The sequence below is a fragment of the Enterococcus rivorum genome, from assembly GCF_001742285.1.
Taxonomy (GTDB): domain Bacteria; phylum Bacillota; class Bacilli; order Lactobacillales; family Enterococcaceae; genus Enterococcus_L; species Enterococcus_L rivorum.
On the sequence record NZ_MIEK01000022.1, the window covers coordinates 1 to 46007 of the forward strand.

Consider the following 46007-nt stretch of genomic DNA (forward strand, 5'->3'; position numbering starts at 1 on the left):
TTAGCGAAACACATAGTTACCACGATAGTAAGTTCTCTCTAAATGATGGAGCGAAAACTTTATATATTGGAGCTAGAAAATCCAGAGTTCGTTTTCGGTTCTACGATAAGGACAAAGAACAAGCGCTAAAACAAAAGTTACCAATGGACAATTTAAAAAGCTGGAAACGTACAGAAATACAGCTTAGAGACGAATACGCTACACAAATGTGTCAACAGATAGCGTTCAGCCAAAAGAGCTTAGGTAGCTTGATATTTGGGTTTTTAAAAGCCAATCTGACTTTTCACACGGAAACAGGAGAACTATACCGCTCATGGCAACGATTTATCGGAAGTGTAGAACCATTGAAACTAAAAGCCACAAATGAAACCACAACATTACACGATACACAAAATTGGTTAGAAACAGGTGGTGTCTTGTCTATCCTCAAAGGATTTAAATTATTAGAAGAAAACCATGCACTAGGTGATTTACAATCCGTTGAACACTTAGTACCACAATCGTTATTTAGTCGTTCCTTTAGTCAAAAACTAGTTGCTCATGTGTCTATGCTTAATCGCATTGACCTCGTCAAACAAATTCAAGACCAAACAAAAAAAGCAGAGTTTTAAAAAATAAGAAACGAATTTCTTAGATTCTAAACTCTGACCTCAACAATTAGAGTATATCATAATCTAAGAAATTCTCCAATTCAAGAAAATGGATAGGCTGACGCTTTCTTGCCCGTTACTCGTACTATTGAGTAAGCAGAGGCTTCAAACTGAGATTGCCACTATTTGATTGAATAGAATAGGAGAAACAATGGACAGAACCAAGTATTTGTATGTTGGTATGGACATACACAAAGAGACCCATACCGCAGTATTATTGAATTACCTAGAAGAAAAGCTAGGCGAAGTAAAGATTACAAATAATCTACGAGGGTTTCACAAGTTAGAAAAATACGTAACAAAACAACAAGGTGAACTGATTCCAATTTTCGGATTGGAAGACGTGACCCATTATGGTCGGAATTTATCTATTTTTCTTTTGGATAGAGACTATCCAGTAAAAGAAGTGAATCCCTCACTTTCTTATATGGAGCGCATGAGTTATGCCAGTACGAGGAAAAATGATACATGGGATGCCCAATGTATTAGTTCTGTATTGATGAGACGTTCTCATCTTTTACCAGACGCTAACCCACAAGATTATTATTGGACAATGCGCCATTTAGTCAATCGCAGAAATGCACTGGTAAAAGCAAGTACAAAATTAATGCAACAATTTCACGAACAGATACAAACCGCTTATCCCAATTACAAAGGCTTTTTTACAGAGTTAGATTGTCAAACTTCATTAGCATTTTTTGAAAGTTATCCTTCACCAAACTATTTAGAGAACGTATCAGAGGATGAACTAGGGGCATTTTTAAGAGTGCCAAGTCATAATACTTGTTCAACGAATCGGGCAAGAAAAATCCTTGATTTGGTGGCACAAGAACAACTAAAAAATTTAGATTACCAACAAGAACGTGATTATCTTGTACAAAGTATTGCTCAACAAATTCGATTCATTTTACGAGAAATTGAAAGCATTGAGCAATTAGAAAAGAAAATGTATGCAGAATTAGGCTATCAATTAGAAACAATACCAGGGATAAATACAGTGACAGCCTGTGCATTGGTAGCCCATGTAGGAGATATTCATCGGTTCACCAGTCCGCACAAGTTAGCGAATTATGCTGGGGTCGCTCCTTTACATTTTGGTTCAGCAGGAAAAGGGAAAGACGTACAAAATAAAAGCCAAGGAAACAGACATTTATACTCTACTCTTTATTTCCTAGCGATACAGCAAATCTATCTCACGAATAAAGGAGAAGCAAGAAATCCAGTTTATCGTGCTTACTTTGAGAAAAAAATATCCGAGGGGAAAACCAAAATACAAGCCTTAATCTGCATTATGCGAAAATTAATTCGAGTAATCTATGCCATGATGAAGAAAAAAGTGGTGTATGAACTCCCTGTACTAAAAACAGTAGCGGCAAGCTAAGAAATTTGTGTTAGAATGTTGGTAAAACAATGTTCTAACACATTATTTTAGAAGTATATTTCAGCCCAAAGAAAGCTAGTGGGGCTGGTGGATTAGGTTCAGGAAATATTGGGGACTTTAGTAATTTACAAGGTACTAGTATAGACGATATTTTGTCTAGAATTCCTAAAGAAGCCAATAAACGAGTATTAACACCTCAGCCAGGAAAAGTAACAGAAGGATTTGAATATACATGGAAAACTTCTGAGGGAGCAAAAATGACTGTCAGAGTTCATGGACCAGATGCATCAGCACCAGCAGGAAGTAATGCTGCAAATGATTGGGTTGTGAGGGTACAACAAGGTAAAAAATATTTAGATCCTATATCAGGAGAATTTCAACCACCTGGAATTTCAAGGCCTAATAGTGAATTTTATAATGAGGAACTTATAAACAATACTAATATTCCAATTCAAGCACCAAAAAAATAGAAGAAGGAGGAATCTAAATGGACTGGTTAAGTATCTTAAAAGATTCAGAAAAAAGTAAGAATGATAAATTAGAAGCGATAGGTTATATCAGAGATATTTTAGATTATGGTGGCGAATCAGATGATCAAGCTACAAAAATAATTGATGATTTAGCCGTTCAAGCTACACTACAAAATGATGATGATATTAAAGAATCAATACTGGATGCAATGCTAGAAGGGTCAAAAGCTCCGTCTGTTGAAAAATCAATTAATTTGACTCCAATCATCAAACATTTAAATGAATTTAATGATGAATGTTTGAGCTATATATTAAGTATGCTTGGAAATTCAGGAAATATAAAATACAGACCAATTATTGAGTTATACAAAGATAAATCTAGGCTAGAAGAAGATGTTCAAGAAGCATTATCAGAACTGGATTATCGAATAAGAAAATAAAAAAGGCGCTTTATCACTAATCAAGTTGCCAAGGGTTACGTGCTTTTTATGCACAGTGATTCAGATATGAAGCGTAAAGTTATTGAAACAGTATTGGTGAGTCAACACCCACGGATACTGTTTTTTTGTATTACCAATAGTAGCACGTGTAACCCAAGTTCAGGAACATTTGATATCGCAAAAATGGATATGCGTTGGGCGAAGCCAATTACGGATAATTGGAAAAAGCGGGAACAAAGAATCAAAACAGCCAAAGCGAAAGAAGCAAAACAAAAGATTTCAAAGCTGGATGGCTATACCATAGAAGTTTATGATCTAGGAAATGGTGAAAAGTTATTTATCATCAAAAAAGGCGAGAAAATTATTTCTCGGAAAAGCAAACCAGACTTGTATGATATCTTAGACGATTACAAAGACTACTTGCCAAAAGAGAGAGCAAAAGTAAAAAAACTTAAAATAATGAAATTTGAAGCGCCACTAATCGTACCAGCAGGTAAAGGAATCGATTTAATTGGAAAAATCGGTCAGATTAGCCAAGGGCTTGGCAACTTAGGAATTGGTAAAGATATACTTGATAAAATCAATGATGTGACAGTTTGGCAAGCAAATAGACGAGTTAAAGAAATAAAAGATTCAAAAGAAAAATTGCCTCAACAAGGCTTAGTAACTGGAGGAGTGGAAGGAGCTCCACCTGTAGATGCAGGGAAACAAGGGAAACACCAGGAAGGACATAGAAATAATGAACAATCTTTAGAAGACAAATCAACATGGATAGATGGAGAAAATGGTGTTCGAGAAACACAAGAGGCTTGGCAAAAAGGAGATTGGGCTGATGGACGTGAGGGCACTGTGAAAGAATATGATTCAGGAGAAGTAGTTGGTAGTGACGGAGTAACGACTGAAATTGTAGTTCATATCGACGGAAAAGGGAACATCCATGGATATCCTAAAATACCCAAAGAAATACGAGGAGGAAACTTAATGAACGCAAATGAACAAGCGATTAATTTTGTAAAAAGAAGTTTGAAAGAAGGGGACTATGGATATGTCTTAAGAAAATATGTATACAGCGATGAATGGGATGAACATTTATTAAAAAATATGGAAGGAATAGTGTTTAAACCGTCAGGCAGTTTTGATTATACTAGATGCTTTTCTTATATGTTTATGGAAGACATTAAATTATCCAACCCTTTTTTTACAATAGAAGCAAAGAATGAAGTTATGGAACGTGGTTATATAGAATATATTGGGTTAAAGATATCAGCAATAAGTCCGTTTTTTACGCTTAGAAAAGCACAATATCAAAAACCTAAAGAAGGTATAACTCTAGATATAATCGATTTAACAGAATTTAAAAATAAAAAGTTAGAAAAAAAATATACAGAACTAATAGAAGTTTTAACTGAACAAAAACTGATTTTGGTCAACAGAGAAGAATTAAAGAAAGTTCCTTTAGACATTCCTTTGGAAAACTATGAACCAGAAGAAGTAACATATTTAAGCTATCTATTTGAATAAAAGTAATTAGAACAACACTTGTCTTAAAATGATGAGTGTTGTTTTAATAAAATGGTTGCAACAGGCATTGATCCTTATACTGGAAGAAAATTAGCCGGTTAAGGAATCTAGCAATTCAAGACCTCATCTCGAAAGAGGAAAAGTGGAACCCACGCTTAGAAAGACGCTATGAAAATGCCATGATGGCGGTGCAGAAGCTAGAAGAGCGAATTCAGAAACTCCATGCGTTCAATGCTTCTTCTGCTAGTATTTTTTCGGAATATGAATCCTGTTTAGCGCAACTAAACACTGGCATATCCGCGATTGCTAATAGTGGTGCATGGAACGCCAGTTCAGGAACATTTGATATCGCAAAAATGGATATGCGTTGGGCGAAGCCAATTACGGATAATTGGAAAAAACGGGAACAAAGAATCAAAACAGCCAAAGCGAAAGAAGCAAAACAAAAGATTTCAAAGCTGGATGGCTATACCATAGAAGTTTATGAGCTAGAAAATGGTGAAAAGTTATTTATCATCAAAAAAGGCGAGAAAATTATTTCTCGGAAAAGCAAACCAGACTTGTATGATATCTTAGATGACTACAAAGACTACTTGCCAAAAGAGAGAGTAAAAGTAAAAAAACTTAAAATAATGAAATTTGAAGCGCCACTAATCGTACCAGTAGGTAAAGGAATCGATTTAATTGGAAAAATCGGTCAGATTAGCCAAGGGCTTGGCAAACTTAGGAATTGGTAAAGATATACTTGATAAAATCAATGATGTGACAGTTTGGCAAGCAAATAAACGAGTTAAAGAAATAAAAGATTCAAAAGAAAAGTTGCCTCAACAAGGCTTAGTAACTGGAGGAGTGGAAGGAGCTCCACCTGTAGATGCAGGGAAACAAGGGAAACACCAGGAAGGACATAGAAATAATGAACAATCTTTAGAAGACAAATCAACATGGATAGATGGAGAAAATGGTGTTCGAGAAACACAAGAGGCTTGGGAAAAAGGTAGGTGGGCTGAGAATAGAGAAGGAACCGTTAAAGAATATGATACAGGCAGAGTAATTGGTAGTGATGGTGTCACAACTGAAATAAAGGTTCATATTGATGGGAAAGGGAACATCCATGGATGTCCTAAAATACCACCAAAAGAGGAGTAAGGAGATAACGAGATGAATAGTAATGAAAGAGCAATTAATTTTGTGAACAGAAGTTTACGATCAGGCGATTATGGATATGTATTGAGAAAATACGTCAAGGGTAACGAGTGGAATACGTATCTATTAAATAATATGGAAGGCATTATTTTTAAACCTAGAACGAGTTTTGAATATGCAAGGTGTTTCTCATATTATTTTTATGAGGACATTGATTTGAAAAATTCTTTTTTTTCAGAAGAAGCAACGAAAGAAATAATCAAGCGTGGATATATAGAGTTTATTAGTTTGCAAATCTCAGCAATAAGTCCGTTTTTCATCATTAAAAAAGCACAGTATCTAACACCTAAAGAGGGGGAAACGCTGGATATAATAGAGTTAGAAGAGTTCCAAAATACAGCACTCGAAAAAAAATATACAGAACTAATAGAAGTTTTAACTGAACAAAAACTGATTTTGGTCAATAGAGAAGAGTTAAAAAAAGTTCCTTTAGATATTCCTTTGGAAAACTATGAACCAGAAGAAGTAACATATTTAAGCTATCTATTTGAATAAAATTACTTAGAACAACGCTTGTCTTAAAATGATGAGTGTTGTTTTAATAATATGCTTGTAACAGGGATTGATCCTTATACTGGAAGAAAATTAACTGATTGGGAGATTGCACAAGCTAAGTCACTAGCTATTTCAACAGCAGTAGCCCCCGCGTATCAAGCGGTAGTCCTTGGAATGCTCGCATCAAAAATAGAAAATTATGTTCCTTGTGGGCAAATAGGAGGAGATATTTATCAAAATACTACCAAACTTTTGCCAGAAGTTCTAGGAAGAGTGTGGCGTGAAGCTGATGTAGGTTTAATAGGAGATATGTCACGAGCGAAGCAATCTGGAACAAAATTACTTTACTCAAATGATGGATTGCTCTATATAACAACGGACCATTACAAAACAATGCATTTTATTGGTAGTTATTAGAAATTATTAGGAGTGAAAATAATATGTGCGATTCAGTAAAAAAAGATATTACGATAGATTTAAAAGGAGTATCAACTAAAGAAAAGTTACAAATTTTATTAAAACAAAATCTTGATTTCCCTGATTATTATGGAGAAAACTGGGATGCTTTTTGGGATACTATAACGGGGTTAGTTGAATTGCCAGAGAAAATTACATTCGAACATTGGTTAGACATAGAAAAGACTATTACAATTGAAGCAAATACATTAAAAGAGATGCTTAATAACTTCAATAAAAAATATCCTATGATGAAATCAGAAGTAACATATAAATAAAAAAGGCACTTTATCACATGACTGGTAATCGAGTGATAAAGCCTTGACTAGCAAGCGTGAACTCACTAATCAAGGTGGCAGTAGCTAACAAACGCTAGCTTTTTTTATTGCACAGAAATACAAAGAAATTTTCTAGTTCTGAGTAATATATTCTTGCAGTACGGAAAGACTGACACGCTTTCTGTTGAATTAAAAGAAGTATCAGAATTAAGGGAAACAGACCACTACTTGAGAATTTATCGAAATAATCAAGAGATAGCAAATATTTGTTTTGGGAGAATTTTTTAATTACTATAGAGCAATAAAATAAAAAGCACTTTGCTATACGATCGGCGTCGGATAGTAAAATGTTGACTAGTAAGTCTAAGTTCACCCATCAATTCGTCAACATCTGATGTTGGGTTAATCGGAGACATGTCATGAGTGAAGTAAGCTTAAGATTCCCTCTTATGAGGATACTGAACTAAAAAATCATTTCTTAAGAAGGAGCAATGAAATAATTCAATAAGGATATTTAAATTTAATTAATTTAAAAATATTATAAATCAGTCATTTTTTTATTATTTTAAAAGTGAAAGATGAAAAAAGTAAGTATAACATTAGATACAATCACGTTGACCGAATTCAAAAGTATATTCATGAAAAAATTATGCGGAATGAATGGAAGAATTGACCAAACAAAAGTCCTTTAAAAATTTCACTGGAAGGTTACGAACTAATGGAAGTGATATAGTGAAGTTATTTATTTGAATTAAAAATTGTAAACTATACTTGTCTAAATAGAGGAGTATTTTTTAGGGACAATAACGCTATCTTTTTTTACGATTATATAATATTCATGAAAATTATAAAAAAATTAAATACAATAAATGAAGTCTGCGACTAGAGACAGATGATGAAAATGTTATGTTGGCTATTCAGAAATTAGAAGACCGACTTCAAAAATTGTCTATATGAAAGAATATCAAACGACTAAATTAAATCCTATCACTTATAAATAAATTCCAGACGTATTTTTTATGTCTGGATTATTTAGTCTGATTATAATCATTTTTTGAATTTTGAGCATAAAAGTTTAAAAAATGAAGGGTATTAAAAAATAATGTACCTTTTTGATTATTCAAATGTTATAATTTTTGTTAAAGGAGGTCATTTCGCATGCAATTAAAGATAAAGTGTGAGCTTACCAATGAGCAGATAACGATAGATTACCGTCGTAAAATTGTTATGCTAATGAAAAAAGGGTTATCTGAAACAAATCCTTCGCTATTTGAAGAATTGTATTCTGAGAATAAGTTAAAAGAATATACATTTTCAGTTTATTTTAAAGATGCCGTGTTTAAAAAAGAAGACATTCAAATTAACAGTAAAGAATTTGTGATTAATTTTTCAACAGGCAACGCTGAATTAGCAGTGAATTTTTATAATGCCTTCTTATCGTTAAAAGGCCAACAAATCCCGTTTTCTGGTAGTAATCAAGTGAAAATTTATAAGGTAAGTTTGGTTCCACAAGTCAGAAGTAATGAAGAACAGGTTATAGCAACAATCAAGAGTCCGATTATTTGTCGAGAGCATAATCGAGAAACAAAAAAGGATTGGTTCTATACATTTGAAGATACTCGTTTTGAAAGCGTTCTTAAAAAGAATCTGACTTATCAATTAAAGCCAATCTTCGGTAACTGTGTTGAAAAAGATATTCTTGATTTACAAATTGAAAATATAAAAATGAAAAAAACGGTTGTCCTCTGCTACGATCGTTACTTGGCTTGCACTATTGGGCGGCTAAGTCTAAGTGGCAAACCTTACCTAGTGAATTACTTTTTGGACAATGGATTCGGGTCAATGACCGGGCTTGGCTTTGGCATGGTTGAAGCGACCTGAAAAAGGGGAGGGGGAGAGAGTAAATGGGAGAAAAAATAACGTTACATTTAACCGATTGGCAGTATAATGCTGGCTTAGTGGGACTTGTTAATATTCTAGGAAGAGATAATTTCCTTATTAAGGATCAAAGTATTACATTTTCTAGTGAATTACTGGTTGATTTTCAAAATAAATATTTCAATTTTTTTATTGATACGTATAAGAAAACCTTGTCTTGGTACAAAATTATTTCTTACCAAGAACGAATAGATTATTTTGAAGAGACCAATTTTGAAACATTCAATGAAAAAGATTTAGATACCCTCAATACTTATATTAAAGATACAGTTAAATACTATCTTAAGAGCGCTAGTTATAAAGCAGCGTACCCTTTAATTGATGCAACGGTTAACCCACAGATATGGGAAAAGGAGTTAAAAACAGTAGGTTCATTGAAGAAAAGAGAAACGTTTGAAGAAAAACGGAGCGAAATTATCTTAGAAGTTCAAGCTGTATTTTCGCAATTAAAAAAGATTATTGCTTATTGTAACAGTGATTTAGGGAGGAAATATTTAGCTGGAAAAAATGTTATTTATACAGTTATTCGCAACGGTTGGGATGGGGTTTCTTTTTTATTTCGACAAACGAAAATTCCAGACATGTACCTTGATTATCAAAGCTATTTTTTAAGTGAATTAACCGAGTACACAGCTGAAAAAGAGAAGTACAAACATCATTGTTCAAATTGTAATCAACCAATGAAAAACTATAAAAATGATTTGAATTTTCTAAATCAAACGGGTTTCGATGCCAATCGTAAAACCTCCCACGTTTGGAATTTTAATAATGACATAGCGGTTTGTCCAATGTGTAAATTGGTTTATTCTTGCTTGCCGGCTGGTTTTACATACGCTTATCAAGAAGGAATGTTTATTAATGCTAATACTGAGGCCAAAATGTTATTAGATACCAATCAGCTGTTACAAAGAAATGTTCTAAACCCAGTTGGCGAATCAACGCTCAATGAAACCAGTCCTTATGTTGCGTTATTACAAGGAATTCAAGAACAGCAGAATAAATCTACGAAATACGAGTTAGCCGAAATCCAAGTGGTTCGTTATGAAAAGGAAACGTATCGTTTTAGTTTATTGTCAAAAACAACATTGAGGATACTTAACGATTCTAAAAAGCAATTGGATTTCTTGATAAAAACTAGTTTTCGGGAAGTTAATACATCCTTTAGTTTGTATAAGCTTGTGATGCAGCGCTTGTTTAATAATGAGAATCTTTTTACACTCATTCATAAAACCTTGGTTTACAAGCTATCTAATGTTAGTGACTTGTATTATCAGTCATTTCATATTGACCAAATGTTAGTAATCAATACACATTTTTTAAGGGGGATTGGAAGAATGGAAAATATATCTACGAAACAAGTAAGCTATGCCCGTTATTTTGGAGAACAATTTAAAGAGTTGTATAAAAAAAGAAGTAATGAGCGTAAAATAAACGGAATTAGTTATCGCTTGTTAAACGCTTTGAAAACAAATAATCATGATTTATTTATGGATGTGTTACTGAATTGTTGTTCGTATTTAGCGATTGAAGTGCCAGCAGTCTTCCTAAAGAGTTTTGAAGGGGATGAAGAATTCAAAACGCTAGGCTATAGTTTTGTTTCAGGGATGATTGGCTCTACATCAGCAACAACAGAAAAAAATGAAGAGAACGTGGGGGAATAAACTATGGAAAATAAAGGACTAGCAATAACAATCATCTTTCAAGCAGAAAGTGCTAACTATGGCGAAGCTTTAGGTAATGTGGCGTCATTGAAAAAAATCTCACGTGATAACGGGGACCAATATACGTATATTTCTCGCCAAGCAATTCGCTATAACATTGTTGAACAACTGGGAGAAACACCAGCGCCTGTTTCTGCCGAAGTAAGTGGCGATAAGAAAGTTATTCAGTTTGCCCCGACAGCTATGATTACAGAGTATCCTGAAATTGATTTTTTTGGATACTTAAAAACGGAAAAAGGAACAGGTGGACATAAGAGATCAGCAAAAGTTCGTCTGTCTAATGCTATTTCTTTAGAAACCTTCAAAGGAGATTTAGATTTTTTAACAAACAAAGGTCAAGCAGATAAAATAGGTGAACACATGAATTTAGCTCAAGCAGAAATTCATCGCTCGTATTATCGCTATACTGTAACCATTGATTTAGATGAAATTGGAATTGATAAAGAATATGATATCGAAATAAATAATGCTGAAAAAGCTCGTCGTGTAAATAAACTGATGGATATACTAGCCTTTCTATATAGAGATATCCGTGGTCGTCGTGAAGATTTGAAACCGCTGTTCATTATTGGTGGTGTGTACGATGTGAAAAATCCGGTTTTCCAGAATGCCGTTGATGTGAAGAAAAATAAAATTGACATTGAAAAAATCGAAGGTGTGCTATATGAATCCATTCAAGATCAAACGTTATGTGGTGTGGTAGCTAATCAATTTGTCAATGATTCAGAGATCAAAGAAAAATTACATGCAACCAATATACCAACTTTCTTTAAAGAAATTAAGTCGAAAGTGACTGATTACTATGAAAGCAATTAAGATAAAACTTTGGCAAGATTTGGTTAATTACAAGAAACCTATGAGTTTTCAACTGAAAGAAACTTATCCTCTACCACCTTTTTCAACGGTTATTGGCATGGTGCATGCCTTGTGTGGTTACACAGAGTATCATGAGATGGATATTAGTGTAAAAGGAAAATATTTTTCCAAAGCCAATGATTTGGCCACGCGTTATGAGTTTAAGAATGGTATGACCTATGATGAAAAAAGACATCAGTTAAACGTTGAAGGGTTTGGTGTGAGTCGTGGGATTTCTACTGTAGAGTTGCTAGCAGATGTTGAACTGGAACTTCATATTATTCCTAAAGATCAAACACTCTTAGAAGAGATTTTTGCAGCATTCAAACAACCAAAAGAATATCCATCGCTAGGACGTCGTGAAGATTTGGTCACTATTCTTTCATCAAAAATAGTTTCTGTAGAAGAAAAAGAATTTGAGGATGATTTAAAATTAAGTAAAGACTATGCAGCATACATTCCTCTTGAATTAATTAAAGAAGAAAAATTAATTTATGGAGATTCAAAAGGTATTTCTTTTTATGGCACTAGATATCAACTGACAAAAGACTATACATTGGTCAATATTGGCAATAAAAAAACACCTAAAATGAAACGTGCTTGGAATAAAAAAGAGGTGATGTACGCTTCTTCTATTACAGTCTTTGAGGAAGAAAAAATTTTAGTAGATGAAGAAAACTCGGTTGTATTTGCGATTTAAATAGGAGGTTAGAAAATGAATCAGTATTTAGCGAAATCATCAGGTCAAACGATTGCAGAGCATACACAAGATTTATTGGCTAATTTTCAGTTATTAAAAGAAATCTATCCCAGTATCCGTGTGAACTGGGATTTATTGTATTTAGCCTGTTGTTATCATGATTTAGGTAAGATGAATCTGGCCTTTCAAAATAAATTGCTTCCAAATGGAAAAAGAGATCCAAAGGAAATTCCTCATGGCTTATTAAGTACGGCTTTTATTCCAGTGAAATCACTGAAAAAAATATACAGTAAAGTAGAATTAAGAGTCCTTGCTCACGCGGTGGCGTTTCATCATGTACGCAATTTTTCGACTATTTCTGAAGAGGATTTGGAGGAACAAGTTGGAAAAATGAAAATCGAAGCAGAAAATTTTTCCTGTGATTTTATAGAAGAAATTCAAGTGAAAATTTTATCAAAAAAATACGTAACTTTTGAAAATTGTATCTATGGAGAAGTCAATCAAGAAGAAGCAGACAGTTATTTAATGGTAAAAGGGCTGTTAAATCGAATCGATTATGCTGCTAGTGGCGGTATTGTAGTCGAACAACCTAATGATTTTTTACTAGCAGATATGAATCAGCTATTGGAAAAATGGCAAACAAGAACAGAAGCGAAGTGGAATGAACTGCAACTATTTATGTTAGAGCATCAAAATGAAAACGTTGTCGTTGTCGCGCAAACGGGCGAAGGGAAAACGGAAGCGGGGTTACTCTGGTTAGGAAATAATAAAGGTTTCTTTACATTACCTTTGAGGACAGCGATCAATGCAATTTATACACGTCTCAAAGAGGAGGTCTTTACTGAAAATTTTACTCAAAAAATTGGTTTACTTCATTCTGAAACGTATGGACAATACTTAGCAATGGAAGGCAATTCTAATGAGACTGAGGAATACTACACGAGAACGAAACAAATGACCTTACCTTTGACGATATGTACGATTGATCAATTATTTGACCTTGTTTTTCGTTATGATGGATTTGAGGCCAAACTAGCAACCTTGCTATCTAATTGATGTTCAAAGTAAAAGAATAAATTTTTCTGAAATGAATGCTGAAAGCGGCAAAGTAAAATTAATGAATGGTGTTGTATGGGAATATGATGAATTACCTCACATGTTGATTACTGGAGGAACTGGTGGAGGGAAAACATATTTTATTTATGCGTTGATTGCTTCACTTGGAATAGAGGGGCGTGTGCATATTGCTGACCCTAAAAAGGCAGATTTGGCAGATTTAGGGAACTTTAAAGCTTTTAAGGGATTAGTAGTAAGTGATAAGAAGGAAATATTTGAACAAATGCAAGAAGCGGTAGAGCTAATGGATAAACGTTTTTTGTATATGAAGAAACAGAAAATCTATACGATTGGAAAAAACTATCGCTATTATGGTATGAAGCCAGAGTTCTTTATTGTTGATGAATGGGCGGCGTTTATATCAGTGTTAGATAAATATGGGCGTGATGAAAATGCTTGTACAGAAGAAAATTTATATAGCAGCATTAGCCCCTTAGTATTGAAAGCACGTCAAGCTGGCGTGTTTTTTATTTTGGCTACTCAAAAAGCTGGAACAGATGTTATCCGTTCAGCGATTCGAGACAATTTAATGTGTAAAGTTTCGTTAGGTCGTTTGTCTGAACAAGGATATATCATGACTTTTGGTGATGAACAGAAAAATAAATCCTTTATCAATAAATATGGTGTCAAAGGAAGAGGATACATTGACGTTGGCGCTGGTGTTCCACAAGAGTTTTATTCTCCTTTAGTTGAAAAAGGTTTTGATTTTGTAGAACACTTTAGTAATATGCCTTCTATGCCTTATACAGATGTTTCAGATGTTGAAATGACAGAAGAGGATAAGGAATTGCTGAATGATGTTTATGGCGATCAATTCATAGAAGAGGAGCAAGAAAAGATTTCAATGCTTCAAGGGGAACGTAGGGAGCAGATACGAAAGGATAAGGATGGAAAAGCTGAGAAATTACTTTCTGATGTTTCCTATTCAGACCAATTGAAAAATTATTATAGAGAGTTGTCATAAAAAAATTATTCAGTCTATTCAAGTTACATCTTCAGATATTAAATTTCAGACATGTTTAGCTATTATTATTAGATAAAAAGAACAAAATATAAAATTAAATTAAGTATAATATATATTTATATTAATTGATAGAATCATTAGAAAAATAAAAAAGTATTCATAATTAAAAAGACAGCTGTTGATGTGGATAAAATAACAATAACTAGTGTATTTCTTGCATTTCAAAATGGTAACATGATAAAATCAAATTACTTTTTTAGAGTAAACTAAAAAAAGAGTGAGTAAAAGTGATTATTATTTACAGACCAAACTCTATTAAAGTACTTTTGAAGCAATAAACACATTGAATTATCAGATGAAATTTAAATATATATATGTAAGTAAGGAGTATTTTAATGGAAAATAAAAGTTTTTTGGAATTAGAGAATGAATTTCTGAATGCTAATGAGACTAATTATGAAACGTTTTTGAGTAAGCTAAGAGAGGTATTGGATTATGATGGTAATCAGATAGCTCCTAAATCTCCAATAACAGATTTTAATTATGAAGAGGAATTAAGTAAACATATATTGGCTTATGAAGGAGAAGAAAGTAAGACGGTATTAAAAGATTTTAGAACGATATTTGATGGCGCCATTAGACCACACTCACCGTATGCTTTATTTAATATGCTACCATCACCGTTACTAGATACCGTGGCTGCAAATACACTTACTCAATTATACAATGTGAATAGTTTAATGGATGACTTTGGAGGACGAGTATTGCTGGCTGAACAACAGGTATCAAGATCATTAGGAAAGCTAATTGGGTGGGATGAGGCAACTGGTATTTCATGTAATGGAGGCAAACTTACTTTACTTTATGCTATAAAATCAGCCATTGCTAAACAAGCACCAAGATCAACTAAAGAAGGAGTTCCTTCAAATTTGGTTGTTTTGACAAATGAATCTGCTCACTATTGTGTAGAGCATGTGTGCTCGATTCTTGGCATAGGCTCGAAACAATGTATCAGAGTTCCAGCTCAAAAAGACTGGCAAATGGACTATGATAAACTTAAAGAAATTGTACAAGAACAAGTCTCTAAAGGGAAAAAGATAGCAGCTGTCATTTGTTGCGGGGGAACGACAATTAATTTTGCTCATGATAATACAGATAAGACCCATACTATTGTGACTGAAACGTTAAAGGAGTTAGGAGAAACTTATCTTCCTCATTTTCATCTGGATAGCGTGATTGGCTGGTTATGGTTTAATTTTAATAGTGAGGATGATTACCTCTCGTTTGATGTAGAAGATTCAGTTCGATATAAAATTGAAGAAGTAATAAAAAGACAAGTAGGTATGGAAAAATTTGATTCTTTTGGTGTTGACTTTCATAAAAACGGACTTTGCCCGTATTCAACAAGTTTTTTTATAACAAAATCGAAAGAAGCATTTAATTCATTAAATGATGGCAGTTATAGTTATTCCGATGAGGACTATCACTATGGAAAGTTTAGAGCGTATCGTTATACGATTGAAAACTCGCGACCAACAATGGGAATTTCATCAGCTTATGTAGCTCTTAGGAGGTTAGGGATTTCAGGTTTCCAAAAATATCTAATTGAATTACAAGAAATGAGCTTGCAATTTAAAAATGCAATGGAAAACTATCCTAAGTTAAAATTAATTAATGATTATTCTTTGGGTTGGGAAATCGTTTTTTTAATTGACTTTCAAAAAGTAATTGAGAATACAACTTATAGCGAATCAAATATTGCTCAGGGATTTATTCACTATTGTTGGAATAAATGTAATAAAGGAGAACTAGTTCCACTAATCAGTTTTGTGCCAGCATATAAAGTTCATGCTAATTCTGCTGAACGAACAGCCTATTTGCTCTATCCAATTAATTTAGCTTCTAAATATGAGATAGAATCAATTTTGAACGCATTATTAGACGTAATTGCCGAATTTGAAAAAGACTTATTAAATGGTGATTACATAATAAGTCAAAAAGCTATGGAAAAACCAATTCGTTAAAGGAGAAATGGATTTGACTCAACAAAAAAATAAAAAAGATGATGTTTTTGATTTTATTGACAAAAAATTACAAACTAGCCCTAATATTGTAAACCTAGCAGTTGGAAATCCAATTGGAAAACCAAACAAAGTGTTGCTGGATTCATTGTGTCACTATATTCAAGAAAAAGATATGCATGGTTATGGAAGTTTTTCACCTGAAATAAATAAAAAGCTTTTGGAGAGTATTGCTCATTATTATTCTGCTAGGTTTGGAGTTGACTTGATACCAGAAGAAAACTTTATAGAGGTTCAGGGAACAAAAGTAGCCATCTATAGATTAATTTCTCTCCTTATTAATAAAGGTGAAAAAGTACTACTACCATCACCTACTTATACTGTGTATACAAAATGTGTTGAACTATTGAATGGTGAGATTATCTATTTCCCATGTGATCAAGAAACGTTTTATCCAGACCTAAATAAGATTTCTGAGAAGCAATTAAAAGATGCAAAATTGATGATATTGTGTTCACCAGGGAATCCAACAAGTGCTGTCTTAACAAAAGTATTCTTTGAAAAAGCTATTTCATTAGCCAAAAAATACAACTTCAAAATCATAAATGATTTAGCTTATGCAGAGATTCGTTATAATCATAACGAAGTATCGAGTATTTTCTCTGTTGACGGTGCAGAGGAAGTTTCAGTTGAACTTTATAGTTTAAGTAAATCTTGTAATATAGCTGGTTGGAGAATTGGGTTTGTTTGTGGAAACAAAGAAATTATTGCTCAATTAAAAGAACTTCAATTTAATATTGAATTTGGTTTATTTCTGCCTTTTCAAAAAGCAGCAATCACTGCACTAGAAAATTTACCTCAGATATCTAAGTTAGAAATAGCAAAGTACGAAGAGAGGATAAACTACTTTATTGTAGAAATGAAAAAAGTAAATTGGACAATATCAAAACCAAAAGCCTCTTTCTTTATATGGACTAAAATACCTCATAAATATAGTTATATGAGTGATAAAGAATTTGTGATATATGTCTTAAAAGAAACAAATATTTTATTTTCTCCAGGTAGTGGTTTTGGAAAAGGAGGAGAAGGATTTGTCAGAATTGCTTTGGTCCAAGAGATGGAGGTATTAAAAAAAGTAGTATCGAAGTTACAGGTATTGTTAGAATGAAATTTTTTTTAGGATTAAAGAAGGTGACTAAAGTGATTTTTTATACTGTTAAAGAAGTTTGTGAGGCGATTTCTTTTGAAATGAAAGAGAGAACATTAAGAAGCTGGATTAGTAAAATTGAAGAACGAACAGCCTTTCGTTTCACAAGAAAAATAAACATGGAATTTCCTCATTATGTCTATGGAAAACCAGTGCCACAATTACTACTAGATGAAGATGAAATTAGGTTACTAAAGAAGTTGTATGAAGAACGACAGAATGGGGCAAGTCTATTGGCAACAATTGACCGCCTTTTTTTGTTGCCAGAAGATTATGCACAGCGTTATCCAGAGTGGCAAAGAGGATAACACAAGTGTGTCGCAAGTGAAATACACGTGTGTTTTGTGGTTTGCGTAAGCAAAACCACTGAAAAACGCACGTGTATTTTGCTTCGCAAGATACACGAAGTGAATGTTGGGGCGTGAGCCCCAACATTTCCCAGCACCCCGATTGGTAATACGGGGTGCAGAAAAGGCAAAAAAGAAAACGAAGTAGCTTCAAAACCTTTTGATGCTAAGCGTTTAAGAGATTATTAAAGAGTAGACAAAATAGTTAAAAATTGTCTACTCTAGGGGGAAATGATGGACGGACAAGAGTTGAGACGAATTAGAAAGAAACTTGATTATAATTTGCGGGATTTTGCTGAAAAGGTCGGTATTTCAAGAGCCCAATTATCTAAATACGAACGAGAAGTCACCGGATTGTCAGAAGAAAGAGTAAATCAAATCAAACAAAAAATTGGTTTGGCTTTGGTGTCAGAGTGTGAGTTACATGTTCATTTTGATTATTTAAAATTTACTTTCTTTGATAGCACGATTCAAACAGTGATCGAAACAATAATAGGTATACCGATGAAATATTTTATTGTTGAAGAAACAAAGCAACACAATTACCAACTGAAATACAGTTGTGGCAACCTAGTTGTATTTGCTTGGATAGAGGATGATTCACAAGGGATTTTGATGGATTTAACTGGTCAAGGAGTCTATGAGTTAGAACAGTTTTTAGAAAGTAAAGAGTTGAATTTAAAGGATTGGTTAGCGAACGTTCTTGATTCTAGCTGGTACTTATCGAGAGGTTACTATTCTAGGCTACATTCTACAAGGTTAGATATTGCAATAGATGAAATTTATGATCCTATGAACGGAAATTTTGATTTATATGAACTAAAAAAACGTAGAGATCAAGATTTAATCAAAACAGATTTTCAAGTATACAGAGAACAGGAAAAAAAGTTTAGAGAAGATCATGGAGGATTAACTCTTTATTATGGCTCTCGTGGCGGTGAAGGGATGTTTGTGAGATTTTATGAAAAACGGTATGAATTAGCTAGTAAGATGAGAATGACGTTGGATGAAGTGTTGGAAGAACATGGAATATGGAATCGTTACGAACTTGAACTTGGGAAAGGCTATAATGAACAAGTTTTTAATGATTATATTAATGGTGTGTCACTAGATGAAATCGCAATAAATTTGTTGCTGTCAAAATTTGAAGTCTATGACGAACAAGTAAATAAAAGTGGGAATGTTGAACGTATGAGATTCCGTTCTGAATATGGTGAAAGCTTCTCTTCTTTCATGCCAGTTGATGATATGGGCGTATTTTTAGATGGTAATCACTTATTAGAAATTGTTCAAAAAATGCCGTTTGGTGTAGGAATGAAAATTCAAGCGGTTTTTAGTGAGAATAAGGGGCAATTAGCTTTGTCTGGTCGTTCTAGTCGGGCACGAACACGAACAAAAAACATTATGCAAGAAGCGCATGTTGCTGGAACAAAGCAAAAGAGGAAAATATTAGAAGGTCAGTTGTCACTAGATGATTTAGATCAAAAAATTGATGATGGAGAAGATATTCTTGATTGGAAAGCATTTCTTGTGGTTTCTGGTGCAATGAAGAAGCAAATGAATATTCGTAAAAAGTATTTATTAAACCGATTTAGTGGATTGAAAATGCCACTGTTAAAAGCAACTTTTGATAATCCGTACTTATTCCAATCAACACTTTATGGAAACTTTACGAAGTCAAAATATCAAAATTCAAAATGGCGACATACAAGTACCGTTGCTTCATTTGCAGAAATGAACTTCTTTACCTCCTTAAAATCTGGAACAAGTTTAGGGTTTTATTTTGGACGTGTTGATAGCACGATAGAAGAAAAAGAGGATAGGCAAGCGATTGTTTCAAATTCTAAAAACTTGATTTACTTAAATATTTTACTTTCAAATAAACAAAACATTAAAGGGAAGAAAACGAATAATCCTCATTTTGCTCTAGTAGGAGATACAGGAAATGGAAAGTCGGTAACAGCAAAAAAATTGTTTATGGAATGTGCGTTGATGAAAGATAGGGTATTATACATTGACCCTAAAAAAGAAATGCGCCGTCAGTATATGAGAGTGATAAATGATAAGGAATATCAAAAAAAATATCCGTTGGATGTTGAGTTTATCAAGTCTTTTAACTTTGTCACATTAGATGTTCGGGATAAAAAGAATATTGGTGTTCTTGATCCTATAGTATTGTTTGATAAAACAGAAGCGATTGCTACAGCAAAGGCGATGCTTACTAATATTTATGAGGGAACATGGAATTTAAAACAAAAAACAGCAATTAATGAAGCCATTTCAAAAGTCGTGGAGCAACGCCAAAAAGGAAAAATAGTTGGTTTCTGGCATGTGATTGATGAATTAGTTAATAGTAAAGTTGAGGACGTCCAAGACATGGGGCGTTTTTTAATTTCGACAATTAAAGGTTCTGTTTTAGAATTATCTTTTTCTCGAGGGGATGTAAAAGGGCTATCTTTTGATGCTAAGGTAACCATACTAGAAATTGAAGATTTAGACTTGCCGAAAGAAAAGAATGAAGTGTTGGATGAAAATAAACGTTTATCGGTAACCTTGATGTTTGCATTAGGTGAATTTTGTGCGAAGTTTGGTTCTCGTAATCCAAAAGAAGAAACGGTTGTTTTCTTTGATGAAAGCTGGATATTCCAATCGTCACCAGAAGGACGAGCTATTTTAAAATCAATGAAACGTGTTGGACGGTCTCAAAACAACTTTATGGTGTTAATTACGCAATCCGTTAAAGATTTAGACGATGGAGAAGATGGTACTGGCTTTGGTATGGTGATTTGTTTCGATGAAGTAAATAACCGAGAAGGTATATTAAATTATTTAAATCTGCCTGTTAATGAAACAAATCTCAAATGGGTAAGTAACATGGTACAAGGGCAATGTTTATTTAAAGATATGTTTAATCAAATCAATCGTGTAGTAGTGGATGTGATTTTTGAAGAATGGTTAGAATTGTTCAAAACAATTGATGATACAGATGCTTCAGTTATGGAAAATCAATTTGTCGCATAGGGAGGTGGAATGTTGAATTATGTATTAGATAGTTATACAGCTTATTTTGTGGAAGCTGGAGTATTGGAAAAAATATGGGAAATAATGAATTGGATTTTTGTAGATATTCCATTTGTTTTTTTAAGAGTATTGACTTCTATCTTTTTGCTATTTGAAAAAGCATTAGATCAATCAGAATTTTTCAGAGGAAAACAAGTTGAGGCCTATTATAAATCCGTCGAAATATTGAATAACTTTGGTGGACGTAGTATTTCAAAAGGTAGCTTGTTTGCTTTATTATTTTTGATTAGTGCATTTTATTTATTGTATCGTTTTTTTGTGTCTAGAAAAAATTTTTCAAAAATACTTTTATACTATGTTGGTGTAATTGTTGTGTTTATTTTTTGGTTTGGAAATGTTTCTACTTCAAATGGCGTATCTCAAAGTGGAGGAACATTTTTAATTTCTTCTGTATCGAATATAACAAAAGAAATGCGAGCAAAAATTTCTAATGCGACTAGTCCTTATTCTTCTGGTGATTCTTTAGAAAATGAAGATAGTCCGTTATTTAATGCGACAGTGAGACAAACGTTTTATTATGTCAATACTGGTTCATTAGATGGCACAATGCCTAATGGTGAGAAGATAGATGAAAAAAAGCTACTGATGCCAGTAGGAGCAAGTAGTGAAGAAAAAAAGAAATTTGAAGCAGAACGAAAAAAATATATTGAGGAACAAGTAAAAGAGAATGCATATCTTGAACAAAATGGGAAAAAGACTATTGAAAAGTTTTTTTCCATTATCGTAGGAAATATTAATTTAGTCGTTATTTCGATTCCTGTGAATTATATGCAAGCCTTGCTGACAATAATTGAGATTCTAGTGATTATGATACTTATTGCGTTTCCAGTGATTTTGTTGTGTGCGTTTATTCCAGCTTGTCAAAATATTCTATTTAAAACACTAAAAGGATTGATGGGACTGTTGTTTTTTCCTGTTATTCTAGGGGTTTTCATGTCAATATTCTTCTGGGTAAATTATTTAATAGATACAGCGTTTATGGGTGTTTTTTCAAAAGTAGATCAAACACTATTATTTTTCTTATCAAGTGGAACCAGTATATTGGCTGGCTCGATCATATTGATAGTGATTAAAATTGTTCTGTTAAGAAAAGTTTGGAAAAATAGATATGCTATTTTACGCTATTTTTCAGATGGAAAAGTTGAAATGCCTAATTTTGAACAGAAAATTCTTGAAGCGAAAGATAGAGCTGTTGAATTTGGTGGTGGTATTTTTGAAGCTGGTGTAGGTGCTTATACTGGAAATCCCAATATGGCAATGGATGGACTCTCAAAAATGAATACAGATGATAGTAAGTTTGATAAAGCTCTTTCTCTAGGTAATGAACATTTTATAGAAGAGAATGAGAAAGGAGAAGAGGAAACAGAGTCATTGATTCAAGATGTTGATGAACCGATAAATGAAATGGAAACAATGTATGAAATAGATGATGCTCCATTCGAGGAAATTGCTGGTGATGAAGGTATAGAAGACCGTTCGCTAGATGTTTACGCTGAAATGGATGGTTTAGCGGAAGATATAAATCAAGAAGATGAAGCATTAGTTATGGATGATTTAGATGAAATGAATGTGATTGTTGATAATGTAGATGAATTTTTACAAGAGGATGAAAAAATGTTCTTTGATCGAACAGATGAAGAATTACTTCAACAAAACGAACGTGATGTCATGCCAGAGGAAAGATTAAGTGAAATAGGATTGTTTGGATTAGATGATTCGCTTTTGAAATCAGATGAAACAGATAATCTTTTAGATGATGAAAGAGATTGGGAGACTTAAACCAGTCTCTTTTTTTGAGGTGAATAAGTTGAAAAAAATAATGTCTGGCTGCTTAGCACCTTTTGTATTGTTGCTTTTTCTAATAGTGATGATTGCATCAGTTTTTAGCAATATGGATGAAGGGGGAGATTTTACCCCACAAAATCCACAAGAAAAAATTGCTTTAGGGGTGTATAAATTTGTATTAGAAAATGGAGGGACAAAAGAATTTGCTTGTGCGTGGTTAGGAAATATGGAACATGAGAGCGGATTGCGTCCAGATGCGATTCAAGGAGGTGCTTTGTACAATGAAGCAATAGCAATGAATCCCGTTACTGGAGGTTATGCATTTGGTTTGGCTCAATGGGATAGTGACAGACGTGTAAAATTGTTAGAAACTGCTAAAAAAGAAAATAAAGATTGGAAAGACAGTGCTTTTCAGTTGTCTTTTGCTTGGGAAAAAGATGGTTCAGATAGTAATTTAATTAAAAAGCTGTCTAAACAAACTGATTTAAATACCACAACTGTTGATATCCTTGTGCAGTGGGAGCGTGCTGGAACAAGTCAAAATCCAGAAGAACAAGCAAGAAGGAAAGTCAGTGCAAATAATTGGTATAACCGTATTGTGAAGCAAGGGCTAGGCAATAATGTAGGTGTTGGAAATGGAGAGGTTGGTAGTTTAGAAGCTGTTTTAGGAAAGACTGTATATAACGGACAATGCTATGGATTAACCTCCTATTATGTAGATGGTTTCCAAACAGCTATACATTTAGGAGCTGGTAGCCCGCACGGGATTGCTAATTTTATTGTAGGTGTAAATACGGTAAATGCTTGGGAAATAGGTCGAGCTTACCTTTGGGATATTAATGGTTGGCAGGTGATTCATAATCCTAAGTTTAGTGATATACGAGCTGGAGATATTATTAACAGGTTGCCTGGTAGTCCTATTTCACCAGGAGTATATGGACACACAGGAATTATAGCAAGTGTGGATGCAAATGAACAAATTACGACTTATGAACAAAATGCAGAGCAAGGTGCAATTGTAGGGAAATACAGGCGACCGTGGGGGATTGCTTCTGTAGCAAGTATTGTTAGAAAAAAATAGGAGGAATGAGAATGTTTTGGAAAAAGAGTGTGCTAAATCGAAAACAAACGAAGGAAGTATGTGCTTTTTTTAAATGTACTAAAAATGAATTTGCGGTACGTAGGTTTGAGGATGGATTCTTAATTGCGTTAAAAAATAAAGAGTACCGAGTGAAATTTTCAGAAGGATTCCGAACGAAACTTGTATACGCTAAAGAAGTTCAAAGAATAGCTAGAAAGTAGGGAGTATTGAATGAAAAAATTAATGAAGTTACTTTCCTTGTCTGTTTTGTTATTAAGTATATCAGCATGTAAAAAACAAGAAGAGTCCACTAAATCAAGTGATTCTGAAAATAAAATTATTATGCAGAGAGTGGAAGACAAAGAAATTAAACAAGATAATTCTAAAATCGAGTTTTCAACGTCTTCAAAAGAACGAACAATTCAGACGGATAAAAAGATGTTAGAAAAGGTGGGAAACACCTTTGCGAATTTTTCAACTTTAAACAATCGTAATGATGAATTAAAAAAATATATGACCGAAGAATGTATTAAGAATAATGCAATAGATTCCAAAACAGATGTAAAGTTTGCGTCAACTGGCTATATTGAGGGAATTTATGAGTTAATGAGTGACAAGGAAGAAAAATATGCAATTTATTTAAAATGCAAGCAAAATGGTTTTGATACGAACGTTTTGTTGTTTGTGAAGGTAAAAGATAATAAAATTTCTGAAATGACCTATAACACGGTCAAGCAAGAATATTAAAAACTAATAGTTTCAAAATAATATTAAAGGTATTGCTTCTTTTGAGGTAATATCTTTTTGTTTTGAATGATTGGAGTGTGCTAAAATGGATACTATAACTAAAAAAGAAATTGAAAGTCATGGTTTTAATTCTGCTCAAGCGCAACGTATTTTTCGAAATGCAAAAAAGTACATGGTTAGAGAAAAGAAATGTGATTTCTATTCAGGTAGAAAAGTACAGAGGGTGCCAGCATATGCAGTAGAAAAGTTGCTGGGGATGGAGTTAAAGAATGGCTAAAATCTCAAATGTTTATAAACACAAAAAAACAAAAAAATGGTATTATAAGAAACGGCTAAAAAAAGGAAATTCATTAGGCAAATCATGGATAAAGGGAGAAGGATTTTCAACAGCTAGTGAAGCAAAAGAAGCTTTGAACAATATTTTAGAAAATATTAAGTACGGAGTATATGAAGAAGAATCAGAAGGTATTGACTTTTATGATTTTTTTGAAAATGTAGCGATTCCACACTTTAAAAGAACTTTGAAAAATAGTACATTTCGTAACAGAGAGAAAATGTATAGTAAGTATTTTGAATACTTTAGAGGTTCAAAAATATCAAATATGAAACAAAAAGATGTTGCGTTGTTTAAAGACTATTTACAAAATTTAAATTCTCAATATGGTAAACCGATATCTTCAAGTTACATTAATCATATACTTTCAGGATTATATCAAATTTTTGATTTAGCGGTTGAAAGAGAGCTGATTTCTGAAAATTATGCAAGGAAGGTCAAAAAACTTAAAGTTCGTTCGAAAAGAGAAATTATGTATTGGACCATTGATGAATTTAATTCTTTTTTTGGACAGCTTGATGAAACAAAGTATTTGGATATAATGAAAAAAGCTGGATTTTATACACTTTTTTTCTCTGGGCTAAGAATTGGGGAATTGATGGCTAGAAAGTGGTCTGATATTGATTGGGAGAAAAGAATGATTTATGTGAATAGTACTTTGAGCTATAGAAATAAATCAGATTGGTCGGCTAATGTTTCGGATGGAGCAAAAACGTTCAGTAGTAAAGGCTGGGTAAAATTGTCTCCTATAAATATCCAATGGTTGAAAAAATGGAAACATTCACAAGAGTCAATTGGTGTGATGGAATATATTTTTATGTATGATGGTACTATGTATGCTGTAAGAAATTGGACTTTGTGGCAAAATCAAATTATTAATAGTTATAACATAGGAAAAAATAAACACGAACAATTAAAAAAGATAAGAATACATGATTTTAGGGATAGTCATGCAATGTGGTTGCTAAGTATGGGAGTAGATTTGAAAACAATTCAAAAACGTTTAAGGCATGAGAATGCTAAAACAACTATGAGTTACTATTTAGATAAATTACCTGAACATGAAACTAGTGTATTGGATTCTTATTGATGTTTTGAGTTCTTTATGTTACCGTTTTTGTTACCGTTCTAAAATGAAAGTGCTCCAAAAGCTTGATATGAAAGGAAGAATAAAAAGTTATGCATTATCCCGAACCGATTGCAAAATTAATTGAGAGTTATATGAAATTACCAGGAATTGGTCAGAAAACGGCGGTTCGTTTGGCTTTTCATACGATTGATATGAGAGAAGAAGACGTCAATGCTTTTGCCAAAGCGCTGATTAGTGTCAAACGTGATTTACATTTCTGCAGCATCTGCGGAGACATTACAGAGGAAGATCCTTGTGATATTTGTAAAGATCAAACGAGAGATAAAACGACAATACTAGTTGTCGAAGAACCAAAAGATGTAATGGCTATGGAAAAAATGCGTGAATATCATGGACTGTATCATGTCTTGCATGGGGTGCTTTCTCCAATGGAAGGAACTGGACCAGAAGATATCAATATTGCTTCATTAATACAGCGACTTCATGATGATGAAGTCAAAGAAGTAATTATTGCTACAAACGCTACAACCGAAGGGGAAGCAACAGCGATGTATCTCTCGCGGTTAATTAAACCAGCTGGGATAAAAGTAACTCGTTTGGCACATGGTTTGTCGGTAGGTAGTGACATTGAGTATGCAGATGAAGTGACGTTACTAAAAGCTGTTGAAGGGCGCAGAGAATTGTAACCTTCTAGATTAGACAGCTTTTCTATTTTCAAGTACAATGAATATATATGAAACAAGTAGAATGATTTGATTTTTTGAGTCACAGATTAAAATGAAAATTATTTTGCTTTTCTAGATGGGGGCAATATTTTGAAAGGTTTATTTATTACGATTGAAGGACCAGATGGTGCGGGAAAAACAAGTGTCTTGAGTGAATTGTATCCGAGATTAGATTTAGTAGCAGAACAAACGATTGTTAAAACAAGAGAACCTGGCGGAATTCCAATTGCTGAAAAAATTCGCCAAATTATTTTGGATCCGAATAATGACGAAATGGATGAAAGAACGGAAGCCTTACTCTATGCTGCTGCAAGACGTCAACACTTAATTGAGAAGGTATTGCCAGCTTTAGAATCAGGTCAAATTGTTCTTTGTGATCGTTTTGTAGATAGTTCTTTAGCTTATCAAGGTGCTGGGCGTAGAATTGGTGTTGAAGCGATTGCTTCGATTAATGAGTTCGCAATTGAAGGGACGGTACCAGACTTTACGGTATATCTAGATGTGGATTCCGATACTGGCTTGCGTCGCATTCAGAACAACCGCAAACATCAAATTGACCGACTAGATTCAGAAGGATTAGAATTTCATCAACGCGTTCGTCATGAGTATTTAAAATTAGTTGAAGCAAATCCAGAAAGAATTACCAAGATTGACGCTAGAATGAGTTTTGAAGATGTTGTTGAAGCAACATTCCAAGCAATTGTTCAGCGTTATCCAGAATATTTTAGAAACTAGGAAGGTGACCAAAAATGAAAATTATTTTAGCGATTGTCCAAGATAAGGATAGTAACCGTTTAGCCAATGAATTTATTGATTGCAATATTCGTGCAACGAAACTTTCATCCACTGGCGGATTTTTAAAAGCCGGAAATAGCACTTTCATTATTGGGATTGATGATGATCGTGTAAATGAAGCACTGGAATTAATCAAGAAAACCTGTCAGTCAAGAAAACAATATGTCTCAACACCTGTGACCTTAGATATTACAATGGATGGGCAAGTTGCTTATCCAATCGAAGTAGAAGTGGGTGGCGCAACCGTGTTTGTCCTTCCTGTTGAAGGATTCCACCAATATTAATATGAACGAAGCAAAATTACTGTCAGAACAACAGCCACTTCTTTATAAGCAACTCCAAAAAAGCTTTGAGCATGGTCGTCTTGCCCATGCTTATCTTTTTGAAGGAGATACAGGCACAGGGAAAAAAGAATTTGGTCTGTGGATGGCAAAACGCGTATTTTGTACAAATGTAACGGGGAATAATCCTTGCAATCAATGCAACAATTGTCTAAGGATAAATGAAAACGAGCATCCTGATGTTTTGAGAATTGTGCCAGAGGGGCAAACCATTAAAGTCAATCAGATTCGAGAATTAAAATCTGAGTTTTCTAAAAGTGGTGTGGAAACAGCTCAAAAAGTTTTCCTAATTGAACAGGTGGATAAAATGAGTGTAGGTGCAGCCAATAGCTTGCTGAAATTTTTGGAGGAACCAGAAGGCAAAATTCTAGCAATTCTGGAAACAACCTCTTTAACTAGAATTTTACCTACCATTCAATCTCGCTGTCAGGTTTTGCATTTTCAACCACTAGTTACAAAAAAATTAGTTTCGGCCTTAATGGAAACTGGAATTAATGAGAATAAGGCAAAACTTTTAGTAGAACTGACAAATAGTTTTGATAAAGCAGTTGAAATCTCTAAAGATGAATGGTTTAATGATGCTAGGGAAATTATTCAGCACTGGTTTGATTATTTGAGAAATGATGATTTACAGGGATTTGTCTATGTTCAAAAAAAGATGATAAAAGTCTTTAAAGAAAAAGAGCAACAGGCCCTCAGTTTTGACTTATTACTTGCTTATTACCGTCAGCAACTAAAAGAGTTTGTTGCGAAGGGTCAGTCGAAAAAAGCAGTGGAGCAGCAAGCACAGCGAATTGAATTGATTTTGAAAGCCCGTCAAAAGTGGGAAGCCAATGTCAGTTGGCAAAGCGTGTGTGAGCAGCTAGTGATAAGAATGATTCATCCCAAAACAGAAATAGGAGGATTAAAATGGTAGAAGTAGTCGGAGTTCGCTTTCGTGAAGCAGGTCATATCTATTATTTTGCTCCTGGAAAATCGGAGTACTTTTATAATGAAAAAGTGCTTGTAGAATCGCAACAGTCTAAACAGATTGCCACAGTAGCCATACCTAAGAAAACCATTGATCCTGAAGATTTACCTGAGGAATTAAAACCAATTTTAAATAAAGCGTCAGAATCAGATTTAGAAAAAGAACAAAAAAATAGAGATGACGCCTACGCTGCCCTTTCTGTAACGAAACAAAAAATCAATGAGCATGAATTAGAAATGAAATTGATTCGTGTGGAATATACATTTGATCGAAGTAAAATGGTCTTCTATTTTACAGCAGATGGTCGCATCGATTTCAGGGAATTGGTAAAAGATTTAGCCTCAATTTTCCGAACAAGAATTGAATTACGTCAAATTGGTGTTCGTGATGAAGCCAAAATTTTAGGTGGTATTGGTCCTTGTGGTAGACAATTATGCTGTTCGACATTCCTAGGAGATTTCATGCCAGTGTCAATCAAAATGGCGAAAGACCAAGGACTATCGTTAAACCCAGTAAAAATTTCTGGACTATGCGGTCGTTTAATGTGTTGTTTGAAATATGAAAATGACGAATACGAAGCAGCTAAAAAAGAATTACCCGATTATGGCAAAGAAGTGATTACCCCAGAAGGCAAGGGAAGAGTCGTAGGATTGAACTTGTTAAGTCGAATCATTAAGGTTCGTTTGGTGGGACGAGAAACTGCCGTAGAATTTGAATACGAAGAAATCAAAGAAGCAACTGAAAAAGCACAGGCCGAAAAAGGTGATCAGCATGGATAAACGCTCTTTATATGATGGGCTGAATTTGTTAGAAAATGAAATGCGTAATAATTTAGAACAACTGACAGAAATCAAAGAAGCATTACATGAAGTCGTTGAGAAAAATACCACGCTTGAAATTGAAAACCAACGATTGCGAGAACATTTGCAAGAGTTAAATAAATTATCAGACAGCTCGACAGAGGCTGTGAAACAAGAATTATCAAAATCTCGCATGAACTTAGAAAAACTTTATGAAGAAGGCTTCCATGTCTGTAACATATTGTACGGTTCTCGTCGTGAAAATGATGAAGAGTGTGCGTTTTGCTTAGATGTTATCTATGGTGAACGCAATAAATAAGAAGAGAAAGTAGGTGGAATGAAGCGAAGAAAGCTTTATTTCGCCTATTTTTAGAAGGGAAAAGTAGCATGGTGCAAAAACAAAAAAGTTATGACTCTTCTGCTGGCGGGAGTTTATATTTAATCCCAACTCCGATTGGTAACTTAGAGGATATGAGTTTTCGGTGTGTGAAGATGCTGAAAGAAGTAACTCTGATTGCTAGTGAAGATACCAGAAACACGCAAAAACTATTAAACCATTTTGAAATTGGAACGCCTCAAATTAGCTTTCATGAGCATAACTATAAAGAACGAATTCCCCAATTGCTGGAAAAATTACAACAGGGCGAAGATATTGGGCAAGTTAGTGATGCAGGAATGCCATCTATAAGCGATCCTGGGCATGAATTAGTGGAAGCATGTATTGCGTTAGATATCAAAGTCATTGCTTTACCAGGGCCGACTGCGGGGCTGACAGCCTTAATTGCGTCGGGCCTATTACCACAGCCTTTTACTTTTTACGGCTTTTTACCAAGAAAGAAAAAAGACCAAACTGCCATCATGGAAGCTTTAAAGCTAGAAAAGCCGACCCAAATTTTTTATGAATCGCCACATCGAATTGGCGGAACTGTCAAAAATTTTGCTGAAGTTTATGGCGAAGACCGCAAAGCAGTTATTTGTAGAGAATTAACTAAGCTGCATGAAGAATACTTACGAGGAACATTGGCGGAACTAGGTCACTATTTAACAGAAAACACCTTAAAAGGAGAATGTTGCATACTGGTAGAAGGCTTTACTGGTGAAGTTTTAGTGGAAAATGAAGATCTTGAGTTGACAGCTAAAGAACATGTTGATAAATTAATCGAGACAGGCTTATCCTCAAAAGAAGCCATTAAAGAAGTGGCAAAATTACGTGGTGTGAAGAAACAAGAAATCTATAAAGAATATCATGTGGAATAAGCTAAAGTAAAAAAATCAAACGAATACTCAAACAAGAAGAATGACTAGTCGTGAAAGTCATTCTTCTTGTTTGAGTAGCTAATATAAATAGATAGGTCTTAACCATTTTATAAAATGACTTTCTTTTTAAGTAAAAACAATTGATAAGGAACGTACGTTCTTGTATACTGTCACTAGAGAGGGTGAGTCTAATGAGTAGCGAATTAAGATTTCCATTAAAAAAAGATACATCACGGAAAATTATTCATATTGATATGGATGCTTTTTTTGCTTCTGTGGAAGAACGAGATCATCCTGAATTAGTGGGAAAACCATTAGTAATTGCTCGCCATCCTAGTGATACTGGTGGTAAAGGAGTAGTTACAACCGCAAATTATGAAGCTAGAAAATATGGCATTCACTCTGCTATGAGTGCTTTAAAAGCTTATGAACTTTGCCCTCATGCCATTTTTAAAGCGGGAGATCACGAGAAATATTCAGCTGTTTCAAAAGAAATTCGAGAGATATTTCGACGTTATACAGACATTATCGAACCTGTTTCCATTGACGAAGCTTATTTAGACGTGACGATAAATAAAATCGGCAGTACCTCTGCCATCAAAATAGCCAAGTTGATTCAACGTGATATTTGGCAAGAGCTTCATTTAACCTGTTCAGCAGGCGTTAGCTATAATAAATTTTTAGCGAAACTAGCCTCTGATTTTGAAAAGCCAAAAGGATTAACCGTCGTTTTACCAGAACAAGCAGAAGACTTCTTAAAAGCGTTAGCAATAGAAGAATTTCACGGGGTAGGAAAAAAAACAGTACCCAAGATGCATGACTTAGGAATTTTTACAGGGGCAGATTTATATGAAAAAGATGAAATGGAATTGATTCGCCATTTTGGTAAGATGGGTTATTCTCTTTTCAGAAAAGTTCGAGGAATTCATGATTCTCCCGTTAACATAACGAGAGACCGGAAATCGGTAGGCAAAGAACATACCTATGGTACGCCTTTAGCCACTGAGGAACAAGTAACGACTCAATTAAGACAGCTATCAGAATTAGTAGAAGGCTCTTTAAAGAGGGAACAGAAACATGGTAAAACAGTTGTTTTGAAAGTTCGTTATACAGACTATACTACAGTTACAAAGCGACAAACATTACCAGAATACATAGCCAAAAAAGAAGAACTCTTTTATCAAGCCAATCTCATTTGGGAAGACGTTTTAGGGTTAGAAAAAGGGATTCGTTTATTAGGGATTACTCTTACAAATTTGGACCCAATGACCTATGAGAATATTCCCTTGCCGTTATGGGAAAAAAATACAGCTAGAATTTCAGAAACTAAATGAAATTCTAGCTGTATTTTTTTCAAATCAGTTTTGCTTTCTGAATTTGTTCATAGGATTGTTCTGCGTCGGTACATTTAGCCCAAATCACAGCTTGTCCTGCTGCCAGTGATTTTTTTACATCAATGATTCGTTGATTACTGCTACCACGAAATTGTAGGTTTAAGTTTCGTTTTTCCAGTTCAAAACGACCATCAACCAAAATATCAATTTTTTCAAGTAATTCAAGTTTATCCGGGGTTTCTAAAAGCAACTCTTCAAATGTGTAGCCTGTCCAGGACCAGATGTCTTTCTTTGTACCGAATTCTTGATGAACTCGATCAACGACCGTTAAGCAAACCTCCGTATTTAAAAAAGGTTCGCCACCAAGCAAGGTTAATCCTTGGACGTGATTATGACGTAAGTCTTCAATAATTTTATCTTCTAGCTCTTTTGTAAAAGGTTTTCCGTAATGAAAATTTTGAATCGCTTGGTTAAAACAACCTTCGCAAGCAAACAAACAGCCACTGACATACAAGCTATTGCGGACGCCTTCACCATCAACAAAATTGAACGCTTTGTAATCTGCGACGTAGTTTTGACTAAAGTCTTGTGCTAACCATTCTTTTGGTTTAGGATTTCTCAAAAATAATCATCCTTTCAAAGAAAAAACGACATCTGGTGTAGAGTGAACCAGAGCATCGCTTTTTCAGTTATATTTTCAATGAATTTTCTTAAAATAGTTCTTTCCATAATAGAGCAAGAGCAGCAAATAATTCAAACTAGATAGAATACCACTCTTGTTATGCGGTATTTATTTCATGTGTTTCACTCGTGAAGAAATTTCCTTATGTCGACCATGAACCATCGGGCGAGCTTGCGGATTTCCTAGGTAGCCACAAGTACGTTTGACTACGTCACAAGATTTTGGATCACGATTGCCACATTGTGGGCATTCAAAACCACGTTCTGTCGGATTGAAGTCTCCTTCGTAATTACATTCATAGCAATGGTCAATCGGTGTATTTGTTCCTAAATAACCAACTTTATCATAAGCATAGTCCCAAACGGCTTCCAGAGCTGTAGGATTTTGTTGAAGCACTGGATATTCACAGTAGTGAATGAAGCCGCCAGAGCAATATTTAGGATAGTCTTTTTCAAAATCAAGCTTTTCAAAAGGTGTTGGATTTTTGCGCACATCATAATGGAAGCTGTTGGTATAATAATCTTTATCGGTAATATTTTCGATAACTCCAAACTTTTCAGTATCTAAACGACAAAAACGATCAGTTAAACTTTCACTAGGTGTACAGTAAACACTGAAATGATAGCCATAGTCGTTGCCCCATTTATCAGTATGAGCTTTTAGCTCTTTTAGTATGTTAATAGTAAAATCTTTTGCTTCTGGATTTCCTTCCCAGTCATCTCCAAAAAAGGCAGCTGCCACTTCGTATAAGCCAATGTAGCCCATAGAAACCGTTGCACGTTTGTTTTTAAAGAGTTCATTTACGGAATCTTTCCGAGTAAGGCGTTTGCCAAAAGCACCGTACATATACAAAATAGGCGCATTTGCAGGAGTTGCCTCTTTACAACGTTCGACACGATAAACAAGAGCATCCTTCATAGTCTCTAAACGTTCGGCTAAAATTCCCCAAAATTTGTCCATGTCACCATTGGCTTCTAAAGCGATTCTAGGCAAGTTTAAAGTAACCACACCTAAGTTCATCCGACCAACGTTAATTTCTTCTCCTTGCTCATTTTTCCAGCCTTGTAAGAAAGAACGACAACCCATTGGCACTTTAAAACTACCCGTTAACTCAACAATTTTGTCATAGTTCAAAATATCAGGATACATTCTCTTCGTTGCACATTCTAACGCTAGCTGTTTTACTTCATAGTTTGGATCGGTCTCTTTTAAGTTAACGCCATCCTTCAATGTGAAAATCAATTTAGGGAAAATCGCCGTCCGTTTTTCACTACCTAAACCATTGATTCTAATTTGTAAAATAGCTTTTTGGATTTCACGCTCGAACCAGTTAGTTCCTAGTCCAAAACCTAGAGAGGTAAATGGTGTTTGTCCATTAGAAGTGAACAAAGTATTAATTTCATATTCTAAACTTTGCATCGCATCATAAATATCTTTTTGTGTTTTTACTTTTGCGTATTCTTCTTGACGGTCTTCATTTTCAATCCATTCTCTAGCGTCAGCTAAATGTTTCTCATAATTTAGTTTAGCAAAAGGAGCCAACAGTTCGTCTACACGATCCGCTGAGCAACCACCATATTGGCTAGAAGCAACGTTAGCAATGATTTGTGAGATTTGAGCAGTTGCAGTTTGAATGGATTTAGGTGATTCAACTTCAGCGTTTCCGATTTTGAATCCACCGTTCAACATCCCTTTAAAATCAATTAGACAACAGTTTGTCATCGGGGTATATGGATGATAGTCTAGGTCATGGTAGTGAATATCGCCTTTTTGGTGGGCGTTAGCTACATGAGCAGGTAACATTTTTAAACCAATGGATTTTCCAACAATACCAGCAGTTAAGTCACGTTGCGTATTAAACACGTCACTATCCTTGTTCGCATTTTCGTTAACAACAGATTGATCCTTGTTAATTAGCTTACCGATTGTGAAGTTGATATCGGTAGCCTTGCTGCGTTCAAAGTCACGACGAGTGCGATAGTTGATGTATTCTTCTGCTAGAGCATATTCATTTTTTTCTAATAAAATATGTTCCACTACATTTTGAATTTCATAAATTTTGACATCAGAAATAAACCGTTCAGAAATTTCCTGATCTACCCGGTCAACGATTTCTTGGATACGTTCATGTGCAAGTGGATCGAGTTCCCCATTAATATTTTGTTCAGCCTTGATCAAAGCAGCATAAATCTTTTGGTCATCAAAATCTACCAAACGTCCATCTCTTTTCACAATTTTCATGTTAGCTAAGCTAGGAGTTGAAGAAGATTCTTCACTATCCTTTTGCTTAATTTCTATCATACCATCCATCTCCTCACAAAATTATTCCTCCTTATCATAAATCAATTTTGAAATTCTTTCAACTATATATAGTGTCTTAGAGGGATTTTTTTCTCGTTAATTATCAATATGTAGTGTTTTCGCGAATGAAAAAAGAATGAAAACAAGTCGTTAAAGGGGTTGTGGAAATTGTCACAAAATTTTGATAACAGAAAATAATTTTATTTTGAGTGGAGAATATCCGCTTGGAAAAATAGATTTTTTTGACTCACTCAAGGATGTGTTTTGATGTCTATTTTTACTTGTGAATCCTTTATTAATTTTCAGCAGCAAAATTATTCCTTAAACTTTCTATATTGTAAGATGAAACGATGTTCATAAAGGTTGAATATTTGGTAGAATAGACGAAAGAATTATAAGATGGAGAAGAACCGGATGAAAAAAATTTTAGAAGTACATCATTTAAGTAAATCTTACGGCTTTCGAAATAATAAGGTTCAGGTGCTAAATAATATCTCTTTCACTGTGGATCAAGGGGAATTTGTAGGAATTATGGGGCCTAGTGGTGCTGGCAAAACGACTCTTTTAAATGTGATTTCAACTATTGAACTACCAAATACGGGCATTGTTCAAATAGCAGGGCAAGATATCTTAAAAATGAGAAACAATCAAGTGAGTGACTTTCGGAGAAAAGAGTTAGGTTTTATTTTTCAAAATTTTAATTTGTTAGATACACTGAATGTCAAAGACAACATATTGCTGCCTCTTGCTTTAGAACGAGAGAAGTTAAGTACGATGGAAGAGCGTTTGACACATGTAACGAGGATTTTAGGGATTGAATCTATTTTAACGGCGTATCCAGAGGCGATTTCGATTGGGCAAAAGCAACGAGTGGCCACGGCAAGAGCTTTGATTACGAAACCTAAGATTATTTTTGCTGACGAACCAACAGGGTCATTGGATTCTAAATCAGCAACCGAGCTATTAAAGTATTTGACAGAATTAAATTTGCAAGATGATGCGACAATCATGATGGTTACTCATGACCCCTATACAGCGAGTTACTGCAATCGAATTTTATTTATTAAAGATGGGGTTATTTTTTCTGAAGTTGTTCGTCAAGGGTCACGAAAGGAATTTTTTAATCGTGTGATTGACATGCAGGCGACAATCGGAGGAGGAGGCCGGGTGAATGATTTCTAGTCTCTTTTGGAAAAATTTCAAAGCTCAGTTTCATGGGTATCTAGTTTACTTTTTTAGTATGACTTTTGCTGTGGTTGTTTATTATTGTTTTAGTGCGATTACATACAATCAGCCCTTGGTGTCGCGAGCTGAACAAGATGTTTCGATTTCTGGAGCTATGAATTTTGGTGGGGTTCTGATTGTCATTATTATTTTAGGCTTCATGATGGCAACCAATCACTTTTTTCTATTAAGAAGAGGAAAAGAGATTGGTTTGTATCACTTGTTAGGGATGCGTAAAAGTCAAATATCATTACTCTTTTTTATGGAAACGAGCGTTTTAGGTGTTCTTTCGTTGGTTACAGGAATTAGTTTAGGAATTATTTTGTCCAAGTTGTTTTCAATGATTCTGGCTAAAGCTATGTTTCTTCAAATAGACAGTCCTTTTTACGTTTCATTTCCGTCTATGTTCCAAACGGCTATGGTTTTTGGATTTACGTTGCTAGTTGTCTCAATCAACAGTTTTTGGTCAATCTATCGGTATCGACTAGACGATCAATTAAGAGAAAAAAGCAAGCAAAAAGTTGAGACAAACAAATTGACTAAAACAAGTGTGTTATTTGGAATTTTAGGTATTTTCTTGATTGCATTTGGTTATTTTTTAGCTTATAATATTGTGTCTTTTACTACTCTACTAATGAAAAGTGTCTTGGGTTTTCCTAGTCTGTTGTATGCGCCATTTTTCATTATGCTGATTTGTATGTTAGGGACTTATTTTTTCTATCGAAACACGATGAGTTTAGTGGTTTATCTACTTGGAAAGAATAAAAATAGCTATTATCGGGATTTAAGAATGGTAGCGTTAGGGAATGTTAGTTTTCAAATTAGACATAGTCGAAAAACATTGACTGTGATTACTCTTTTTATTGCGATTGCCTTAGGAATGATTAGTGGTGCTGCTTCTTTATATACTTTAGGCATGCATTCTGTAAATTTAACGAATCCAACTGATTTTATTGTCTCTGAAGAAATCTATAAGCAAGCGCAACTTGAAATTGAGAAAGAACCAGAGACTGTGATTGAAAAAACGATTAAACTTAATTATAAATTAACGGGAAGTCAGTTTGTGATGAAAATTGGACAGGAGCAGCGACGAGAAGAATTAAGACCGATTAATGTACTTTCTCTCTCAAATTATCAGAAGTACAAAAAAATAAATCCCTATTTAAAAGAACTTAAGTTAAAAAATGATCAAGAGACGGTTTTAATTGATAGCCTTCAAAATATTATGCGAGGATTCATCCGATATGAATCACCGATTATTTTACAAGGAGGGACTGAGCTGAAGATTGCCAGTACACGAGCTGATTTCTTAGGTCAGTCTTTATTGAGATATGATTTTCCGACGATTATTGTTTCAGACAAAAAATTTGCACAAATTACAGAGGGACTGACCTATAATCTTTGGGCTTTTGATGTACACACAACCGATGAAGAAGCGTTGGCCAATCACTTGTCAGATACTATTAAGCCTGAATGGATTGCTCCAATTTATTATGATTACACGTTGAAAAATAATCAGATAGAAGGCTACGTCTCGTCAGTCTCTCAAAAAAATGAGAATGAAAATATGGCCTCTTATCCAAATGCTGAATCAGAACATTGGCGCTTAAATTATACAAGTCGCTTCCCTGAATTACGATATAAGCGACGGGAAATGGGACTGTTTATCTATATAGCGATGTTTTTAGGGATCCTTTCCTTGTTAATAACAGGAAGTGTTTTAATGCTTAGACAGTTCTCCGATTTTTCAAGAGAGCGCAGTAATTACGAGTTGTTGAAACGAATTGGGATTCCTAAAAAAGAAATTTCAAAATTAATTTACCAACAAAATAGTATTATTTTCTTTCCGCCGATGTTTATTGGTATTTTACATGCAATATTTGCCATCTATGTATTTAGTAATTTTGTCGAAAGTTCAGGGTATTGGTTAGCCTATGTGTCATGTGGTATTTTACTTTTGATCTACTTAAGTTTCTACTTATTAACCGCTGCTATCTATTCAAGAATGATATTTAGTAAAAGAGATTAAGGAACAGCTTAAGCTTTTTTTAAGGAAGAATCGTTGTATTCTTTCTATTTGGATGCAAGTGACAAAAATGTTAGAAGAAAAAAAGGTCATTACTAAGCAATCTCTATCTTTTCTGACGGTTTTCTATTAAAATAGCAGTACCAAAGAATACTGCTGAAACACTGGAGGCATAATAAATGAAAAATTTTTTAAATCAACCGAATGTCCGTTATTGGGGAATCTTTGTTGGGCGGACGTTGCTTTACTTTGCAATTATCGTTGCGCTGATTTATTTGTATCACTATAAAAATATTGATGGCGGCACGTTTATTTATAACGAGTTTTAAGATAGGAGGATTTTTTTTGGTTGTTGAAAATATAATTGAAGCAATTGATTATTGGGGAGTAACAGAACCAGAGCGTCCTGTCTATCTTGGTGCTGATAATCAAACATATACTTACGGAGAATTGAAGCGGTATTCAGATAGTATCGCTAATTACTTACAAAAAAATACGAAACGAGAAACACCGATTGTCGTCTTTGGGGAATTGGAATTTGAGATGCTGGCTTGTTTTTTAGGCACGACAAAGGCCGGTCATGCATACATACCTATTGACGCACATACTCCGAATGATAGAGTAGAGATGATTTTAGATGTAGCAAAACCAGAAATGATTCTCTCCGTTTCGGAATGGCCTAAGCTAGAAAGGGAAGCAACAGTCATTGACATGAGTACACTAGCGATGATTGTGAAACAAGCCGATGAGGAGCTACCATTACAACCAGTCGTTGCGGATGAAACGTATTATATTATATTTACTTCTGGCACGACAGGCGTTCCAAAAGGGGTTCAAATTAGTCACAACAATTTGTTGAGTTTTGTGAATTGGGAATTAACTGATTTTGGCATTACTGAAGGGATGCGCTTTTTATCACAAGCTCCGTACTCTTTTGATTTGTCAGTGATGGATGTTTATCCAGCTTTAGTGTCAGGGGGTTCTTTAACACCGCTAGGAAAAGAAACGATTAATGATTTCAAAAAATTGTTTTCAACGTTGCCTAAAATGGCCATTGAAGTTTGGGTGTCAACACCTTCATTTGTAGACATTTGTCTAATGGAACCAACCTTTGATGGAGAACATGTCTCTAGTTTAAAAGTCTTTCTATTTTGTGGAGAAGAGCTTCTTAAGGCCACGGCTGAGAAGTTATTGACTCGTTTTCCAACGGCTCATATTTATAATACTTATGGACCAACAGAAGCAACGGTGGCTATTTCAGGTGTTGAGGTCACAAAAGAATTGTTGCAGCAATATCCTCGGATTCCGATTGGGTACGTAAAAAAAGATACGACCGTCTTGATTATGGATGGCGATAACGAAGTTGAAAAAGGGACTATTGGAGAAATCATAATCACTGGACCGAGCATTTCTAAAGGCTACATGAATAATCCTGAAAAGACAGAATTAGCCTTTTTTGAGTATCGTGGACAAGCCGCGTATCGTACTGGTGATGCCGGAAAACTTAATGACAAGGATTTGTTAATATACGATGGACGAATTGATTTTCAAGTGAAATTAAATGGCTATCGAATCGAATTAGAAGAGGTGGACCATCATCTAGCAACCGTTTCTTTAGTGAAACAGGCGACGGTCGTTCCTAAATATCAAAATCATAAAGTGCAACAATTAGTAGCTTTTGTTGTTCCAGAAGAAAATGATTTCGATAAAGAGTTTAAATTGACAAAAGCGATTAAAGCAGAATTAAGCCAATCGGTTATGGATTATATGATTCCACATAAATTTGTTTATGTAGAGCAGTTACCGTTAACCGCTAATGGAAAAATCGATCGTAAAGGATTGATGAATGAGGTGAATGCAACATGACTAATTTTCCTTACATGATTCCTTATGCAAATCCTATTTATTTCTGTTATCTAATTATTGCTTTATTGCCAATGATTATTACGTTACTAGTAAAAGGGAAACGTTGGTCTTGGTACCAAGCCCTAGTCACACTTTTTTTCCTATACATGAGTTTTGGCGGAAAAGATTGGAAACAAGGAGTTGCTTTAATTGTCTATGTGTTTTGGCAGACTGTTTTAGTATGGCTTTATTTTCACTATCGACAAAAGAAAAATAATAGTTACATTTTTTATTTATCCGTTTTTTTAGCGATTGCGCCATTAGCGTTAGTAAAAATCGTTCCATTTGTTTCTGGTCATGCCTCTATTTTAGGTTTTTTAGGTATTTCTTATTTGACCTTTAAATCGGTTCAAATGATTATGGAGATACGTGACGGCTCTATTAAAGAATACAGTGTTTTTCGATATATCCAATTTCTATTATTTTTCCCTACGATTTCTTCAGGTCCTATTGATCGTTATCGTCGGTTTGAAAAGGATGTTGAAAATCCGATAGAACTAGAAAAATATGTAGATTTATTGCAAAAGGGAATTCATAATTTTTTTCTAGGGTTCTTGTATAAATTTATTATTGGCTACTATTTTGGTCAAGTGATGATGCCTTTTGTTGCAAAGATAGCTGAAAAATATGGAGGATTTTCGTGGGCACTTGTTGCCTACATGTACGTTTACAGTCTATATTTATTCTTTGATTTTGCAGGCTACAGTTTGTTTGCAGTAGGGACTAGTTACTTGATGGGATACAATACACCGATTAACTTTAATAAGCCATTTCTAAGTTGGAATATCAAAGAATTTTGGAATCGCTGGCACATGACATTGTCCTTTTGGTTCCGAGATTACATCTATATGCGTTTAATGTTTACTTTGATTAAGAAAAAAGTTTTTAAAAGTCGAATTGTTGCATCCAATGTTGGTTACTTTGCCCTATTCTTAATTATGGGTGTCTGGCATGGTTTGACTTGGTATTATCTTGTTTATGGATTGTATCATGCAGGGCTTATTTGCCTAACAGATGCTTGGCTACGATTTAAGAAAAAACACAAAGAGAAAATACCTTCTAACAAATTGACACATGCATTGGCGATTTTTTTAACGTTTAATGCCGTTTGCTTCAGTTTCTTAATATTTTCAGGCTTTCTAGACACATTGTTTTTTAAGTAAAAATTGACGGAAATGATTGATAAATAAAATACAAAACAGCGTAGTGCTGGATAAAATGAGGAGAATAGACAGATGAATATTGAAGAAACTGTTTTAGATATTTTAGAAGAAATTACAGGTACTGATGAAGTAAGAGAAAATCAAGAAGTAGATTTATTTGAGGAAGGCTTGATGGATTCTTTAGCCACAGTCCAATTATTAGTTGAAATCGAAGGACAAATAGGTGTTCAAGTTCCAGTTTCTGAATTTGACCGCGATCAATGGAACACACCTAAAAAAGTGATTGAACAAGTGAGAGCTTTACAAGGATGACCATGAAGAAAAAAATCTTTGCCATTTTTGGACCTTTGGTTTTATCAGCGGTCTTAGTAGCTATTTTATTTTTTACACCATTTAACATTGATTTAGATAGTAAGAAAGTCTTAGCAGATGCTTCAACGTCTATGTCAGCAAATATATTAAGAGGAAATGCTATTAAAAATAAAGCCATAAGTTCAGACAAGTATGTTCCTTTTTTTGGCTCATCAGAGTTAAGCCGTATTAGCGCTTTTCATCCGTCAGTTTTAGCAGAAAAGTATGATCGAAATTATCGTCCATTTTTATTAGGCGCTCCTGGCACGCAATCACTGACACAAGCAATGATGATGAAGTCTATGGGAAGCGATTTGGCGAATAAAAAAGTTGTGTTCATTTTATCGCCTCAATGGTTTGTCAAAGAAGGTGTTACCAAAGATTATTTTAACGCTTATTATTCTGAGTTACAAACCTATCAATGGGTCAAAAATCTTGAAGAAATCGATGAGAGTGATAAATATTTAGCCAATCGCTTGCTGGACTTTTCAAAAGTAAGAGAAGATAAGTTGTTAGTTCGAGCATTAAAAAATATAGAAAATGGGCAACAACCAAAAAAATCAGATAAGCAAAGCATTCGATTAAAGCTTAGTATGCTTTCTCGTGAGGATGGTTTATTTAGTAAAATTGGTATGATTAATAAACAAAAAGCGATTGATAAAGCCACCAAAAAATTGCCTGAAAAATATGATTACCAAGTGCTTGATACTTTAGCGGGTGAAATTGGAAAAAAAGCTACTAGTAATAATTCATTCGAAATTTCCAATCGTTTTTATAATAAGCGTTTGAAAAATAAATTGACTAAATTGGAAAACTCACAAAAGGATTGGAACTATTGTTTTTCACCAGAGTATTCTGATTTACAATTAGCGTTGAACCAATTAGCAAAAGAAAAGACAGAAGTGATGTTTATTATTCCGCCAGTGAATAAGCATTGGTCTAATTTCACGGGATTGTCACAAGAAATGTTACAAGGATATGCTAAAAAAGTGAAGTACCAACTAGAAAGTCAAGGATTTACAAATATCGCAGATTTCACAACAGCTGATAATGTTAGCTATTTTATGGCAGATACCATTCATTTAGGGTGGCGCGGTTGGCTTAATGTAGATCAAAAAATTCAGCCATTTCTTGAAGGCAATACGAAAAATAATACTCATTACAAAATGAATGATTCCTTTTATTCAAAAGAGTGGCAAGAAAAAGATCCTCAGGAAATTCAGTAAAAAGAATAATTTTCTTGATGTTAAAACAAAACTAATAATCTCTGATTACTAGTTTTGTTTTTTTATAGGGAAAGGAATGCTATAATAATTAAGGACTTATTTTGAAAGGAGCAGTAATTTGAATAATAAAGATGAGAAATTATTAATTGATTTAACAAGTGCAAACGGTGTTCCAGGAAATGAAGGAGAGGTTCGGGAATTATTTAAGAACTATGCAACTCCTTTTGCTGATAAAATGATGTTTGATGGTTTGGGTAGTGTGATTGCAAAACGTTCAGGAGACAAAGAAGGACCGAAAGTTTTTATTGCTGGACATTTAGATGAAGTTGGATTTATGGTGACACAAATTACTGAAAAAGGCTTTATCAAATTTCAAACGCTTGGTGGTTGGTGGGGTCAAGTGATGTTGGCTCAACAAGTGCAAATTACTACAGGAAAAGGGAAAGTATATCACGGTGTTATTGGTTCGAAACCACCTCATGTTTTGACGCAGGAAGTGCGAAACAAACCGTACGAATTATCTGATATGTTTATTGATATTGGGGCTTCCAGTGACGAAGAGGTTGCTGAGTGGGGCATCAAACCAGGAGACATGATTACCCCGTATATTGAATATCGTCGCATGAATGACACGAAGTTTATGTTAGCGAAAGCTTGGGATAACCGTGTTGGCACGGCTGTTTCATTGCGAGTATTGGAAAACTTAGCTGCTGAAGGCCATCCAAATATTTTATTTGCAGGGAGCAATGTCCAAGAAGAAGTCGGATTACGAGGAGCACAAACGAGTACAAATCTAGTGAATCCAGATATTTCTTTTGCTTTAGATACAGGAACGGCAGGGGATACCCCGGGAATGACCCCTAAAGAAGCAGATTCAGTATTAGGAAAAGGACCACAAATTTTAATTTACGATGCATCAATGATTCCGCACAAAAAGCTTCGTGACTTTGTGATTAGTGTTGCAGAAGAATTAGAAATTCCTTTCCAATATACAGTCATTGCAGGAGGCGGAACAGATGCTGGTAGAATGCACTTAGCTCAAAACGGCGTGCCATCATTAGCGATCACTGTACCTGTAAGATATTTACACTCACATACTTCGATCATTCATGAAGATGATTATTTAAATACTGTTAAGTTAGTGACTGAAGTTGTGAAACGGTTGGATAAAAATACCGTTGAAAAAATCCGTGAATTTTAAAGAGGTGAGAGTATGAAGAGTCAAGTATCGAATGCACAGCATAGAGAAAATGCTAGAGGTGCTTTAAATAACCAATGGGGAACCATGGCCTGGATTACATTTTTAAGTGGAGTCATTTCTTCTGTTATTGGTTCTATTGTCAAGTCTATTATTGGATATTCTCCTGATAGTGCCAGTGGGAATATTATTAATTTTTTACTTGATAATTTTATTTTCTTTGCAATCACTTATGGTACATACTACTGTGCGTTACAAGTGATTAGAGGAAAAAAAGTAGAATCTTCCATGTTATTAACTGTTTTTCAGAGTAAATATTACATTCCGATGTTGATTATTAATTTTATTCAATATGTAGTGAATTTTCTAGTTGGTTTGATTGTTTTGCTGCCTGTGTTACTGACATCTGGTGTGGGGCTCTATTTCTCTTTAATGTTTAATGTCATGTCTGTTGAAAAATTACAAGAGAACTTAGCCGGCAGTCTCTTTTTAGCATTAACGATAGTCATCGCATCAGTCTTAGTCTCCTTCTTAGGTATATTCATTAGCGGTGTTTTCCAATTTGCAGTCTGGACAAAACTTGATTATCCAGAATTAGGTATCGGAACAGCATTACGTTATGGTCTGAAATTAATGCAAGGTCGATTTGGACAATATATTTTGTTAGAGCTTTCTTTTATTGGCTGGTTCATTCTAGGAATTTTAGCGTTATTCATCGGGTTATTATGGGTTATTCCATATAATCAGGTAGCAGTGGCTAGTTTCTATAGAACGGCTTGTGAAGAACAAGGAACATTTTTGGAAGCTTAAATCATTTTAAAGAGGTTGAGACAGTAGTCATTTTGGGTCGAGAAATTGGACCGAAAAGCGCACAATAGTCTTTATGTATTGAGTGATTTTCGGGGGATTTCCGAAGATTCAGACTTTTGCCCACCGTTTATTCGGATTTAGAGGATGAAACAAAACTGATTTTTAGTTTTGGTTCATCCTTTTTTTATAATATTGTTTAAATTATTTTCCGTTTGAGTTTTATTTACTTTAGAGCTGCGTTTAAAATTATTAATATTATAAATAAATGATAAGAATAGAGAAAAACGAGACAAACGTATTTAGCTTTAAGAATCAAGTAGGTACTGTTCATCATCGAATCAGGTTGTTTTTTTGTGTTTCATAGCAGTAAGAAAGAATTCACGAAAATTGACATGAAGGATTAGCTGATAATAATCGTTACCTACTTGCCGTTCTTAAAATTTCGTCACTGGAAATAACCATTATGTAACGTCAGCTCATCCTATCTAGCAATTTCAGACGATCTCTGAAAAACTTCAAGAACTTGAAAGCGCAGAATAAAGCTTAAGGGCAGTTTTTTCTAGCTATTTACTTGAATATAGAGAGCAAAAGAAAATTGATTTTTAGTTCGGTCAGACTCGTCTCTATTTTTTTTTTAGAATAATTTAGTTGACAAGGAAACTGAAAAGGATTATCCTAAGTTAAAAATAAATGTTCTGGCTTTGAAAGAAAAGCAGTAGATAGGCTAACCACTATTTAAGAGAGCTAGTGTTGCTGAGAAACTAGCATAAGTTAACCATCGAATTACATTCTGGAGCCTTTGTTGAGTAGTCTCAACACGAGTTGCGGCGTTAACGTTTGAGGTACGCAAAGAGAATATTGCGTATAAATTTTGGGTGGTACCACGGTTGTTCGTCCCTAAGTCAAATTTGACTTAGGGCTTTTTGTTTGCCCGGCATGGTCAAACTCTAACGGGTTAAAGTCCCGAGTACGTCCAAGTAACGGAAAGTACCTAGTCGAAAACAAGGGTGTCCATGGT

Annotated in this window: 45 protein-coding genes and 1 other annotated feature; of the genes, 43 read left to right on the forward strand and 2 right to left on the reverse strand. The window is 34.3% G+C overall.

Annotated features, from left to right (window positions below; genetic code table 11):
• From BCR26_RS08385 to dinB, 34 genes are all read left to right on the forward strand, one after another.
• On the forward strand, positions 1 to 611 hold a 611-nt coding region (locus BCR26_RS08385; RefSeq protein ID WP_139124908.1), incomplete at its 5' end, for a replication initiation factor domain-containing protein.
• Positions 612 to 801: 190 nt separating this feature from the next.
• Complete coding sequence (locus tag BCR26_RS08390) at positions 802 to 2031, forward strand: IS110 family RNA-guided transposase (RefSeq protein ID WP_069698536.1); 1230 nt, start codon at positions 802 to 804, stop codon at positions 2029 to 2031.
• 152 nt (positions 2032 to 2183) lie between these two features.
• Positions 2184 to 2501, forward strand: coding sequence for a polymorphic toxin type 30 domain-containing protein (locus tag BCR26_RS08395; RefSeq protein ID WP_069698537.1), 318 nt, complete (start codon positions 2184 to 2186; stop codon positions 2499 to 2501).
• 17 nt (positions 2502 to 2518) lie between these two features.
• Positions 2519 to 2941 carry a hypothetical protein gene (locus BCR26_RS08400; RefSeq protein WP_069698538.1) on the forward strand — a complete coding sequence of 141 codons (423 nt, stop codon included), beginning with the start codon at positions 2519 to 2521 and terminating at the stop codon, positions 2939 to 2941.
• A 96-nt stretch (positions 2942 to 3037) separates the two neighbouring features.
• Positions 3038 to 4462, forward strand: a complete 1425-nt coding sequence (locus BCR26_RS08405) for a hypothetical protein (RefSeq protein WP_211272294.1) — start codon at positions 3038 to 3040, stop codon at positions 4460 to 4462.
• Positions 4463 to 4644: 182 nt separating this feature from the next.
• A complete protein-coding gene (locus BCR26_RS08410; RefSeq protein WP_069698540.1) occupies positions 4645 to 5199 on the forward strand; it encodes a hypothetical protein in 555 nt (184 codons plus the stop codon).
• Positions 5177 to 5608 carry a hypothetical protein gene (locus tag BCR26_RS08415; protein ID WP_069698541.1) on the forward strand — a complete coding sequence of 144 codons (432 nt, stop codon included), beginning with the start codon at positions 5177 to 5179 and terminating at the stop codon, positions 5606 to 5608. The genes BCR26_RS08410 and BCR26_RS08415 overlap by 23 nt, the downstream gene beginning before the upstream one ends.
• A gap of 12 nt (positions 5609 to 5620) precedes the next feature.
• Positions 5621 to 6160, forward strand: a complete 540-nt coding sequence (locus BCR26_RS08420) for a hypothetical protein (protein ID WP_069698542.1) — start codon at positions 5621 to 5623, stop codon at positions 6158 to 6160.
• A gap of 51 nt (positions 6161 to 6211) precedes the next feature.
• Positions 6212 to 6577, forward strand: coding sequence for a ribonuclease domain-containing protein (locus BCR26_RS18000; RefSeq protein WP_084387078.1), 366 nt, complete (start codon positions 6212 to 6214; stop codon positions 6575 to 6577).
• A 23-nt stretch (positions 6578 to 6600) separates the two neighbouring features.
• Complete coding sequence (locus BCR26_RS08430) at positions 6601 to 6894, forward strand: barstar family protein (RefSeq protein WP_069698543.1); 294 nt, start codon at positions 6601 to 6603, stop codon at positions 6892 to 6894.
• A 1158-nt stretch (positions 6895 to 8052) separates the two neighbouring features.
• Positions 8053 to 8775, forward strand: coding sequence for a CRISPR-associated endoribonuclease Cas6 (gene cas6, locus BCR26_RS08435; RefSeq protein WP_069698544.1), 723 nt, complete (start codon positions 8053 to 8055; stop codon positions 8773 to 8775).
• A gap of 23 nt (positions 8776 to 8798) precedes the next feature.
• Complete coding sequence (cas8a1, locus tag BCR26_RS08440; protein ID WP_069698545.1) at positions 8799 to 10493, forward strand: type I-B CRISPR-associated protein Cas8b1/Cst1; 1695 nt, start codon at positions 8799 to 8801, stop codon at positions 10491 to 10493.
• A 3-nt stretch (positions 10494 to 10496) separates the two neighbouring features.
• On the forward strand, positions 10497 to 11369 hold the full coding sequence (cas7i, locus tag BCR26_RS08445) for a type I-B CRISPR-associated protein Cas7/Cst2/DevR (protein ID WP_069698546.1): 873 nt from the start codon (positions 10497 to 10499) through the stop codon (positions 11367 to 11369).
• Positions 11356 to 12108, forward strand: a complete 753-nt coding sequence (cas5b, locus tag BCR26_RS08450) for a type I-B CRISPR-associated protein Cas5b (RefSeq protein ID WP_084387079.1) — start codon at positions 11356 to 11358, stop codon at positions 12106 to 12108. The genes cas7i and cas5b overlap by 14 nt, the downstream gene beginning before the upstream one ends.
• Positions 12109 to 12123: 15 nt before the next feature.
• Positions 12124 to 13164 carry a CRISPR-associated endonuclease Cas3'' gene (locus BCR26_RS08455; RefSeq protein ID WP_069698548.1) on the forward strand — a complete coding sequence of 347 codons (1041 nt, stop codon included), beginning with the start codon at positions 12124 to 12126 and terminating at the stop codon, positions 13162 to 13164.
• 31 nt (positions 13165 to 13195) lie between these two features.
• A complete protein-coding gene (locus BCR26_RS08460; protein WP_069698549.1) occupies positions 13196 to 14188 on the forward strand; it encodes an FtsK/SpoIIIE domain-containing protein in 993 nt (330 codons plus the stop codon).
• A gap of 395 nt (positions 14189 to 14583) precedes the next feature.
• Positions 14584 to 16212, forward strand: coding sequence for a pyridoxal phosphate-dependent decarboxylase family protein (locus BCR26_RS08465; protein ID WP_069698550.1), 1629 nt, complete (start codon positions 14584 to 14586; stop codon positions 16210 to 16212).
• Positions 16213 to 16225: 13 nt separating this feature from the next.
• The gene (locus BCR26_RS08470; protein WP_379962702.1) at positions 16226 to 17377 is read left to right on the forward strand and encodes a pyridoxal phosphate-dependent aminotransferase; all 1152 of its coding nucleotides are present in this window, start codon (positions 16226 to 16228) and stop codon (positions 17375 to 17377) included.
• Positions 17374 to 17724: a hypothetical protein gene (locus BCR26_RS08475; RefSeq protein ID WP_069698552.1), complete on the forward strand. Its 351-nt coding sequence runs from the start codon at positions 17374 to 17376 to the stop codon at positions 17722 to 17724. Before BCR26_RS08470 ends, BCR26_RS08475 begins: the two co-directional genes overlap by 4 nt.
• Before the next feature lie 270 nt (positions 17725 to 17994).
• Positions 17995 to 20784, forward strand: coding sequence for an ATP-binding protein (locus tag BCR26_RS08480; RefSeq protein WP_084387080.1), 2790 nt, complete (start codon positions 17995 to 17997; stop codon positions 20782 to 20784).
• 12 nt (positions 20785 to 20796) lie between these two features.
• Positions 20797 to 22623 (forward strand): hypothetical protein, encoded by a 1827-nt coding sequence (locus BCR26_RS08485; RefSeq protein WP_069698553.1) that lies wholly within the window; start codon positions 20797 to 20799, stop codon positions 22621 to 22623.
• 28 nt (positions 22624 to 22651) lie between these two features.
• Positions 22652 to 23710: a phage tail tip lysozyme gene (locus BCR26_RS08490; protein ID WP_245341944.1), complete on the forward strand. Its 1059-nt coding sequence runs from the start codon at positions 22652 to 22654 to the stop codon at positions 23708 to 23710.
• 11 nt (positions 23711 to 23721) lie between these two features.
• The gene (locus tag BCR26_RS08495; protein WP_069698554.1) at positions 23722 to 23931 is read left to right on the forward strand and encodes a hypothetical protein; all 210 of its coding nucleotides are present in this window, start codon (positions 23722 to 23724) and stop codon (positions 23929 to 23931) included.
• A 10-nt stretch (positions 23932 to 23941) separates the two neighbouring features.
• Entirely contained in the window at positions 23942 to 24457 is a 516-nt protein-coding gene (locus BCR26_RS08500) for an EF0163 family protein (protein ID WP_245341943.1), read from the forward strand.
• 85 nt (positions 24458 to 24542) lie between these two features.
• The gene (locus BCR26_RS08505; RefSeq protein WP_069698555.1) at positions 24543 to 24734 is read left to right on the forward strand and encodes a DUF3173 family protein; all 192 of its coding nucleotides are present in this window, start codon (positions 24543 to 24545) and stop codon (positions 24732 to 24734) included.
• Positions 24727 to 25881 carry a tyrosine-type recombinase/integrase gene (locus BCR26_RS08510; RefSeq protein ID WP_069698556.1) on the forward strand — a complete coding sequence of 385 codons (1155 nt, stop codon included), beginning with the start codon at positions 24727 to 24729 and terminating at the stop codon, positions 25879 to 25881. The genes BCR26_RS08505 and BCR26_RS08510 overlap by 8 nt, the downstream gene beginning before the upstream one ends.
• Positions 25882 to 25970: 89 nt before the next feature.
• Positions 25971 to 26567: a recombination mediator RecR gene (gene recR / locus BCR26_RS08515; protein WP_069698557.1), complete on the forward strand. Its 597-nt coding sequence runs from the start codon at positions 25971 to 25973 to the stop codon at positions 26565 to 26567.
• A gap of 129 nt (positions 26568 to 26696) precedes the next feature.
• Positions 26697 to 27341, forward strand: a complete 645-nt coding sequence (gene tmk / locus BCR26_RS08520; protein ID WP_069698558.1) for a dTMP kinase — start codon at positions 26697 to 26699, stop codon at positions 27339 to 27341.
• A gap of 14 nt (positions 27342 to 27355) precedes the next feature.
• Positions 27356 to 27685, forward strand: coding sequence for a cyclic-di-AMP receptor (locus BCR26_RS08525; RefSeq protein ID WP_069698559.1), 330 nt, complete (start codon positions 27356 to 27358; stop codon positions 27683 to 27685).
• 1 nt (position 27686) lies between these two features.
• A complete protein-coding gene (holB, locus tag BCR26_RS08530; RefSeq protein ID WP_069698560.1) occupies positions 27687 to 28658 on the forward strand; it encodes a DNA polymerase III subunit delta' in 972 nt (323 codons plus the stop codon).
• Positions 28652 to 29491 carry a PSP1 domain-containing protein gene (locus BCR26_RS08535; RefSeq protein WP_069698561.1) on the forward strand — a complete coding sequence of 280 codons (840 nt, stop codon included), beginning with the start codon at positions 28652 to 28654 and terminating at the stop codon, positions 29489 to 29491. The genes holB and BCR26_RS08535 overlap by 7 nt, the downstream gene beginning before the upstream one ends.
• Positions 29484 to 29831, forward strand: coding sequence for a DNA replication initiation control protein YabA (locus BCR26_RS08540; RefSeq protein ID WP_069698562.1), 348 nt, complete (start codon positions 29484 to 29486; stop codon positions 29829 to 29831). Before BCR26_RS08535 ends, BCR26_RS08540 begins: the two co-directional genes overlap by 8 nt.
• A 71-nt stretch (positions 29832 to 29902) precedes the next feature.
• Complete coding sequence (gene rsmI / locus BCR26_RS08545; protein WP_069698575.1) at positions 29903 to 30769, forward strand: 16S rRNA (cytidine(1402)-2'-O)-methyltransferase; 867 nt, start codon at positions 29903 to 29905, stop codon at positions 30767 to 30769.
• A 191-nt stretch (positions 30770 to 30960) separates the two neighbouring features.
• On the forward strand, positions 30961 to 32103 hold the full coding sequence (dinB, locus tag BCR26_RS08550; RefSeq protein ID WP_069698563.1) for a DNA polymerase IV: 1143 nt from the start codon (positions 30961 to 30963) through the stop codon (positions 32101 to 32103).
• A gap of 19 nt (positions 32104 to 32122) precedes the next feature.
• Here the strand turns inward: dinB and nrdG are convergent, their stop codons facing one another.
• Positions 32123 to 32725 (reverse strand): anaerobic ribonucleoside-triphosphate reductase activating protein, encoded by a 603-nt coding sequence (gene nrdG, locus BCR26_RS08555; RefSeq protein ID WP_069698564.1) that lies wholly within the window; start codon positions 32723 to 32725, stop codon positions 32123 to 32125.
• Positions 32726 to 32893: 168 nt separating this feature from the next.
• Positions 32894 to 35086: an anaerobic ribonucleoside-triphosphate reductase gene (gene nrdD / locus BCR26_RS08560; protein ID WP_069698576.1), complete on the reverse strand. Its 2193-nt coding sequence runs from the start codon at positions 35084 to 35086 to the stop codon at positions 32894 to 32896.
• Positions 35087 to 35500: 414 nt separating this feature from the next.
• Between nrdD and BCR26_RS08565 the strand changes: the two genes are divergently transcribed.
• The 9 genes from BCR26_RS08565 to BCR26_RS08605 all read left to right on the forward strand — a co-directional run bounded on the left by BCR26_RS08565 (position 35501) and on the right by BCR26_RS08605 (position 44989).
• The gene (locus BCR26_RS08565; RefSeq protein WP_069698565.1) at positions 35501 to 36268 is read left to right on the forward strand and encodes an ABC transporter ATP-binding protein; all 768 of its coding nucleotides are present in this window, start codon (positions 35501 to 35503) and stop codon (positions 36266 to 36268) included.
• The gene (locus tag BCR26_RS08570) at positions 36258 to 38339 is read left to right on the forward strand and encodes an ABC transporter permease (RefSeq protein ID WP_069698566.1); all 2082 of its coding nucleotides are present in this window, start codon (positions 36258 to 36260) and stop codon (positions 38337 to 38339) included. The genes BCR26_RS08565 and BCR26_RS08570 overlap by 11 nt, the downstream gene beginning before the upstream one ends.
• Before the next feature lie 176 nt (positions 38340 to 38515).
• Positions 38516 to 38665 (forward strand): teichoic acid D-Ala incorporation-associated protein DltX, encoded by a 150-nt coding sequence (locus BCR26_RS08575; protein ID WP_069698567.1) that lies wholly within the window; start codon positions 38516 to 38518, stop codon positions 38663 to 38665.
• Positions 38634 to 40202 (forward strand): D-alanine--poly(phosphoribitol) ligase subunit DltA, encoded by a 1569-nt coding sequence (gene dltA / locus BCR26_RS08580; RefSeq protein ID WP_069698568.1) that lies wholly within the window; start codon positions 38634 to 38636, stop codon positions 40200 to 40202. Before BCR26_RS08575 ends, dltA begins: the two co-directional genes overlap by 32 nt.
• Positions 40199 to 41404 carry a D-alanyl-lipoteichoic acid biosynthesis protein DltB gene (dltB, locus tag BCR26_RS08585; RefSeq protein WP_069698569.1) on the forward strand — a complete coding sequence of 402 codons (1206 nt, stop codon included), beginning with the start codon at positions 40199 to 40201 and terminating at the stop codon, positions 41402 to 41404. Before dltA ends, dltB begins: the two co-directional genes overlap by 4 nt.
• Positions 41405 to 41476: 72 nt before the next feature.
• Positions 41477 to 41716, forward strand: coding sequence for a D-alanine--poly(phosphoribitol) ligase subunit DltC (gene dltC / locus BCR26_RS08590; protein WP_069698570.1), 240 nt, complete (start codon positions 41477 to 41479; stop codon positions 41714 to 41716).
• Positions 41713 to 42981 carry a D-alanyl-lipoteichoic acid biosynthesis protein DltD gene (gene dltD, locus BCR26_RS08595; protein ID WP_139124914.1) on the forward strand — a complete coding sequence of 423 codons (1269 nt, stop codon included), beginning with the start codon at positions 41713 to 41715 and terminating at the stop codon, positions 42979 to 42981. Before dltC ends, dltD begins: the two co-directional genes overlap by 4 nt.
• A 118-nt stretch (positions 42982 to 43099) precedes the next feature.
• A complete protein-coding gene (locus tag BCR26_RS08600) occupies positions 43100 to 44182 on the forward strand; it encodes a M42 family metallopeptidase (RefSeq protein WP_069698571.1) in 1083 nt (360 codons plus the stop codon).
• Between the two features lie 12 nt (positions 44183 to 44194).
• Positions 44195 to 44989, forward strand: coding sequence for a DUF975 family protein (locus BCR26_RS08605; RefSeq protein WP_069698572.1), 795 nt, complete (start codon positions 44195 to 44197; stop codon positions 44987 to 44989).
• Between the two features lie 692 nt (positions 44990 to 45681).
• Positions 45682 to 45891, forward strand: a binding site (T-box leader).
• Positions 45892 to 46007: the final 116 nt, after the last annotated feature.

Excerpts from the sequence above, each read along its gene's own strand:
- BCR26_RS08390 (WP_069698536.1), top strand. The coding sequence starts at position 802 with ATGGACAGAACCAAGTATTTGTATGTTGGTATGGACATACACAAAGAG.
- BCR26_RS08400 (WP_069698538.1), top strand. The coding sequence starts at position 2,519 with ATGGACTGGTTAAGTATCTTAAAAGATTCAGAAAAAAGTAAGAATGAT.
- BCR26_RS08410 (WP_069698540.1), top strand. The coding sequence starts at position 4,645 with ATGGCGGTGCAGAAGCTAGAAGAGCGAATTCAGAAACTCCATGCGTTC.
- BCR26_RS08420 (WP_069698542.1), top strand. The coding sequence starts at position 5,621 with ATGAATAGTAATGAAAGAGCAATTAATTTTGTGAACAGAAGTTTACGA.
- BCR26_RS18000 (WP_084387078.1), top strand. The coding sequence starts at position 6,212 with ATGCTTGTAACAGGGATTGATCCTTATACTGGAAGAAAATTAACTGAT.
- BCR26_RS08430 (WP_069698543.1), top strand. The coding sequence starts at position 6,601 with ATGTGCGATTCAGTAAAAAAAGATATTACGATAGATTTAAAAGGAGTA.
- cas6 (WP_069698544.1), top strand. The coding sequence starts at position 8,053 with ATGCAATTAAAGATAAAGTGTGAGCTTACCAATGAGCAGATAACGATA.
- cas8a1 (WP_069698545.1), top strand. The coding sequence starts at position 8,799 with ATGGGAGAAAAAATAACGTTACATTTAACCGATTGGCAGTATAATGCT.
- cas7i (WP_069698546.1), top strand. The coding sequence starts at position 10,497 with ATGGAAAATAAAGGACTAGCAATAACAATCATCTTTCAAGCAGAAAGT.
- cas5b (WP_084387079.1), top strand. The coding sequence starts at position 11,356 with ATGAAAGCAATTAAGATAAAACTTTGGCAAGATTTGGTTAATTACAAG.
- BCR26_RS08455 (WP_069698548.1), top strand. The coding sequence starts at position 12,124 with ATGAATCAGTATTTAGCGAAATCATCAGGTCAAACGATTGCAGAGCAT.
- BCR26_RS08460 (WP_069698549.1), top strand. The coding sequence starts at position 13,196 with ATGAATGCTGAAAGCGGCAAAGTAAAATTAATGAATGGTGTTGTATGG.
- BCR26_RS08465 (WP_069698550.1), top strand. The coding sequence starts at position 14,584 with ATGGAAAATAAAAGTTTTTTGGAATTAGAGAATGAATTTCTGAATGCT.
- BCR26_RS08475 (WP_069698552.1), top strand. The coding sequence starts at position 17,374 with ATGAAATTTTTTTTAGGATTAAAGAAGGTGACTAAAGTGATTTTTTAT.
- BCR26_RS08480 (WP_084387080.1), top strand. The coding sequence starts at position 17,995 with ATGATGGACGGACAAGAGTTGAGACGAATTAGAAAGAAACTTGATTAT.
- BCR26_RS08495 (WP_069698554.1), top strand. The coding sequence starts at position 23,722 with ATGTTTTGGAAAAAGAGTGTGCTAAATCGAAAACAAACGAAGGAAGTA.
- BCR26_RS08500 (WP_245341943.1), top strand. The coding sequence starts at position 23,942 with ATGAAAAAATTAATGAAGTTACTTTCCTTGTCTGTTTTGTTATTAAGT.
- BCR26_RS08505 (WP_069698555.1), top strand. The coding sequence starts at position 24,543 with ATGGATACTATAACTAAAAAAGAAATTGAAAGTCATGGTTTTAATTCT.
- BCR26_RS08510 (WP_069698556.1), top strand. The coding sequence starts at position 24,727 with ATGGCTAAAATCTCAAATGTTTATAAACACAAAAAAACAAAAAAATGG.
- recR (WP_069698557.1), top strand. The coding sequence starts at position 25,971 with ATGCATTATCCCGAACCGATTGCAAAATTAATTGAGAGTTATATGAAA.
- BCR26_RS08525 (WP_069698559.1), top strand. The coding sequence starts at position 27,356 with ATGAAAATTATTTTAGCGATTGTCCAAGATAAGGATAGTAACCGTTTA.
- holB (WP_069698560.1), top strand. The coding sequence starts at position 27,687 with ATGAACGAAGCAAAATTACTGTCAGAACAACAGCCACTTCTTTATAAG.
- BCR26_RS08535 (WP_069698561.1), top strand. The coding sequence starts at position 28,652 with ATGGTAGAAGTAGTCGGAGTTCGCTTTCGTGAAGCAGGTCATATCTAT.
- BCR26_RS08540 (WP_069698562.1), top strand. The coding sequence starts at position 29,484 with ATGGATAAACGCTCTTTATATGATGGGCTGAATTTGTTAGAAAATGAA.
- dinB (WP_069698563.1), top strand. The coding sequence starts at position 30,961 with ATGAGTAGCGAATTAAGATTTCCATTAAAAAAAGATACATCACGGAAA.
- nrdD (WP_069698576.1), bottom strand. The coding sequence starts at position 35,086 with ATGATAGAAATTAAGCAAAAGGATAGTGAAGAATCTTCTTCAACTCCT.
- BCR26_RS08565 (WP_069698565.1), top strand. The coding sequence starts at position 35,501 with ATGAAAAAAATTTTAGAAGTACATCATTTAAGTAAATCTTACGGCTTT.
- BCR26_RS08570 (WP_069698566.1), top strand. The coding sequence starts at position 36,258 with ATGATTTCTAGTCTCTTTTGGAAAAATTTCAAAGCTCAGTTTCATGGG.
- BCR26_RS08575 (WP_069698567.1), top strand. The coding sequence starts at position 38,516 with ATGAAAAATTTTTTAAATCAACCGAATGTCCGTTATTGGGGAATCTTT.
- dltA (WP_069698568.1), top strand. The coding sequence starts at position 38,634 with ATGGCGGCACGTTTATTTATAACGAGTTTTAAGATAGGAGGATTTTTT.
- dltB (WP_069698569.1), top strand. The coding sequence starts at position 40,199 with ATGACTAATTTTCCTTACATGATTCCTTATGCAAATCCTATTTATTTC.
- dltC (WP_069698570.1), top strand. The coding sequence starts at position 41,477 with ATGAATATTGAAGAAACTGTTTTAGATATTTTAGAAGAAATTACAGGT.
- dltD (WP_139124914.1), top strand. The coding sequence starts at position 41,713 with ATGACCATGAAGAAAAAAATCTTTGCCATTTTTGGACCTTTGGTTTTA.
- BCR26_RS08605 (WP_069698572.1), top strand. The coding sequence starts at position 44,195 with ATGAAGAGTCAAGTATCGAATGCACAGCATAGAGAAAATGCTAGAGGT.